Source organism: Nocardia sp. CS682, from assembly GCF_004634405.1.
GTDB classification, from domain to species: domain Bacteria; phylum Actinomycetota; class Actinomycetes; order Mycobacteriales; family Mycobacteriaceae; genus Nocardia; species Nocardia ninae.
The window spans coordinates 6,755,619-6,810,720 of sequence record NZ_CP029710.1 but is presented as its reverse complement, the minus strand read 5'-3'; the positions used below and the strand labels follow the sequence as shown (position 1 = coordinate 6,810,720).

General features: G+C 66.4%; 59 protein-coding genes, 2 tRNA genes and 1 pseudogene (2 of these 62 only partly in view). 30 read left to right on the top strand and 32 right to left on the bottom strand.

Going from position 1 to position 55,102, the window contains the following annotated elements:
- Both DMB37_RS30655 and DMB37_RS30650 read left to right on the top strand, forming a co-directional pair.
- Positions 1-604 carry the 3' portion of a hypothetical protein gene (locus DMB37_RS30655; protein WP_135235645.1) on the top strand. It extends 8 nt beyond the left edge of the window, so the window shows 604 of its 612 coding nt (coding positions 9-612); its start codon lies beyond the left edge, outside the window; its stop codon occupies positions 602-604.
- Positions 605-723: 119 nt separating this feature from the next.
- On the top strand, positions 724-1,920 hold the full coding sequence (locus DMB37_RS30650) for a tyrosine-type recombinase/integrase (protein ID WP_167768987.1): 1,197 nt from the start codon (positions 724-726) through the stop codon (positions 1,918-1,920).
- Positions 1,921-1,930: 10 nt separating this feature from the next.
- Here DMB37_RS30650 and DMB37_RS30645 read toward each other — a convergent pair.
- Positions 1,931-2,004, bottom strand: a tRNA-Ile gene (locus tag DMB37_RS30645).
- A 258-nt stretch (positions 2,005-2,262) separates the two neighbouring features.
- Here DMB37_RS30645 and DMB37_RS30640 point away from each other — a divergent pair.
- The gene (locus DMB37_RS30640) at positions 2,263-2,703 is read left to right on the top strand and encodes a nitroreductase family deazaflavin-dependent oxidoreductase (RefSeq protein ID WP_135235643.1); all 441 of its coding nucleotides are present in this window, start codon (positions 2,263-2,265) and stop codon (positions 2,701-2,703) included.
- Here DMB37_RS30640 and DMB37_RS40745 read toward each other — a convergent pair.
- Positions 2,691-2,846: a hypothetical protein gene (locus tag DMB37_RS40745; protein ID WP_167768986.1), complete on the bottom strand. Its 156-nt coding sequence runs from the start codon at positions 2,844-2,846 to the stop codon at positions 2,691-2,693. The genes DMB37_RS30640 and DMB37_RS40745 overlap by 13 nt on opposite strands.
- A 56-nt stretch (positions 2,847-2,902) precedes the next feature.
- Positions 2,903-3,910, bottom strand: a complete 1,008-nt coding sequence (locus tag DMB37_RS30635; RefSeq protein ID WP_135235642.1) for a zinc-binding dehydrogenase — start codon at positions 3,908-3,910, stop codon at positions 2,903-2,905.
- A gap of 44 nt (positions 3,911-3,954) precedes the next feature.
- On the opposite strand from DMB37_RS30635, the gene DMB37_RS41025 reads away from it, so the two are divergent.
- Together DMB37_RS41025 and DMB37_RS30625 are read left to right on the top strand one after the other, a co-directional pair.
- Complete coding sequence (locus DMB37_RS41025; RefSeq protein WP_206055039.1) at positions 3,955-4,143, top strand: hypothetical protein; 189 nt, start codon at positions 3,955-3,957, stop codon at positions 4,141-4,143.
- Positions 4,144-4,451: 308 nt separating this feature from the next.
- Complete coding sequence (locus tag DMB37_RS30625; protein ID WP_135235640.1) at positions 4,452-4,967, top strand: hypothetical protein; 516 nt, start codon at positions 4,452-4,454, stop codon at positions 4,965-4,967.
- On the opposite strand, the gene DMB37_RS30620 is transcribed toward DMB37_RS30625, so the two are convergent.
- The 3 genes from DMB37_RS30620 to DMB37_RS30610 are packed head-to-tail and all read right to left on the bottom strand — an operon-like array spanning position 4,964 to position 8,801.
- Entirely contained in the window at positions 4,964-6,742 is a 1,779-nt protein-coding gene (locus tag DMB37_RS30620; RefSeq protein WP_135235639.1) for an SDR family oxidoreductase, read from the bottom strand. The two genes, DMB37_RS30625 and DMB37_RS30620, sit on opposite strands and share 4 nt — an antisense overlap.
- A gap of 30 nt (positions 6,743-6,772) precedes the next feature.
- On the bottom strand, positions 6,773-7,879 hold the full coding sequence (locus DMB37_RS30615) for a PDR/VanB family oxidoreductase (protein ID WP_135235638.1): 1,107 nt from the start codon (positions 7,877-7,879) through the stop codon (positions 6,773-6,775).
- 22 nt (positions 7,880-7,901) lie between these two features.
- On the bottom strand, positions 7,902-8,801 hold the full coding sequence (locus tag DMB37_RS30610) for a metal-dependent hydrolase (RefSeq protein WP_135235637.1): 900 nt from the start codon (positions 8,799-8,801) through the stop codon (positions 7,902-7,904).
- A 250-nt stretch (positions 8,802-9,051) separates the two neighbouring features.
- Here DMB37_RS30610 and DMB37_RS30605 point away from each other — a divergent pair, with 250 nt between their 5' ends.
- Positions 9,052-10,443: a wax ester/triacylglycerol synthase family O-acyltransferase gene (locus DMB37_RS30605; protein ID WP_135235636.1), complete on the top strand. Its 1,392-nt coding sequence runs from the start codon at positions 9,052-9,054 to the stop codon at positions 10,441-10,443.
- A gap of 55 nt (positions 10,444-10,498) precedes the next feature.
- On the opposite strand, the gene DMB37_RS30600 is transcribed toward DMB37_RS30605, so the two are convergent.
- Together DMB37_RS30600 and DMB37_RS30595 are read right to left on the bottom strand one after the other, a co-directional pair.
- A complete protein-coding gene (locus DMB37_RS30600) occupies positions 10,499-11,395 on the bottom strand; it encodes an alpha/beta fold hydrolase (RefSeq protein WP_135235635.1) in 897 nt (298 codons plus the stop codon).
- Between the two features lie 87 nt (positions 11,396-11,482).
- Complete coding sequence (locus DMB37_RS30595; RefSeq protein WP_135235634.1) at positions 11,483-11,941, bottom strand: MaoC family dehydratase; 459 nt, start codon at positions 11,939-11,941, stop codon at positions 11,483-11,485.
- A gap of 188 nt (positions 11,942-12,129) precedes the next feature.
- Here DMB37_RS30595 and DMB37_RS30590 point away from each other — a divergent pair, with 188 nt between their 5' ends.
- Positions 12,130-12,891, top strand: coding sequence for a glucose 1-dehydrogenase (locus DMB37_RS30590; protein ID WP_135235633.1), 762 nt, complete (start codon positions 12,130-12,132; stop codon positions 12,889-12,891).
- Here the strand turns inward: DMB37_RS30590 and DMB37_RS30585 are convergent.
- Positions 12,879-13,898, bottom strand: coding sequence for a YdcF family protein (locus DMB37_RS30585; RefSeq protein WP_240772593.1), 1,020 nt, complete (start codon positions 13,896-13,898; stop codon positions 12,879-12,881). The genes DMB37_RS30590 and DMB37_RS30585 overlap by 13 nt on opposite strands.
- A 236-nt stretch (positions 13,899-14,134) precedes the next feature.
- Here DMB37_RS30585 and DMB37_RS30580 point away from each other — a divergent pair, with 236 nt between their 5' ends.
- Both DMB37_RS30580 and DMB37_RS30575 read left to right on the top strand, forming a co-directional pair.
- Positions 14,135-15,349, top strand: coding sequence for a lipase family protein (locus DMB37_RS30580; protein ID WP_135237917.1), 1,215 nt, complete (start codon positions 14,135-14,137; stop codon positions 15,347-15,349).
- A 72-nt stretch (positions 15,350-15,421) separates the two neighbouring features.
- Positions 15,422-16,450 (top strand): NAD(P)/FAD-dependent oxidoreductase, encoded by a 1,029-nt coding sequence (locus DMB37_RS30575; protein ID WP_135235631.1) that lies wholly within the window; start codon positions 15,422-15,424, stop codon positions 16,448-16,450.
- Positions 16,451-16,504: 54 nt separating this feature from the next.
- Here DMB37_RS30575 and DMB37_RS30570 read toward each other — a convergent pair whose 3' ends face one another.
- The gene (locus tag DMB37_RS30570; protein WP_135235630.1) at positions 16,505-16,756 is read right to left on the bottom strand and encodes a CsbD family protein; all 252 of its coding nucleotides are present in this window, start codon (positions 16,754-16,756) and stop codon (positions 16,505-16,507) included.
- A 240-nt stretch (positions 16,757-16,996) separates the two neighbouring features.
- On the bottom strand, positions 16,997-17,629 hold the full coding sequence (locus tag DMB37_RS30565; protein WP_135235629.1) for a LysE/ArgO family amino acid transporter: 633 nt from the start codon (positions 17,627-17,629) through the stop codon (positions 16,997-16,999).
- Positions 17,630-17,702: 73 nt separating this feature from the next.
- On the opposite strand from DMB37_RS30565, the gene DMB37_RS30560 reads away from it, so the two are divergent.
- From DMB37_RS30560 to DMB37_RS30550, 3 genes are all read left to right on the top strand, one after another.
- The gene (locus DMB37_RS30560) at positions 17,703-18,575 is read left to right on the top strand and encodes a LysR family transcriptional regulator ArgP (RefSeq protein ID WP_135235628.1); all 873 of its coding nucleotides are present in this window, start codon (positions 17,703-17,705) and stop codon (positions 18,573-18,575) included.
- 122 nt (positions 18,576-18,697) lie between these two features.
- A complete protein-coding gene (locus DMB37_RS30555; RefSeq protein ID WP_040733052.1) occupies positions 18,698-19,030 on the top strand; it encodes an Lsr2 family protein in 333 nt (110 codons plus the stop codon).
- Positions 19,031-19,197: 167 nt separating this feature from the next.
- Positions 19,198-19,923: a PaaX family transcriptional regulator C-terminal domain-containing protein gene (locus tag DMB37_RS30550; protein ID WP_135235627.1), complete on the top strand. Its 726-nt coding sequence runs from the start codon at positions 19,198-19,200 to the stop codon at positions 19,921-19,923.
- A gap of 16 nt (positions 19,924-19,939) precedes the next feature.
- Here the strand turns inward: DMB37_RS30550 and DMB37_RS30545 are convergent, their stop codons facing one another.
- Entirely contained in the window at positions 19,940-21,574 is a 1,635-nt protein-coding gene (locus DMB37_RS30545) for an acyl-CoA dehydrogenase family protein (RefSeq protein ID WP_135235626.1), read from the bottom strand.
- A gap of 87 nt (positions 21,575-21,661) precedes the next feature.
- Here DMB37_RS30545 and DMB37_RS30540 point away from each other — a divergent pair, with 87 nt between their 5' ends.
- Positions 21,662-22,678: a crotonase/enoyl-CoA hydratase family protein gene (locus DMB37_RS30540; protein ID WP_135235625.1), complete on the top strand. Its 1,017-nt coding sequence runs from the start codon at positions 21,662-21,664 to the stop codon at positions 22,676-22,678.
- A gap of 83 nt (positions 22,679-22,761) precedes the next feature.
- Here the strand turns inward: DMB37_RS30540 and DMB37_RS30535 are convergent, their stop codons facing one another.
- Positions 22,762-23,496 carry a helix-turn-helix transcriptional regulator gene (locus tag DMB37_RS30535; protein WP_135235624.1) on the bottom strand — a complete coding sequence of 245 codons (735 nt, stop codon included), beginning with the start codon at positions 23,494-23,496 and terminating at the stop codon, positions 22,762-22,764.
- 70 nt (positions 23,497-23,566) lie between these two features.
- On the opposite strand from DMB37_RS30535, the gene DMB37_RS30530 reads away from it, so the two are divergent.
- The gene (locus tag DMB37_RS30530; RefSeq protein ID WP_240771727.1) at positions 23,567-24,730 is read left to right on the top strand and encodes an MFS transporter; all 1,164 of its coding nucleotides are present in this window, start codon (positions 23,567-23,569) and stop codon (positions 24,728-24,730) included.
- Between the two features lie 5 nt (positions 24,731-24,735).
- Here the strand turns inward: DMB37_RS30530 and DMB37_RS30525 are convergent, their stop codons facing one another.
- Positions 24,736-25,233 (bottom strand): HIT family protein, encoded by a 498-nt coding sequence (locus tag DMB37_RS30525; protein ID WP_135235623.1) that lies wholly within the window; start codon positions 25,231-25,233, stop codon positions 24,736-24,738.
- A gap of 49 nt (positions 25,234-25,282) precedes the next feature.
- Positions 25,283-25,753 (bottom strand): GntR family transcriptional regulator, encoded by a 471-nt coding sequence (locus DMB37_RS40740; protein WP_167768985.1) that lies wholly within the window; start codon positions 25,751-25,753, stop codon positions 25,283-25,285.
- 275 nt (positions 25,754-26,028) lie between these two features.
- On the opposite strand from DMB37_RS40740, the gene DMB37_RS30515 reads away from it, so the two are divergent.
- From DMB37_RS30515 to DMB37_RS30500, 4 genes are all read left to right on the top strand, one after another.
- Positions 26,029-26,361 carry a WXG100 family type VII secretion target gene (locus DMB37_RS30515; protein WP_135235621.1) on the top strand — a complete coding sequence of 111 codons (333 nt, stop codon included), beginning with the start codon at positions 26,029-26,031 and terminating at the stop codon, positions 26,359-26,361.
- The gene (locus DMB37_RS30510; protein WP_135235620.1) at positions 26,358-26,657 is read left to right on the top strand and encodes a WXG100 family type VII secretion target; all 300 of its coding nucleotides are present in this window, start codon (positions 26,358-26,360) and stop codon (positions 26,655-26,657) included. The genes DMB37_RS30515 and DMB37_RS30510 overlap by 4 nt, the downstream gene beginning before the upstream one ends.
- A gap of 105 nt (positions 26,658-26,762) precedes the next feature.
- On the top strand, positions 26,763-28,382 hold the full coding sequence (locus tag DMB37_RS30505) for a hypothetical protein (protein WP_135235619.1): 1,620 nt from the start codon (positions 26,763-26,765) through the stop codon (positions 28,380-28,382).
- Positions 28,383-28,414: 32 nt separating this feature from the next.
- On the top strand, positions 28,415-28,882 hold the full coding sequence (locus tag DMB37_RS30500) for a hypothetical protein (RefSeq protein ID WP_135235618.1): 468 nt from the start codon (positions 28,415-28,417) through the stop codon (positions 28,880-28,882).
- Between the two features lie 464 nt (positions 28,883-29,346).
- Here the strand turns inward: DMB37_RS30500 and DMB37_RS30495 are convergent.
- The 3 genes and pseudogenes from DMB37_RS30495 to DMB37_RS30485 all read right to left on the bottom strand — a co-directional run.
- A pseudogene (locus DMB37_RS30495) lies at positions 29,347-29,594 on the bottom strand (RNase H family protein); the annotation flags it as partial.
- Positions 29,595-29,899: 305 nt separating this feature from the next.
- Positions 29,900-29,972: transfer RNA gene (locus DMB37_RS30490), tRNA-Asn, on the bottom strand.
- Between the two features lie 20 nt (positions 29,973-29,992).
- Positions 29,993-30,946 carry an endonuclease/exonuclease/phosphatase family protein gene (locus tag DMB37_RS30485; RefSeq protein WP_135235617.1) on the bottom strand — a complete coding sequence of 318 codons (954 nt, stop codon included), beginning with the start codon at positions 30,944-30,946 and terminating at the stop codon, positions 29,993-29,995.
- Positions 30,947-31,126: 180 nt separating this feature from the next.
- On the opposite strand from DMB37_RS30485, the gene DMB37_RS40735 reads away from it, so the two are divergent.
- Both DMB37_RS40735 and DMB37_RS30480 read left to right on the top strand, forming a co-directional pair.
- Positions 31,127-31,267 carry a hypothetical protein gene (locus DMB37_RS40735; protein ID WP_167768984.1) on the top strand — a complete coding sequence of 47 codons (141 nt, stop codon included), beginning with the start codon at positions 31,127-31,129 and terminating at the stop codon, positions 31,265-31,267.
- 94 nt (positions 31,268-31,361) lie between these two features.
- A complete protein-coding gene (locus tag DMB37_RS30480; RefSeq protein WP_135235616.1) occupies positions 31,362-31,607 on the top strand; it encodes a hypothetical protein in 246 nt (81 codons plus the stop codon).
- Positions 31,608-31,766: 159 nt separating this feature from the next.
- On the opposite strand, the gene dnaG is transcribed toward DMB37_RS30480, so the two are convergent.
- From dnaG to DMB37_RS30460, 4 genes are all read right to left on the bottom strand, one after another.
- Positions 31,767-33,692 (bottom strand): DNA primase, encoded by a 1,926-nt coding sequence (dnaG, locus tag DMB37_RS30475; protein ID WP_135235615.1) that lies wholly within the window; start codon positions 33,690-33,692, stop codon positions 31,767-31,769.
- A 374-nt stretch (positions 33,693-34,066) separates the two neighbouring features.
- Complete coding sequence (locus tag DMB37_RS30470) at positions 34,067-35,326, bottom strand: deoxyguanosinetriphosphate triphosphohydrolase (protein ID WP_135235614.1); 1,260 nt, start codon at positions 35,324-35,326, stop codon at positions 34,067-34,069.
- A complete protein-coding gene (locus DMB37_RS30465) occupies positions 35,326-36,006 on the bottom strand; it encodes a YdcF family protein (protein WP_135235613.1) in 681 nt (226 codons plus the stop codon). Before DMB37_RS30465 ends, DMB37_RS30470 begins: the two co-directional genes overlap by 1 nt.
- Positions 36,007-36,069: 63 nt before the next feature.
- Positions 36,070-36,798, bottom strand: a complete 729-nt coding sequence (locus tag DMB37_RS30460; protein WP_135235612.1) for an MBL fold metallo-hydrolase — start codon at positions 36,796-36,798, stop codon at positions 36,070-36,072.
- 131 nt (positions 36,799-36,929) lie between these two features.
- Here DMB37_RS30460 and DMB37_RS30455 point away from each other — a divergent pair, with 131 nt between their 5' ends.
- Together DMB37_RS30455 and DMB37_RS30450 are read left to right on the top strand one after the other, a co-directional pair.
- Positions 36,930-38,909 (top strand): TPM domain-containing protein, encoded by a 1,980-nt coding sequence (locus tag DMB37_RS30455; RefSeq protein WP_135235611.1) that lies wholly within the window; start codon positions 36,930-36,932, stop codon positions 38,907-38,909.
- A 45-nt stretch (positions 38,910-38,954) separates the two neighbouring features.
- Positions 38,955-39,773, top strand: coding sequence for a MerR family transcriptional regulator (locus DMB37_RS30450; protein ID WP_135235610.1), 819 nt, complete (start codon positions 38,955-38,957; stop codon positions 39,771-39,773).
- Between the two features lie 26 nt (positions 39,774-39,799).
- On the opposite strand, the gene DMB37_RS30445 is transcribed toward DMB37_RS30450, so the two are convergent.
- Both DMB37_RS30445 and DMB37_RS30440 read right to left on the bottom strand, forming a co-directional pair.
- Positions 39,800-41,290 (bottom strand): molybdopterin-dependent oxidoreductase, encoded by a 1,491-nt coding sequence (locus DMB37_RS30445; protein ID WP_135235609.1) that lies wholly within the window; start codon positions 41,288-41,290, stop codon positions 39,800-39,802.
- A 221-nt stretch (positions 41,291-41,511) separates the two neighbouring features.
- Positions 41,512-42,783 carry an acyltransferase gene (locus tag DMB37_RS30440; RefSeq protein ID WP_240771726.1) on the bottom strand — a complete coding sequence of 424 codons (1,272 nt, stop codon included), beginning with the start codon at positions 42,781-42,783 and terminating at the stop codon, positions 41,512-41,514.
- Between the two features lie 62 nt (positions 42,784-42,845).
- Between DMB37_RS30440 and DMB37_RS30435 the strand changes: the two genes are divergently transcribed.
- A complete protein-coding gene (locus DMB37_RS30435; RefSeq protein ID WP_135235608.1) occupies positions 42,846-43,454 on the top strand; it encodes a TenA family protein in 609 nt (202 codons plus the stop codon).
- Between the two features lie 83 nt (positions 43,455-43,537).
- On the opposite strand, the gene DMB37_RS30430 is transcribed toward DMB37_RS30435, so the two are convergent.
- Positions 43,538-44,458 carry an NADP-dependent oxidoreductase gene (locus DMB37_RS30430; protein WP_135235607.1) on the bottom strand — a complete coding sequence of 307 codons (921 nt, stop codon included), beginning with the start codon at positions 44,456-44,458 and terminating at the stop codon, positions 43,538-43,540.
- A 421-nt stretch (positions 44,459-44,879) separates the two neighbouring features.
- On the opposite strand from DMB37_RS30430, the gene DMB37_RS30425 reads away from it, so the two are divergent.
- The gene (locus DMB37_RS30425; RefSeq protein ID WP_135235606.1) at positions 44,880-45,338 is read left to right on the top strand and encodes a DUF1707 domain-containing protein; all 459 of its coding nucleotides are present in this window, start codon (positions 44,880-44,882) and stop codon (positions 45,336-45,338) included.
- An 85-nt stretch (positions 45,339-45,423) separates the two neighbouring features.
- On the opposite strand, the gene DMB37_RS30420 is transcribed toward DMB37_RS30425, so the two are convergent.
- Positions 45,424-46,815, bottom strand: a complete 1,392-nt coding sequence (locus tag DMB37_RS30420; protein ID WP_135235605.1) for a glycine--tRNA ligase — start codon at positions 46,813-46,815, stop codon at positions 45,424-45,426.
- A 222-nt stretch (positions 46,816-47,037) separates the two neighbouring features.
- Here DMB37_RS30420 and DMB37_RS30415 point away from each other — a divergent pair, with 222 nt between their 5' ends.
- The 3 genes from DMB37_RS30415 (at position 47,038) to DMB37_RS30405 (ending at position 48,947) form a co-directional block, all read left to right on the top strand.
- Positions 47,038-47,388: a helix-turn-helix transcriptional regulator gene (locus DMB37_RS30415; protein ID WP_107654920.1), complete on the top strand. Its 351-nt coding sequence runs from the start codon at positions 47,038-47,040 to the stop codon at positions 47,386-47,388.
- A gap of 3 nt (positions 47,389-47,391) precedes the next feature.
- Positions 47,392-47,838 carry a Fur family transcriptional regulator gene (locus DMB37_RS30410; protein WP_135235604.1) on the top strand — a complete coding sequence of 149 codons (447 nt, stop codon included), beginning with the start codon at positions 47,392-47,394 and terminating at the stop codon, positions 47,836-47,838.
- 125 nt (positions 47,839-47,963) lie between these two features.
- Entirely contained in the window at positions 47,964-48,947 is a 984-nt protein-coding gene (locus tag DMB37_RS30405; protein ID WP_135235603.1) for a hypothetical protein, read from the top strand.
- 119 nt (positions 48,948-49,066) lie between these two features.
- Here the strand turns inward: DMB37_RS30405 and DMB37_RS30400 are convergent, their stop codons facing one another.
- Entirely contained in the window at positions 49,067-50,041 is a 975-nt protein-coding gene (locus DMB37_RS30400) for a hypothetical protein (RefSeq protein ID WP_135235602.1), read from the bottom strand.
- 102 nt (positions 50,042-50,143) lie between these two features.
- Between DMB37_RS30400 and DMB37_RS41480 the strand changes: the two genes are divergently transcribed.
- Both DMB37_RS41480 and DMB37_RS41475 read left to right on the top strand, forming a co-directional pair.
- Positions 50,144-50,524 carry a TetR/AcrR family transcriptional regulator gene (locus tag DMB37_RS41480; protein ID WP_240771724.1) on the top strand — a complete coding sequence of 127 codons (381 nt, stop codon included), beginning with the start codon at positions 50,144-50,146 and terminating at the stop codon, positions 50,522-50,524.
- On the top strand, positions 50,521-50,748 hold the full coding sequence (locus DMB37_RS41475) for a hypothetical protein (RefSeq protein ID WP_240771723.1): 228 nt from the start codon (positions 50,521-50,523) through the stop codon (positions 50,746-50,748). The genes DMB37_RS41480 and DMB37_RS41475 overlap by 4 nt, the downstream gene beginning before the upstream one ends.
- 83 nt (positions 50,749-50,831) lie before the next feature.
- Here DMB37_RS41475 and DMB37_RS30390 read toward each other — a convergent pair whose 3' ends face one another.
- Entirely contained in the window at positions 50,832-51,107 is a 276-nt protein-coding gene (locus tag DMB37_RS30390; RefSeq protein WP_135235601.1) for a YggT family protein, read from the bottom strand.
- Positions 51,108-51,389: 282 nt separating this feature from the next.
- Between DMB37_RS30390 and DMB37_RS30385 the strand changes: the two genes are divergently transcribed.
- Complete coding sequence (locus DMB37_RS30385) at positions 51,390-51,815, top strand: hypothetical protein (protein WP_135235600.1); 426 nt, start codon at positions 51,390-51,392, stop codon at positions 51,813-51,815.
- A 44-nt stretch (positions 51,816-51,859) separates the two neighbouring features.
- Here DMB37_RS30385 and DMB37_RS30380 read toward each other — a convergent pair whose 3' ends face one another.
- The 4 genes from DMB37_RS30380 to DMB37_RS30365 form a co-directional block, all read right to left on the bottom strand.
- Positions 51,860-52,465, bottom strand: a complete 606-nt coding sequence (locus DMB37_RS30380) for a response regulator transcription factor (protein ID WP_135235599.1) — start codon at positions 52,463-52,465, stop codon at positions 51,860-51,862.
- A gap of 57 nt (positions 52,466-52,522) precedes the next feature.
- Entirely contained in the window at positions 52,523-53,701 is a 1,179-nt protein-coding gene (locus tag DMB37_RS30375; RefSeq protein ID WP_135235598.1) for a sensor histidine kinase, read from the bottom strand.
- Between the two features lie 207 nt (positions 53,702-53,908).
- Positions 53,909-54,694 (bottom strand): ABC transporter permease, encoded by a 786-nt coding sequence (locus DMB37_RS30370; protein WP_135235597.1) that lies wholly within the window; start codon positions 54,692-54,694, stop codon positions 53,909-53,911.
- A gap of 1 nt (position 54,695) precedes the next feature.
- Positions 54,696-55,102, bottom strand: the 3' portion of a protein-coding gene (locus tag DMB37_RS30365; protein WP_135235596.1) for an ABC transporter ATP-binding protein. Its footprint extends 559 nt past the window's final position; the window shows 407 of its 966 coding nt (coding positions 560-966); its start codon lies beyond the right edge, outside the window; the stop codon is at positions 54,696-54,698.

Below are 55,102 nucleotides of genomic sequence, written 5' to 3'. Positions count from 1 at the left end.
CGCGCTTACGGCACTCAGCTTCTACACCGGTATCCACACAGTTCGGGATCTGTTCTCGTTCACTCATCCAATAGAATTGTCACTCGAATGGCTCGCGGAAGTTGCGGGCATTATGGGACTCTGCGGATTGTGCGTGCATGTGGCTTTAGCATGGCTTAAGTCGCTGTTCGTTATGCGCACCGTAGCCGTGGTGGTCACCCTCGCTTCTGGCGTGTTGATCGGAATGTCCGTTTCGGTCTACCTCGGTCTCAATTCATCTTCGGTCTATCTCAGTCCACGCGAATACACACACGGTGAACTATTCGCAACGCTGTATTGCCTGCTGGTCGTTACTGTCATCTTCACCACCGGAGTTGCAACCTTCATCACTGCCGCAGTCACTTACGCTCGCGCCGGCGCGAAGCGTATCCCCATCGCCATTTTCGGCATGGGCGCACTGCTCACTTCCACTGTTGGCGTCATGGGGTACGCCCGTCTGGAAGTCGGCTACCCCAAGTCCGATCCGGTCGCGTGGGCTATCACCGCCGCGGCTGTAGGACTCTACGGGCTTGCCGTGGTGACAAACCAACGCATCAAAGCAGACACCTACCAATACCAAGACTAAGGGCGTACACGCCTCAGCGCTGCGCCCAGAATCCTTCGGTTGTCGAGATGAACACGGGAAGGTTCATATTCGCAACCTTGGAACCTCACCAGAGGAACAATAGAATAGGAGGCCATTACATGGCATGGTCCGAGAAACTGCCATCAGGAAAGTACAGAGGAGGATACCGAGACGCCGCAGGGACCAAGCAGTACACCAAAGCGGCCATACACGGCACATTCGACACACCAGCAGCAGCCGAACGGTTCGCGGCAACACTCGAACACAAGGAACGCGACGGCGGGCGCAAACGACCATCCGACGCGAAAACCGCAACGATCGGAGACCTACTAGAGGGCTGGAAGAAATGGCGCGCAGTCGAAAAGAACACTGTCAGGGGCGCTGATTCACACTGGCGAAACCATGTCGGACCTCGATGGCGAGACGAAATCATTACCAATGTCACGGGTCCGGATATCCAAGTTTGGGTAAATGAGTTCGCCGGCAAAGGACTCTCCGCCCGTACAGCAAGCAACATGTACTTCCACCTGAGCAGTATGCTCAAGTATGCGGAGGCCAAGGGATACGTTGATCGAAATGAATGCAAGGGCGTAAAGCTCCCAGAGATTAACAAGCTGCGCCCTAAGTACTTGTCGGACGAGGCTCACAACGCCATTCACCAAACATTGCCACCGGTAGACCAGGAGATGCTAGACCTACTGGACGGAACCGGAACACGCATCGGTGAAGCAATGGGCGTTCATATCGAACACGTAGACCTGCGAGAAAGGTCCATTTCTCTCGAATGGTCGTACGATCCAAATCATCGAGAAATGAAGGAGTTGAAATCACATCAATGCCGCATCGTTCCAATAAGCGACAGACTAGCCAAGACTCTAGAAATCCGTATCGAGCGAATCGGATGGGGTGAGCCGTGCCAAACCATCAGCTACAAGAAACGAGAACGCGAGCTTGAATCCGGGATGCTCTGGCGCCAGCCAAACGGCGAACCGTTCTCATACGCTCCGTTCCGTAAGAGTCTGGACGCCAGCGCTCGAATCGCTTTCATCGGCAAGGGCAAACAAAGACGCAACGTCGGCAATGTGCATCCGCATCTGTGGCGCCATCGCTACGTCAAACGCCTCTTGTTGGCCGGGGTACCGATTGACGAGGTTTCGCGCCTGCTGGGGCACAGCTCCATAGAGGTCACCAAGAGTCACTACGGCGACCTTGCCCAGATGGCTTGGGGTGGCGTACGCGCCGCCCTGAACGCCGATCACAACGCCCCAGGGTTCTGCCCTCACTGCCTCCGCTCTGATCTCTCAGCAGCGGCATGAGCGGGATTTGTGCCCCCGGCCGGGCTCGAACCGGCAACCGGCGGATTATGAGTCCGATGCTCTAACCGATTGAGCTACAGGGGCGCTGGGAGCACCTTACCGGCCGACCAGACGTACGGCCAAACGGGGGACGTGCCCCACGCATGCCCCAAAAAACCATCTGACCTGAGGCTAGTCGTTGATTATGAGTCCACGGCTCTAACCGACTGAGCTACCGCCCCTCTTCTGCGGGTGCACCGCAGGCGTGGGGGATGCTACCGGCTGGGGTGGGACTTGCACCACTCGGACCCGGGGTGGCGGTTAGGGTGGGGGCGTTCCGGCAACCGTTGTGGAGGGTCGACCATGTCGAGTGTGTTCGCGAAGGTGCTGAAGGTGCATCAGTGGGTGTACGAGAACAGCGGCGGGTGGGTGGGGCATCGGCTGCTGTTCGGGAATCCGACCCTGTTGTTGCGGACGGTGGGCCGCAAGACGGGGCAGGCGCGCACGTCGGCGCTGACGTACGGGCGGGATGGGGCGGACTATTTGGTGACGGCGTCCAACGGTGGATCGCCGCGGCCGCCGGGGTGGCTGGCGAATGTGAAGGCAAAGCCGGAGTGTGAGGTTCAGATCGGGCGGCGCAAGGTGCCGGTGGTCGCGCGGCCAACGTATCCGGACGATTCGGACTATGCGCGGCGGTTCGCGATCGTGGACAAGGTCAACAAGGGTCGCTACACCGCGTATCAGAAGATGACCAAGCGGCCGATCCCGGTGGTGGTGCTGACGCCGGCCGGTCAGTCTCGGTAGTCGTCGTCGCGCTCGTCCCAGTCGTCGGGATCGTCCCTGTCCCATTGACTTTCGTCTTTCGGCGGTCTGCTGGCTATTTGCACGACAACCACCACGACAGCGAGCACGAGTAGGACCACACCAACAACGATCAGAGTCTCCACGCAGGGCACCCTAGCGCCGAGCCAGGGTGCCCGCCATAGCTTGCTCGGGTGGTCTCTCAGACAGCGGAATCCAGGGTCAGCAGGGTGCGGCCCACCGCCGTCCTGGATTCGATGGCGGCGTGTGCCTTTTCGGCCGCGTCGAGCGGAAAGGTTTGGCCGATCACCACTTCCAGCCGCCCGGCCGCGGCCGCGGCGAGCGAGCGTTCGGCCAGCCGCGGCCAATCGGTCTCGGCGCCGGTGACGTCGAGCAGACCGGTCACCGCGATGCCGCGGGCGGCCGCCGACGCACTGTCGATCGCCGCGAATTCGCCTGCGGCCATGCCGTAACCGAGGAATCGCCCGTTGTCCGAGATGGCATCGAAGGCCGCTTCGCCCGGTGCACCACCCGCGCCGTCCAGCACGACATTCGCGCCAGCGCCACCGGTCGCCGCCCTGGCCTTGTCCGACCAGCCCGGCTCGGTGTAGTCGACCGCGACGTCGGCGCCGAGCCGTTCGGCCAACGCCAATTTGGCGCTGCCCCGCGCGGCGGCGACCACGTGCGCGCCCGCCCCGCGCGCGAGTTGGATCAGCAAAGTGCCGAGTCCACCGCCCGCCGCGGTGATCAGCACCCACTCCCCCGGCTGGATCGCGGCCTTGTCGAACACGGCCAATGCGGTTTGCCCGTCGTGCGCGAGCGCGACGGCCTGCGCCAGGCTCAACCCGTCGGGCACGACGGTCAACGTTGCCGCACTGGCGAGCGCCTTTTCGGCGTAGCCGCCGATCGGCTGGCCGCCGCCGATCTTGCTGGCCGCGGTCGCGGTGGTGACGCGCTTGCCGACCCAGGACTCGTCCACACCGTCGCCGACCGCGCTGACCACCCCGGCGACCGCGCCACCGGGCACGTAGGGAGTCGCCAGCTGGAAATAGTCCCCGCCCCATCCGCCGCGCAACCGGGCATCCAGGAACATCACGTCGGCGGCGACCACGTCCACCACCACCTCGCCCGGACCGGGCACCGGCTCCGGCACCTCACGCACCGTAAGTACTTCGGGCCCACCGAATTCCGCTACCTGTACAGCGCGCACGACCAACCTCCATAGCTTCCCTGTTTCATCCGACAGGGATCAGCATGGAACCTGAACTGTTATTGAGGTCAAGTCGCGGGCGGGCGATTTCGCTCAGCGCGGAAGCAATTCACGAACTGCCGCCACCGCAACTACTGCTGCTCCCGCCACTACAGCTGGAGCTGCTTCCACCGCTGCAACTGCTGCTGCTACCCCCGCCGCAGCTGCTGCCGCTGCCACCGCTGTCGTGGTGACCTCCACCGTGCTGGTGGTGCCCGCCCCCGGACTCCGGATACCAGCCTCCGCTACAACTACTCGACGAACCGGCGTCGATGCCGGCGGCACCAGCCACCCAGTAGGGCTCCGAACCACCGCTATGTCGCTGGTGCGAATCACCACGCTGAGTCCGATAGCGAGGATCTCGCCTGTTGCTCCGCTTCGATCGGGCGATCATGCCGATGACGACGAACGGCGCCGCGACGACTACCAGCACGATCAGGAAAGTCAGAACTCCACCCATTCATGAACCGTAGCGGCCCCTCCCGCCTGCGTACAGTGAACTGTGCCGTCTTTCAGCTTCCGCAGACCCCGGCAGCGTCCCATCGATCTCGATGCGGTGAACGCCGCCGTCGCCGCGCTGGAGTTGCCCGAGGCCGTCTACAAGACCGTCCCGTGGCAGCCGCGCGACCTGGTGGCGACCGGCCTGCGGCAGTGGTTGCGCTGCTGCGGCGCGGCCATGCGCGACGGACAGGTGATCGGCATGCCGTCGCACGCCGTGGACGAGGCGTGGCACGGCTTCATCCTCTGCACCGAGCGGTATGCCGCGTTCTGCGCCGCCGCGTACGGCCGCTTCCTGCATCACTTCCCGGAAGGCGCTGGGCCACCGAACGTTTCGCACGGCTCGATGGGCGAGCAGCTGGGCCGCACCGTGGTGGCGTGGGCGCTGGTCGCCGAGCCGGGCGAGTCCTGCGTGCTGTGGGATCTGGACAGCAGGGTCGGCGTCGAACACCCGTGGGGCGTCGACGCCGCGCGCGTCGCGGCCATCGAGGCCGAGTTACGCACCCTGCCCGTGGTTTAGGTGAGCTTCACTCGCGCAGCGACGAACCGGCCGATCGCGGGCGCGAGCCTGCTGACGTGGTACTGCACCCGAGCCTCCGGAGTGACCGGGACGATACTGCGGTCCTTCTCCACGGCCCGCACGATCTGCTCGGCCACTTTCTCCGGGCCGTAGCGCCGCATCCGGTAGAGGTTGTCGTAGCGCTCCTGCTTGCGCTTCTCCTCCTCCGCGCTGACACCCGAGAAGGTGGTGTTGGCAACAATATTCGTGTGCACGATGCCGGGGCAGATGGTGTGCACCGAGATACCGCGACCGGCCAGTTCCGCGCGCAGGCAGTCGGAGAACATGAACACCGCCGACTTGCTGGTCGAGTAGGCGCTGAACCCCTGCTGCGGACTGTAGGCCGCCATGCTGGACAGATTGACGATGTGTCCGCCCAGACCGCGCTCGGCCATCGCGGGGCCGAAGGCCCGGCACCCGTTCACCACGCCGCCGAGGTTGATCCGCATGACCCGGTCGAACTCCGCCGCCGAGGTGTCGAAGAAGCCACCGGCCTGGCCGATTCCGGCGTTGTTGATCAGAATGTCCGGCACGCCATGGGTTTCCAGCACGGTCTCGGCGTGCGCCGTCACCGCTGCCGCGTCGGACACGTCGAGCTGATAAGCATGCGCCACACCATGTTCGGCGGCGATCAGCTCGGCGGTCTCCTTGGCCGCGACGAGATTGAGGTCGGAGAGCACGATTTCGGCGCCGCGGCGCGCGAGGGACAGCGCCGTCTCGCGGCCGATACCGCTGCCGCCGCCGGTGATCACCACTAGCTGATCCTCGAAAGGCTTTGCGCTGCGGCCGACTTCGGCGCGGCGCAGCCCGCGCGGGACCGCGCCGCCGTTGATCGTGTCGATCAGCTCGGTGGTGGCGGTGGCCAGCAGCTCAGGGTGGGAGAACGGCATCCAGTGCCCGGCAGGCACATCGCGGCGCCACAGCCGCTGTACCCACTTGCGTTCGTCGTCGAAACCCGCGGGCCGGACCGCGACGTCACGGCCCGCCACAATCAGCTGCACCGGCACCTCGGTGTGCCGCTCACGCGGCGAGAGCAGGCGCTGCACGATGTTGGCCCGGTAGATCAACAGGCCGTCGACCATGTCCTGTCGGAACGTCGGGCCGAGAATCACCTTCGACGGCGACGTCTCGTTCATGATCGAGACCACCCGCTGCCAGCGCTGCTCGGTGCCGAGCAGTCCGAAGACAGCCCTTGGCAGGCCCGGTGTCATGAAGAAGAAGGTGTACGCCGAGGACAACACCTGGCTGAGCGGCTGCCAGAGGTTGCGCGGGGTGGGCCGGGACAGCCTGGCGCGCATCCAGTTCGCGATGTGGTCCAGGTTCGGCCCGGACACCGAGGTGAACGAGGCGACCCGCGCGGCCGCCTGCGGCTCGCACACCGCCTCCCACACCTGCACCGAGCCCCAGTCGTGCGCGAGCACATGCACCGGCCGGTCGGGGCTCACCGCGTCGGCGACGGCGAAGAAGTCCGCGGCGAGCACGTCGAGCCGGAAATCCTCGGTGCGCCGGGTGCGGGTGGAACGCCCGTGCCCGCGAGTGTCATAGGTGACCACGTGGAAGCGGCGCGCCAGCAGCGGCACCACCGCGTCCCAGAGGTGATTGGTGTCCGGCCAGCCGTGCACCAGCAGCACGGTTTCCGCGCTCGGATCGCCGTATTCGTAGACGGCGAGCTCGAATTCGCCGCTGCGCACCGTCCGCTCGGCGGCCACCAGCTCCGGTGGTTCGATGGTCGTCATCGGTTTCTCCTTGCTGACCAGAGGTCGTGGTTACAGATCGAGCACCAGTCGCCCACCGGGCGAACGGGATACGCAGACGAGCATGTCGCCCGCCTCGTGTTCGGCCGCGGTGAGCACGGTTTCGCGATGCTCCGGTTCGCCCGCGAGCACCCGGACCTTGCAGGTGCGGCAGAAGCCCTGACGGCAGGAGTAGGGACGATCCGGCCGGGTCGTCAAGATGGTGTCCAGCACGGACCGGTCCGCAGCCACCTCGACTACTTCACCGGTGGACGCGAACTCGATCTCGAACGGCACCCCGTTCACGATCGGCGGTGGCGAGAACCGCTCGGAATGCAGTTCCACCCAGGGCATTTCGCGGATGGCGGCGGCGACAGCCGTGGTCATCGGCACCGGACCGCAGCAGTAAACCGCCGTGTCGGCCGCGACGCCGGGCAGCAACGCGGCGGCGTCGGGCAGGCCGTGCTCGTCGTCGGTGCGCACGGTGACCCGGTCACCGAACCCGGCGATCTCGTCGAGGAACGGGATGGTGTCGCGGCTGCGGCCGGTGTACACCATCGACCACTCGATACCGAGCCGCTGCGCGAGCCGTGCCATCGGCAGAATCGGCGTGATCCCGATGCCGCCCGCGATGAAATGCAGACGGGCGGCCGGCGATCCGTGACCGGGCACCGCGAACGGGAAGGCATTGCGCGGCCCGCGCACCGTGATCGGCGCACCGACCGGAAGGTTGTCGTGCACCTCCACCGAACCGCCGCCACCGTCCGGAATGCGGCGCACCGCAACGCGATACGCCCGGGTGTCCGCGGGATCGCCGCACAGCGAGTACTGCCGCAACCGGCCCGAGGGCAGTTCCAGATCCAGGTGAGCACCGGGACGCCACGGCGGCAGTTCCCGCCGATCCGGTGCGGCCAGACGCAGACTCACGACGTCCTGGTCGTGCGCCTCGATCCGCCGTTCGGTCACCACCAGCGTCAGCCGGTGGTCGTCCACCCGCGGCGCGAGGTCGCGCCGGTTGATCAGCGTCGTCCACCGCAGTCGCGCCGAGGCGACCGCGTCGAGTACCCGCACCGCGCGGTCGTGGTCTCCCTTGCCGAACAGATCGGCGGGCAACTGTTCAGGAATGTGCCGCGAAGTCACGCTCGAAGTCCACCCGATTCCATCACGACGCGACCGCCTGCGCGGCAGGCGATTTCGCCAGGTATGCCACCGCCTGCGCGGTGGACCCGACCGTCTCGGGGTCGTAGCCGGGCTTGAAGGTCGACAGCGCGCTCCACAGCAGCGACGGCACGCCGGGTAGCGCCCCGCGCCACATCGCGCCGAACACCCGCGTGATGAGTCGTGGGTAGCCGAGGTCGGGCAGCGAAGGATCCTGGTGCACCATGAATTTGGTGCCGCGCACCACCAGCGTGATGAAGATCGGGAAGACGATCGTCATGATCGCCGCGCGCCGCACATAGCCCGCCCCGAAGTAGACCGCGACATCGTGGGCGACGTGGCGGTGTTCCACCTCCTCGGCACCGTGCCAGCGGAACAGATCAGCGATCCGCGGGTCGGCGCCGAACTTCTCCAGGTCGGCGTTGAGCACCCAGTCGCCGAGGTAGGCGAAGAAATGCTCCAGACAGGCGATGAACGCCAGCCGCTCCACCATCACCTGACGCTGCGCGACGCCGTCGGCGGCCTTCGGGCCGAGCGTCTTGCGGAACAGGTACTCGGCTTGGCGCACATAGGGTTCCGGGTCGATGCCGTGCGCGGCGAGCACCTCGTTGAGCACCTTGTCGTGCGTCTCGGCGTGCATGGACTCCTGCCCGATGAAGCCGAGCATGGCCTCGCGCAGCTTGTCGTCCTTCACGAACGGCAGCGCCTCGGTGTAGGCGGCGCAGAACATGCGCTCGCCCTCGGGCAGCAGCAGATTCAGCGAGTTGATCAGGTGCGAGGCGATCGGCTCGGCGGGCATCCAGTGCAGCGGCGTATCGGCCCACTGGAACTGCACATTGCGTGCGTGCAGTGCTACCTCACCCGGATCGGTATCCGGCCGTCGGCCCCTCCGAAGTAGCTTCATCGGTACTCCTCTCACGACCGCGTCGTCGCGCGCCTTCCTGCATGGCTGTAGCAAACATCATACACATACATGCAACTGCGGGTTACATGAAGATCCGCGGCGGTCTTGAAGGGCATTCGGACCCGCGAATGCTGCGGACCGGACCCATCCCGCCAATACCGCCACCCCCCTTGACAATAGAGCCTTGCACTGTGAGCCACCTCGCTCCCGTTCCGGCCAAAACTAGAACGCGTTCTAGTAGTCTTCCGCTATGGAACGACTAACCGGCTTGGATGCCAGCTTTCTGTACTTGGAAACCGGGACTCAACATCTGCACGTGTGCGCGCTGCTGATCCTCGATCCCAGCTCAGGGGACTATTCCTTCGAGAAATTCAAAGCCGAGCTAGGCAGGCGCCTACCCCTCATTCCACAGATGCGCCGCCGCGTCTACGAGGTTCCGTTCAATCTCGATCACCCGGTCTGGGTCGAGGATCAGAACTTCGACCTGGACTATCACATTCGGCGCATCGGCATCGCCGCGCCCGCGGGCCGGCGCGAGCTGGCCGAGCTGGTCGGCGACATCGCCAGCCGGCCGATGGACCGCGACCGTCCGCTCTGGGAGATGTCGGTGGTGGAGGGCCTCGACGACGGCAAGGTCGCGGTGATCTGCAAATACCATCACGCCGCGGTGGACGGCATCACCGGCACGAACATGATGATGCACCTCTGCGATCTGGAACCGGATGCGGCCAAGACCCCGCCCGCCGAGGAATGGCGACCGGAACCGAGCCCCAACGATTGGCAACTGCTGGCCAAGGCGGTGGTCAAGTTCCCGACCAAGGCGGGCATCGTCGGCATGGTGCCGAAAACCCTCGGCATGGTCGCCGGTTTCGCGCAACGCCGCCGGACGGACAAGGCGGGCATGGCGTTACCGTTCTCCGCGCCGCGCACACCGTTCAACCTGGCCATCACCCCGCATCGCGCGGTCGCGTTCACCGAGGCGGAACTGGGCACCATCAAGGAGATCAAGTCCGCCTTCGGGGTGAAGATCAACGACGTGGTGCTGACCATCGTCGCGGGGGTGCTGCGGACCTACCTGGACAAGCACGACGAACTGCCCGACCGCTCACTGGTCGCCTCGGTGCCGGTCTCGGTGCACGAATCCTCGCGGCACACCGCGGGTATCAACAAGGTGTCCACGCTGTTCGCCCGCCTGGGCACCGACATCGCGGACCCGGTGCAACGCCTGCGGCAAGTGGCCGAGGACAACCGCAGCGCCAAGGAGGAACACGACCTCATCGGCGCCGACTTCCTCCAGGACTGGTCGAAGTACGCCCCGCCGAACACCTTTCAGCTCGCCGCGCGGGTGTACTCGTCGCTGAAACTGGCCGAGCACCACCCGGTGGTGCACAACCTGGTGGTGTCGAATGTGCCGGGCCCGCCGATGCCGCTCTACTTTCTCGGTGTGCGGGTGGACGGGATGTATCCGTTCGGCCCGGTTTTTCACGGCGCCGGGCTCACGGTGACCGTGATATCGAACAACGACGATCTGGACTTCGGCTTCATCGCCTGCACGGAGCTGGTGCCCGACATCGCCGAGCTCGCCGACGCGGTCCCCGACGTCGTCGCCGAATTGCTCGCCGCCGCTCGGAAACTGGGATGACCAGCAACTAGGCGCCTGTTCGTCATCGCCGCCGAACAGGAGCCGGGCCGCGTCCTCACAACCGCGCGGCGACCGCCCCGCAGGCTTCGAGCAGCGCGGGCACGAACAGCTCGGCCTCCAGCACACAGGCCGTGTGCCCCGCCTTGATCAGATGGATGCTCGCCCCCGGGATCATGGTCGCCATCTCCAACTGCCGATAGACCGGAATGGCCCGGTCCCGCGTCGTGATGACCACCGCGGTAGGCATTCTCAGCGTCGACAACCATTCGGTCGCGTCGAATCGACCGACCTCGCCGATCACCTGGGTGATCGCCCAGCCGCTGGTACTGCGCAATTCGGTGAGCGCCCAGCGGTCCAATCTGCCCGGCACCCAGACGATTTCAGGCAGCTCCGGCAATCGGCCGGCGAATTGCTCGATACGCCGGAACGAATACGACTCGAACGCCACGGCGAACGCGCCGAACGCTTGATGGAAGGCGCGCTCACGCCACTTCTCCTGGAACCGATACGGGGTGGCGCACAGCACCAGTCCGCTCACTCGATCCGGATGCCGGTGCGCGGCAGCCAGACTCACCACACCACCGAGCGAGTAGCCCGCGCATATCGCCTGCGGCACGCCGAGCGCGTCGAGTACGGCGGCGACGTCGTCGGCGCAGTCGTCCACCGAGAACCGCTCGGAGCGGATCCCCCGGCCGTGCCAGCGCTGGTCGAACAGGATCACCCGGTATCGCTCGGCCAGCGCCGCCAGCGCCGGAAACCAGTTCAGGTAGGCCGTGCAGCCGGTGCCGTGCAGCAGGACCAGGGCGGGCGCACCCGCCGGTCCGGCGATGTCGACCACGTAGGTGCGGCCACGTCCCGGCAGTTCGACCAGTCGCCCGCCGGGCACCTCGGCGATATCGGGAACCCTCCTGGCGAACCGGCGCAGGGCCGCTGCGGATCGTGAGTTCGTCATCGTGCGCCTCCCGCGGATCGCGGACAGAATTAGAACGTGTTCTACACGATGATGCCACAGCGGCGGCAGACGGCGGGCAATGACCGCCTACGCCAAGGCGCGCACGATCGACTCGGCGATACAGGCGGGCTTGTCGGAACCCGCGCATTCGATCGTCGTCGAGAGCACGACTTGGAGACCCCCGGCCACTTCGGCGACATCGAGGATTTTGGAACGCCCCCGAATCCTGGAGCCCGCGGTAACCGGAGCAGGAAACCGAACCTTGTTGAGGCCGTAGTTGATCCGCGCACCGGCATCGGCGATCTCGAACAGCTGCCGAGTGATCGCCGGGAGCAGTGACAAGGTCAGGAACCCGTGCGCGACGGTCGTGCCGAACGGTCCGTCCGCCGCACGCTGCGGATCGACGTGGATCCACTGCCGGTCCTCGGTAGCCTCGGCGAAGGCGGTGATGCGGTCCTGGGCAACCTCGATCCAGTCGCTGACACCGAGGTCGGTGCCCGCGGCGCGCCGCAGCGACGCCATGGTGAAGACGGTGGGCTCAGTCATCCGAGAAACCCTAATTCGAGCGGGCGGTCCCGGCTAGGCCATCCCGAATACCCAGGCTCGCAACACATTTCCCCGATCCGCGCCGCGATGTGGCACGATCGGACGCGAGACCAGCACCCGATCCGGCGCACTTCTGCAACTTGTTCTAGTACGTTGGGCGTGGACGAACGAGAGACGGAGGTGCCGCGATGGGGCGGTTGACCGGCAAAGTGGCGTTGATCAGCGGCGGTGCCCGCGGCATGGGCGCCGCGCACGCCAAGGCCATGGTGGCCGAGGACGCCCGAGTGGTCCTTGGCGACGTGCTCGACGACGAAGGCGCCGCGGTCGCCAAGGAACTGGGCGACGCCGCCGCCTACGTGCACCTCGACGTGCGTGAACCGGGCGACTGGAAGGGCGCGGTCGCCGAGACGGTGCAGCGGTTCGGCTCGCTCAACGTCCTGGTGAACAACGCGGGCATCGCCAACGGCAACCTGCTCGTCGACTTCGAACTGGCCGAATGGCAGCGGATCATCGACATCAATCTCACCGGCACGTTTCTCGGTATGCAGACCGCCACCCCCGCGATGATCGAGGCGGGCGGCGGCTCGATCATCAATATCTCCTCCGTCGAAGGCATGCGGGGCAGCATCGGCCTGCACGGCTACGTCGCGACCAAATTCGCTGTCCGCGGCCTGACCAAGTCCACCGCAGTCGAGTTGGCGCAGCACAACATTCGAGTCAACTCGGTACATCCCGGCTTGATCACCACGCCGATGACCGAGGGCATCCCCGCGGAGTTCCTCCAGATCCCGATGGGCCGCGCCGCCGACCCGTCCGAGGTCGCCGCGCTGATCACCTTCCTGGCCAGCGACGAATCCTCCTACTCGACCGGCGCCGAATTCGTCATCGACGGCGGGCTTACCGTCGGTATTCCGCACAAGCCGTTCGACGACCTGCCTCAGTCCCCGTAGTGGTGCGGCATATCGCGGGTGAGCAGGAGCGCGAGCACCGGCAGCGCCATCAGCGCGGCACAGGTGAGCACATTGATCCACTTGTAGGCCACGACGATCGCGGCGAACTCGCGCAGAATCGCTGAGGGCAGGTAGTAGAACGCCGTCCGCGAACCGGTCACCTCGGCGTCGAGGTCAAGGCGCCGAGCCAGGATCGCCGTGCGCAGGATGTGAAAGTTGCTGGTCACCAGCACCATTCGCGTCGATTCGCCGCGCTCACCCAGTAGCCGCTTGGTGAAGAGCAGGTTTTCCCGCGTCGTCGTCGAACGATCCTCCTGCACAACGGCGTCGGCGGGCACCCCGTTGTCGACGAGGTAGCTCGCCATCGCCGAGGCCTCCGACACCGCCTCGTCGGAACCCTTACCGCCGCTGGTGATCAGCAACGGCCTGCGGCCTGCCGCGAGCTCGGCCCGGTACACCTCGATGGCCCGATCCAGGCGGTTGGCCAGCAGCGGCGGCACCCGCGCGCCGACCAGGCCGGACCCGTGCACCACGATCGCGTCCATGCCGGGCCGATAGGGCAATGCCCCGTAAAACAGTGAATACAGCAGGAAACTGGCGAACAGGAATCCGATGTAACTCACCGCCATGGTCACCGACGCAAGAATCACGACCACCCAGATATCGCCGGTGAAAATGGCGACCGCGAGCCACACATAGGGCACGAGCAGGGCGATGCCGAGTCCGAGCGGGAGCAGATTCGCGACACGCAATCCTTCCCGGCGAACCATCTGCCCGCCGTTGACCATCAGCAAACCGGCGAGCACCAGCACCAGCAGCGGTGACAACAACACGAGCAGTCCCGCCAGTACCACCGGCAGGTCACCCTTGGCGCCGGAGCCGATCAGCCACACACCGGCGAATGCCAGCCCGAGCAGCAGAAAGACCCCGTTGCTCAGCCGCCGCCGATCGCTGCGGAAACGCAGCAGGAACACACCCAACAGGCCGAGGCCGACAACGAGCAGCATCACCAGGCCACCGTAACCGGCCGACCGGCAACCGTGCGGCGCTGCCGGGCCGCCCGGCCCGGGGCCGACCCTCCCGCACGGCGCGGCTCCCTCTCGCTTTTCCCTTTTTCCCATATCGTGTCGCTCGTCCGAACACCGGCCGGGCGATTATTCACGGCTAATTTTCGGATTATTCGACTTTCCACATGCCCAACAATCCCCGTGAATGTCGTGATGAATGGGAGTCGCTCATCGCCATGCTTGGACACATCCGCCCCGCGCTCGCCGTTGTCGCCCTGTTGATTTCGGTGGCCCACGTGGCCGTCGTGCCGGGTACCGCTGCGGCACAACCGATCTACCCGGTGCCGGACCCGGATCCCTTCTACGCCGCACCCGCAGACCTGGATCGGGCGAAACCCGGCGACGTGCTCGGTGTCCGCCCGATGCCGCCGTTGATCGGCTTTCCCGGCACCGCCGTCACGATGGTCAAGTTCCGGTCCACCAATTCGGCCGGTGACCCGATCGCGGCCACCACGACGGTGCTGACACCGCCCGACCATGTACCGGGCGCGCCGTTGCTGTCCTATCAGCACATCATCAACGGCCTCGGCGCCCAGTGCGCCGTCTCGCGGGTGCTCTACACGGCCGATCCGAATCTCGCCGTCCGCGAGGCGCCCGCCCTCAACGCGGTGCTGCTGCGTGGCTGGTCGGTGGCGCTGCCCGACCATCTCGGGCCGACCAGCGCCTACGGGGCGGCCAAGCTGGGCGGAATGATCACACTGGACGGCATCCGGGCGGCCCGTCAGGTCGCTGAACTCGGCGTCGCCGAGAGCCCCGTGGCGATGTTCGGTTACTCCGGCGGCGGCATGGCGACGGGCTGGGCGGCCGCGCTCGCACCGACCTACGCCCCGGAACTCGAGATCGTCGGCGCGGCCGAGGGCGGCGTTCCGATGAACTTGGTGAAAATGACCGAAGGGCTCGGCTACTCCAGGCATCCGGCATTCGGGCTGGCGTTCGCCGCGGCCATCGGACTGGAGCGGGAGTACCCGACGCGACTGCCGATCAGCGATAGCCTGAACGCCACCGGCCTGGCTATCCGCGACCAGATCGCCAACGGCTGCACCAACGAAATCCTGGCGGCCGGAGCCGGTCGCAGCGTCCTGGACGTGGCCAGTTCGACCTCGCTGGCCGAGGACCCGAGCGCCCGGGCCGTGCTCGAGGAGAACAGCCTGGAGCTCTACGAGGGCGTGCCGAAAATGCCTATCTACCAATGGCGTTCGCGGGAGGACGTACTGATTCCGGTGGCCTCGATCGACAATACGGTGCGGCGGTACTGCGCGGCGGGTGTGCGTGTCGAATCGGAGCTGATTCCCAGCCCGGACCATCTGACCACCGCGGTGCTCGGCGCACCGGCCGCGATGTCGTGGCTCGACGATCGGTTGCGCGGGGTACCCGCGCCGACCGACTGCTGATCGCCCTATCTGCTCGCTCGATCCGGGTACGGGACTCCGCCGCACCCGGATCGGGCGACCTAAGGTGGGTGCATGGTCACGATCATCGGCGGTGGCATCGCAGGCACGTTGCTGGCCGGCGCGCTGGCACGCGCAAACCACCCCGTCACGGTGTACGAAAGCCAACCTGCGGTCGGCGCGGGAGCCTTTCTGGCACTAGATGATCGGGCACACGCCGCGTTGGCGCGGTTGGGCGTCGAGGTCGACCGGCTGCACGCGGCGTCCCATCCGCTGGCCGAGCTGCGCGCGGCCGATCGCGCCGGGGTGGTACGCGGCGGCGCCGGCGCCGGTCGACGCATGTACCTGCGCGCCGATCTCATGCGGGTACTGACCGAATTCGCCGCTGCCACAACGGCTGCCATCCACTACGACACTCCTGTCACCGAGCTGAACGGCGCCGACGGGGCACTGTTCAGCAGCGAAAAACCACTTCCGGCGGATGACGTGGTCATCGCCGCCGACGGCATCGACTCGCTCGCGCGCCGGCGCCTCGAACCCGAGCGCGCGGCCGAATATGCCGGCCAGATCGTCGTTTACGGCATCACCGAGCTGCCGATCCAGCCGAGCACCGAACCGTCCGTGCTGCACTTCCACCGTCGCCTCGACGACGACGGCAGACCCGTCAGTACCTTCGGGCACTTCTGGAACAGCGAGGTATCGCTGTGGTTCACTCGCCTCACCCGGGCACCGCTCCCAATGGCAGAGGTCGGGTCTCAGCCGATCGACCGGTGGATGGAACCGATTCTGGCCGGCGCCGATGCGGTTCCCGGCCTCGCCGAAACCATGCTGGCCGCGACCGGCACGGTGCACGTCTCTAACGCGCGCACCGTGCCGCTCGACGACGCGCGGGCGCCCGCGGCGCCGGTGATTCTGTGCGGCGATGCCGACCACGCAATCACACCGGCTGCGGGTGTCGGCGCCCGCGACGCCATAGAGGATGCGGCGGCACTCGCCGAGGCCCTCATCGGTGGCGGTTCACCGGCCGCGGCGATGGCCGAGCGACGGCGCGAAATCCTCGCCGAGCGGGCTGCATCCGCTCAAATGTTCCGCACAGCACGATAATCGGCGGCGCGGGGACGAAAGATCGTCCCCGCGCCGCCGAAAGAAACTGAGTGACTAGGAATCCTTGCCACCCTCGTAGGCGCTCTGCCGGGCCTCATCGAGGTTGGCCTCGGCGCGGGCCTTCTCGGCCTCGGCTTCCTTCTTGGCGGCCTCACGCTGGGACTCGGCCTTGTCCTGCTGGGCGCGGCCCTCGCTCTTCAGGCCTTCGTTCCCGGTGACGATGCCCGCGGCTTCCTTGGCCTTGCCCTTGACATCTTCGACGACGCCCTCGACGGCCTCGCGCGGTCCGCTGTCGTGCTTGGTCATGACTACTCCTCCAACTAGGGGTGTGGGCGGTCATTCGCCGCATACCCGGCCCCCTCGGCTCCAATCGGTTACGGACACAGGGCGGGCTGTGTCTCGCGTCACGCCAATACGGCAGCCAACCAGGTTCCCGCTGAACAACACTCGTAAGCCGCGTGCCGGCAACCTTCGGGTTTCGGCTGTGACACGCCGGGTTTCGTTCGAAGTCGCCGCCACGGCACACAGAATCAACGGCTTTCCACGTCACGCCGAGGGTCCGGCCAGCACCAGTCCTGCGGCCAGCAGCGTCATCACCACGGCGATAACGGAATCCAGCACCCGCCAGGCGACCGGACGGGCGAACAGTGGGCCGAGCAGACGAGCCCCGTAACCGAGGGCGGTGAACCAGACGATGCTGCCGAGCATCGCGCCCGCCCCGAGGAACCAGCGGTCGGGGGCGGCGTAGGTACTCGCGATGGAACCGAGCAGTACCACCGTGTCCAGGTAGACGTGCGGGTTCAGCCAGGTCAGGGCGAGACAGGTGGCGACGGTGGCACCGAGCGCGACCGTCGCGCCCGCCGACCCGGCGGCGAGCGTCGCCGAACCGAACGCCCGGCGGGCCGCGAGGGCGGCGTAGCCGAGCAGGAACGCGGCGCCCGCATACCGAACCACCGTGAGCACCCCGGGCACCGAGTGCACGACCGCACCGAATCCGGCGACACCCGCGGCGATCAGCACCACGTCCGACAGCGCGCACACCGCGACCACCGCGAAAACGTGCTGCCTGCGCACGCCCTGGCGCAGCACGAAGGCGTTCTGCGCACCGATGGCCACGATCAGGGAGAGTCCGACACCGAGACCGGAGAGGGCCGCCACAGCCGCCGAGGAAACGTTCATATCCATCGACGCTAAGCAGCCCATTATCTCCAGGCAAACTAAAGTTTCTGCACTACCATTACGATTCCTTAACATGGATCTCCAGTTGGATCAGCTCCGCGCGTTGAACGCGGCGGTCACCGAGGGCACCTTCGATGCCGCGGCGAAGAGCCTGCGGATCACGCCGTCCGCGGTGAGCCAACGAATCAAAGCGCTGGAAGACGCGGCAGGCCGCGTCCTGCTCCAGCGCACAAAACCGGTGCGCGCCACCGATTCCGGGCTCGCGGTGCTGCGGCTGGCCAGGCAGATCGAGTTACTCGCCGTCGACACCGCCCGCGAACTCGGTGAGGCGCACCGGCCGGCCCGGCTGCCCATCGCGGTCAACGCCGATTCACTGGAAACCTGGGTGCTGCCCGCGCTGGCCGCCGCGCCGCCCGGCATCTGTTTCGACATCCACCGCGAGGACGAGGAACACACCACCCGGCTGCTCCGCGACGGCACGGTCATGGCGGCGATCACCGCCACCGCCGCACCGGTGCAGGGCTGCAAAGTCGAACGGCTCGGCGCGATGCGCTACCGGCCGATGGCCGAACCGCGCTTCGCGCGCACCTGGTTCGGCGACGGCGCGACCGCCAAGGCTTATGCGACGGCACCGGTGGTGCTATTCGATCGCAAAGACGATCTGCAAGACCGGCACCTGCGCCGCCGCAGCCGTCAACCGCTCGATCCACCGCGGCATTACGTTCCGTCTTCGGCCGGTTTCCTGGCGGCGGTCCGGCTCGGATTGGGCTGGGGCATGTTGCCGGACCTGCAATCCCGCAATTTTCCGACCACCGAGCTGGTGCCCATCGACGGCGCGGCATTCATCGATGTCCCGCTGTACTGGCAGCAATGGCGGCTCGACTCACCGGCATTGAGCGCGGTGGCCGCTTCGATAGCCGCGACAGCGGCGGAATCGCTACGCTGACTAGTGCACCGGGCGATGATCGTGCAGTTGTGCGGCACAGTACTTTTCTCCTCGCCGAGTTCGATGCGATACGGTATTAGTATTTCGAGCAATTACTCGTGACTACGCAAAGGACGCATCCCATGGCCAAGAAAGTCACCGTCACCCTGGTCGACGACTACGACGGCAAGTCGAAAGCGAATGAAACAGTTCAATTTTCGATCGATGGCGTGGCCTACGAGATCGATCTGTCCACCAAGAACGCGGGCAAGCTGCGGGTGACCCTGGAGCCCTGGGCCGAAAAAGCGCGCAAGACAGGACGGGCGAAGCGCAAAGGCAGCGGTAAAGCGACTTCCGCGACCGATCGCGAGCAAACAGCGGCGATCCGGGAATGGGCCAGGAAGAACGGGCACAACGTATCGACGCGTGGCCGGATCCCCGCCGACATTGTCGCGGCATATAACAACGCGAACTAGCGAAACCGGAGGAATCGGACCTCGGCTCGCGCACATCGCCAGTTCACGGGAGTTCCGGCGGCGATGTCGCACGGCGGTCCCGGCACTCGCGTCGGTAGAATTTCGGGTTCGTCGGCCGGAGTTCGGCCGGCGGTGACGCGGAGAGGACGGGGTGTGTGGCGAAGCGCATGCGAAAGCTGACCGCTCGGTCGGCGATTCTGAGTGCGTTGCTCGGCGCGCATCCGGCGGAAGCACCGGTCAGCTGGATCGTTTCGGTGGCCGAGGAACTGGGCCTGCAACAATCGGCCGTGCGGGTCGCACTGACCCGGATGGTTGCCATGGGTGATCTGGAACGCGCGAACGGCGTATATCGGCTCTCGGACCGGTTGATCGAGCGCCAGCGCAGGCAGGACGCGGCGGTGAGTCCCGTCGTGAAAGCTTGGGACGGCGAATGGTATCTGGCGGTGGTGACGGCCGTCGGTGACGACGCGTCCGCGCGCACCGCGTTCCGAGACACCATGCGGGCCCGCAAACTCGGCGAATTACGTGAAGGTGTGTGGACCCGGCCCGCGAACATCGAGATCGTTCTCGGGCCGGAGGCGGGCAGGCGGGTTTCGGTGTTCACCGCGGCGCCCGAGGATTCACCGGTCGCGCTGGCGGAAACCCTTTTCGCACCACGGCTTTGGGCACACGACGCGCAGCGGTTGCTTGGCGAGTTCGCGAGTTCGTCGTCGCTGCGCGAGCGGTTCGAGGTGGCGGCAGCGGCGGTGCGGCATATTCTCGATGATCCCTTGCTGCCCGATCCGCTGCTCCCCGCCGACTGGCCCGGGTTGGCGCTGCGCGCCGAATACGCGGCGTTCCGTACCGAATTCATGGCATTCGCCGAACATCTGCTCGTCACATCGGACGCTTGAAAACTCCCGGCCGGTTTCAGCGGCTCGTCTTGGGCGTGGCTCGCTGAATGATCGCCGCGCTGTCGATACCGGTCGGCAAGGTACCGAAAACATCGCCGTGCTCACCGCCGAGCCTGCTGACGGTGAAGGCATCCGCGACGGCCGGATGACCGAAGCGAACAAGCAGTGACGCCTGCAGTACCTGCGCCATATCGCCGACGATGCGGCGGGCGCGATGCTGGATGGTGTCGAAGTCGCCGAATTGCCCCTCCAGCCGGGCGATTGCGGCGTCCAGGTGCGCATCGGCACCGGCCGCGCGTTTGACCTCGTCGAAATAGGCGCCGAGGGTTTCCGGTTGTTTGGCCATCGCGCGCAGAGTGTCGAGTGCAGCGACATTGCCCGACCCTTCCCAGACGGACATCAACGGGGCTTCCCGATACAACCGCGGCATCCGCGATTCTTCGACATATCCGTTGCCGCCCAAGCATTCCAGCGCCTCGGCGGCGTGGATCGGGCCGCGTTTGCACACGTAGTATTTGCTCACCGCCAACGCGATCCGGCGCAACTGGTCGGCGCCGTCCTCCCCAGCCGTCGCGCGATCGGTGAGGTCGGCCAGCCACAGCGCGACCGTGGTCGCCGCCTCTGCCTCGATCGCGAGATCGGCCAGCACATTACGCATCAGCGGTTGATCGGCCAGCGTCGCGCCGAACGCGCTGCGGTGCGCGGCGTGATGCGCGGCCGCGGCGACCCCGGTGCGCATCGCGGTGGCGGTGCCGATGGTGCAGTCCAGGCGGGTCAGGTTGACCATCTCGATGATCGTCGGCACACCCCGGCCTTCGTCACCGACCAGCCAGCCGACGGTGTTGTCGTATTCGACCTCGCTGCTCGCGTTGGAGTGGTTGCCCAGCTTGTCCTTGAGCCGTTGCAGCGCAAAGGTATTACGGGTGCCGTCGGGTAGTACGCGCGGGACGAAGAAGCAGGAAAGCCCGCCCGGAGCCTGCGCGAGCACCAGGAACACATCCGACATCGGTGCGGAGGTGAACCACTTGTGACCGGTGATCCGGTAGCTGCCGTCCGACATCGGGGTGGCGGCGGTGGTATTCGCCCGAACGTCCGAGCCGCCCTGCTTTTCCGTCATCGACATTCCGGCGATCAGGCCGCGCTTGGACAGCGGCGCACGCAGGACCGGGTCGTATTCCTTTGCGCACAGCAAAGGTTCGTACTGAGCGGCCAGTTCGGGAGCTGCGCGCAAAGCGGGGACTACGGCGTAGGTCATCGAGATCGGGCAGCCGTGCCCGGCGTCGACCGGCCCCCACACGCTCAATTTCGCCGCCCGGGTCAAATGCGGGTTCGGCCGGGTGTCCGCCCACACCGCGCCGTGCAATCCGAAGCCGACCGCGTAGGTCATCAATCGGTGATAACTCGGGTCGTAAACGACCTCGTCGACGCGGTTGCCATAACGATCGTGCGTCTTCAGTACCGGTTGGTGTGTCTCGGCGAGGTCACCGAGCTCGAGGGCTTCGGCGCTGCCCGCCAGCCGTCCGATCTCGTGCAGCTCGTCGAGCGCGTGCTCGGCGCCCGCGCGACGCAGCGCCTCGAGCAGCACCGGCTGCTCGGCGGCGTCGTAGTCGACGAGCGGAGGAACCTGGTTCGTAACCGCGTGGGTGGGCATGAAATCAGTATTACAGTGTTCCGTCAATTGACACAAGTATGTAATATCAGGTGAAGTTGTTCGCGCCGATGTAGTCAGGAAACCCGCTTGTCAGACTTCGAGAACCATTCCGGGACCCGTCCGGCCGCCTGGTACGAGGGACTCACCGAAGCCCCCGATTCGCCATGGGCCGACCGCGAGCTGCCGCCCACGGACATCAGCTATCGCACCCTGACCTACGAGGTCACCGGCCGGATCGCGCGAATAACCTTCAACCGGCCCGAGCACGGCAACGCCATCACCTCCGACACTCCGATCGAGCTCGCGCACGCGGTCGAACGGGCCGACCTCGACCCGCGGGTGCACGTCATGGTGGTTTCCGGGCGCGGCAAGGGTTTCTGTGGTGGATACGACCTATCGCTCTTCGCGGAGAGCGGATTCCAGGGCGACGACGCGGACTCCACCACCGGCACCGTGCTCGATCCGATGGTCCAGGCGCGCAACCACAATCCCTGGGGCACTTGGGATCCCATGGTCGACTACGCGATGATGAGCCGGTTCAACCGCGGCTTCGCCAGTCTGCTGCACGCCAACAAGCCGACGGTCGCCAAACTGCATGGCTTCGCCGTCGCGGGCGGTACCGACATCGCGCTCTACGCCGACCAGATCATCTGTGCCGACGACACCAAGATCGGGTATCCGCCTACCCGAGTGTGGGGCATCCCGGCTGCGGGGATGTGGGCACACCGACTCGGTGATCAGCGTGCTAAGCGGCTGCTGTTCACCGGTGACTGTTTATCCGGTAAGCAGGCCGAGGAATGGGGTCTTGCCGTCGAATCCGTACCGGCCGACGAACTAGACGAGCGCACGGAAGCGTTGCTCCAACGGATCGCACGGATGCCGATCAATCAGCTGATGATGGCGAAGCTGGCGCTCAACAGTGCGTTGCTTCAGCAAGGTGTGGCTAATTCGGGGATGATCAGCACGGTTTTCGACGGGATTTCTCGGCACACCCGGGAGGGTTATGCGTTTCAATTGCGTTCGGCCACTGAAGGTTTTCGGGAGGCTGTGCGTGAGCGGGACGAGCCGTACGGGGACTGGAAGCGGGCGCAGTTCGAGAAGTAGTGGTCTTTCGCGGGTGGGCACGCGACGGGCTTCTATGGGTCGTGCCCTCGGGACTCGCTTGTAGTGCAACACCTTTCGGGCACTTACTTCAGGTCTCGGCTCGCGCCTGGGGTATGGCCGAGCGTGCGGCGGTAGACCTCGATGAACGCACTGGCCGATGACCAGCCGCACCGATACGCGACTGTGGTGACAGGTATTTGCTCGGCGAGTAGTTGCACGGCGTGGTGCAGCCGTAGCTGAGTGCGCCACTGCGGGTAGGTCATTGCGAATTCGGTGCGGAACAGGCGAGTAAGCGTTCGTTCGCCGGCACCGACCCGGCGGCCGAGTCCGGCCAGCGTCCACACCTCGATGAGGTCGGATTCGACCAGCGCGCAAGCATTTCGGAGTCGCTCGTCGCGTGCGGCGGGTAGCCGCAACGGTTGTTCGGGGCTGCGGCTCAGCTGATCGAGCAGGACTTGGCGCAACAACGTCAGTTCGGCATCGGGTAGGTCCTGGGCCGTCGAGCAGGTGATGATGAGCTCGCGGACCAGCGGCAGCGCCGCGAGCACCACTGGGGATGTCCAGTCGGGGGCCAGCGCACGCGGGAAGCCCACCGTGTGGAAGCGCGTCGGGCCGTAGAAGTGATGTTCGTGCCAGCTGCCTGCGGGGATCCAGATCGCGCGGTCCGCCGGGGCGATCCAGCTGCCCGCGTCGGTGCGGACCTCGGCCACACCGGAGCTCGGATAGACCACCTGATGGTCGGCGTGGCGATGCCGATGGATGCGCGCTCCGCCGGTCAGCGTCTTCGCCACCGTGGTGTCCTGGCGGAAGATCGACATAATCAGGCAGTTTATCGGAATCCTGCTGGGTGCTGCCGTCCATAGGCTCCTGGATGGCCCAGGAGGAGACATGGTGAGCACAGATGTTGTGGTGGTGAGGTCCGCATGGAAACGCATGCGGTACTGGGTGACTGCCCACGCGGTCGACGACTTCTACCAAGGGTTGGTGCCCGCGAGCATTCCGTTCTTCGTGCTGGAGCGGAACTACAGCTATGTCGCCGCGTCGGGACTCGCGCTCGCCGCGGCGTTGGGGAGTTCACTCCCCCAGCCGGTGCTCGGCTTGCTCGCCGATCGGTGGCGATTGCTATGGCTTGCGCCCGCCGGGGTGGCAGTGGCTGGGCTCGGCGCCGGATTGTCCGGGCTGGCACCGAGCTATCCCATGGTGTGGATCTTGTTGCTGCTCTCCGGGATCGGCGTTGCCGCGTTCCACCCGTCGGCGGGCCGGGATGCCCGTCGGGACGCGGGAAACAGTGCGTCAGCTATGAGTTTGTTCGCCGCCGGTGGCAGCGTCGGGTTCTTCTTGGCCCCCGCACTCGCGACACCGGCATTGGTCTCCTACGGTGTCGGCGCCACCGCATTCTTCATTCCCCCAGCGGTTTTGATGGGTTTCCTGCTGTGGCGCTACCAACTGCGGCAAGTCGTCGGCTCGGCCGACGTGACTTCGATTGTCGGCCACGACCGGTGGATTCCGTTCCTCGTGCTCACCGCCGTTGACGTCGTCCGCGCGATCATCTCCTTCGGTCTCAGCACCTTCCTCGCGCTGTATTGGATCAACTCCCTCGGGGGCTCGCGCGCACTCGGCGGCACCGCCCTGACCGCCTTCATGGCCGGAGGTGTGGCAGGCACGCTGCTGGGCGGCCGTCTCGCCGACCGCATCGGCATGTTGCGCACCATCCAAATCGGCAGTGTCGCAGCCATTCCCGCACTGGTCGCGTTACGTCTGATGCCGAGCCCGCTGCTCGGCCTCGCCCTGGCCGCGCTCACCGGCATCACGGTGAACATCCCCTTCGCGGTACTCGTCAAACTGAGCCAGGACTACCTACCGAACCGCCCCGGCACCGCCGCCGGCGTCACCCTCGGCCTAGCGGTCAGCGCCGGTGGACTGTTCGTGCCGCTGCTCGGCTTGCTCGCCGATCACCAAGGGCCACAAGCGGTCCTGACGGCTCTATGTTTCGTTCCTGTCGTCGCGGTTGGCCTGGCACTACTCCTCCCCCAACCCACCCATCGCGATTGACAGTTTCACGAGAGCTCGGCCAACGCCGACCGCAGTTTCCCGGCCATCTCGATTGCTTGCTCGAGGTACCACGGCAGCACTCCGTTCTCCGACATCAGCGCGTGCAACTGTTGCTCGCGATACGGGACGCCCGGTGGGAGCGGCGCGATATGCCAGTGCAGATGCGAATTGCCCTGCTGGCTACCAAGACTCAGCAGGTAGGTGCGCTCCGTCGGCACCACCAGCTCCACCGCACGGGCTACCCGATAGACCAGCGACATCAATAGGAGATAGACGTCCTCGGGCAAGTCACGCACTACGTGTTCGCGATGCGCCTTCGGTGCCACGAGCACATAGCCGATCAGCAATGGATAGCGCGGGAGGAACACGAGGTTCTCGTCGTCCTCCACGACGATCTGCTCCAGGTCGGAGTCGTGCTCGCCGGCCACCATCGCGCAGACGAAACAGGGGCTCGACTGCACCCGGCGCACGTATTCGTCGACATCGAAAGGAACTCGCTCCATCCCCGTGATTCTTACCGCCCGAGGTGAGCGATGCATGCCGAACGGGCCGTTAGCGGTCCAGCCGTGGCAGCCCGCCGATGCGGCCGTTCGCCAGGCCGAGGTGCTCGCCGATGTCGGCGATGCTCATGCCGTGGTCGTGAGCGTCCTCGATGGCGGTCTGGCGGATGCCGGAGAGTTCGGCGATACGGAGTTGGTAGTGGGTGATCAGGTTCGCGGCCAGTTGCGCTCGCCGGATCGGGTGCGCCACGGCACGAATCTCGTCGACATCGTCGTCGACCGCAGGACTGTCGGGCTGGGCCTCTGGTGATTGTTCGAGGACGAAGGTGCCGCGCCGAGGCACGGTACGCACGAGTTGCCGCGCAGCCAGCAGCTGGATGGCTTGCCGAATCACCGAACGCGATACGCCATGCCGCTCAGCCAGTTCCGCATGACTCGGCAGCTGCGTGCCGCCGGCCAGGGTTCGGTTGCGGATCCGCCGCGCGTAGTCGTCCGCGATGGTGACGTAAGCCGATTCGGCCATCGGTCGATCCCTTCGTCTGCGGTCGCTCCGTTCGAGGGTACGGCGGTGAATCGGATCGCGCGGAGGTCGCTGATGGAACCTGTTGCGTGTCAACGGGTTCCTGAAGGTGGGGGGAACAGCTCGTTCAGTGGTAGCCAACAATGCGTCGGGAACGGCACGGGCGGGCCGCCGATGGAGTAAATGTTGCTGGATCACAGCGACTGGTCCATACGCCACAGCATCCAGCGGGTCCGCAACCTTGGCCATCGCATCGTGGCCCGATAGAATCGTGTCGCATGAGTGAGAGTGGGGGGACTCCAAATATCAGTGGAGAGCTTTCCGTCGTACCCGACGAGGTCCGGGCGATTGGTCGTTACATCTACAGCCTGGCGCAGACATTTCGATCGGCGCTGGACTCCGCCGTGCGTGAGGTAGACGAACTGACGTCCAGCGGCTGGAGCGGTACCGCGGCAACAGCTTTCGCCGAAGGGTGGCGGGAGTCCCGAGATGGCGGCGGCAAAATCATTGATGCGTTGACGGTCATGGCAGACAAGCTCGGCGTAAGCGCCGAGAGCTATCAGGCTCAGGACATCGCAGCCGCGTCACGAATGTCGAGCCTGAACCTGTGAGCGACGAATTCCACGTCGATCTCGATCACCTCGATCAGCTCGTAGCGCGGCTGTCGGGACTCGCCGGATTCCTGCGCGATCACCTCGCCGAACTCGAACGCAAGGTCGCGGACTTGGACGCCGGAAGCTGGGACGGCATCGCTGCCGCGGCTTATACCGATGCCCACCGCCAGTGGGCGACCGCCGCGTCAGAGTTCGTCGATGGAGTCAGCGATATGAGCGATGCCGCAAAACGCGCACACGGTCACTACACCGAAGCAATGACGCTGAACCTGAACATGCTGCGGGGGAAATAACAGGCATGCCCGCAGTAGCGGTCAGGCGGCGGCCGTCATGTCCACGGATACCACTGCCGGCGCGCCTCCACGGCCACGCATCGACATCAGAAAGGCGGGAGTTCGGTGGCACCGATCACGATTGACCCCAACGCCTACTACAGCGCGGCCAAAGGGTTGTTCGAACTGACGACCGATTTGGTGTCCGCCGTAACAGAAACAATGACACCCGCTCTGAGGGACACCTTCGGCATGGGCGGCCACTATCCCGCAGTGGTCAACTGGAACACGGCTTACAAGCAACACACCGCTGACCTGCTCGCCACCATCACCGCCTACGCGGCCGCAACGCAGCAGCTCGGAGACGTACTCAACCTCGCCGGACACAACTGGCAAACCGCGAACTTCAACGCCAACCGAGACCCCAGCAAGGGCGCAGCGCCGGTGAAGCCGACTGTGACGGCGGCACCATCGTTCGGTACGAACGGGATCCCGCCAATTCCGGACCCAGGAACCTCTGGCCCCAGTGAAGCCCGACTGACATTCTGGCCGGATAGCGCCAAGCTCCTGTTGCTGTCGACCTTGACGACTATGGCCGTGGAAATACCGGACGGCAACACTGAAACATTGAACCGTGCAGGATCAGGCTGGCGGGCCTTTGCTCAGCATCCTGCCGTCGCCGAGGCCAACACAAGGCTGAACACCATCGCGGCGCTGTTCGATCATCTCCAAGCACCGGATGTGCCCGAAATCCGCGATCTGATCGGCGCGCTGAAGACAGGCGCCAGCGCAATAGCCGCCGCAACGGCGGGCTTGGCAAGCGCCACCATCAACCATCACGACACTCTCGCCGATCTGCGCACTCAGATCATCAATGCGACCTCACGGGCGTTCCCCGATCTGGGCGCGAAAGCCACAGTGCGCTCGACGGGCGTCGATGTCATGCCCCAAAGCGAAGCATCCGAGAGCGAAGTCGTTGCCGCCGCGGCCGTGTACCGAGACACCATCAACACTCACCCACTCTTCGCATTTCTGCGCAAGGCTACCTTCGAAGGCATGGACGGCCTCGGCATCAAGGCGAGACTCATCGAGATCGCTGGGCTACGCGATGACGCGATCGTCCGACTGGACTCCTATTCTGCCGAGCCGGTCAAGTGCAGCTTGAACCCGAATTGGGAAAGCGAATTGGAGAAGATCGATCCAGATGTGCGGCCATGGGTGGGATCGGCAGTGAAATATGGGAACACCGCAGGCATAGATCCCCGTCTCGTTCTGGCCATCGTGTACAACGAAGGCGGATATCGGTCCGACTCGTTCATCGAGAGAGAAATGAGTTACGCGTACGACGTCTTCATTCGCGAGGGAGGGAATCTCATACGGCCGAACTCGTTGGGGTTGACCAATATGAAGGAGGATACTTTCAACGAACTCAAGAGCAAATTTCCGGCCGAGTTCTCAGGCAAGAACTGGTCCGACCTGAAGGAAGACCCCGATCTCGCGATCATGGCTGCCACATACAATCTCAAGCGAATTCAAGACCAGTACGCAGGCGAAGTGCCGGACGAGCTGAAGGAAAAGTACACGCTCGACCAATTCCTGGCCGCCGGATACAACGCTGAGCGAAATATTCCCGACTATTTCGAGGCAGGCGACCTCGGCCCCGTCGTGCAAGGGTATGTTCGGATGACGAATACTGCGCTCGACAAGGCGCAGCAACTGCTCAGCGGGATGTACACATGCAAATAAGCTGGACACGGACTGCCACGAAACGAGTCGCGATGCTCGTCGTCTGCCTCCTACTACTGGGAGCTGTCATCTGGGGCATTGTCGCGTGGTTGACCAGGCCCAATGACGCCGAGCGCTGCTTGAACCAGCTGCACGTGCCCGGCTTCACAAAGGTGACGCAGAAGGCGGATACCGCTGACGCCGGGCCATGGGCAGAGGCGGTATTCGTGGGATCGCCGGTGCCGGACATCAAAGCAATCGTCACGGGGCCCGGACTGCAGCTCCGATTGCCGCGCTCCGCCAAACAGACCACCAGCCCGCCGCCGAGCCAACCTACGGCCATTCTTCCGGTCGAAGAGTGGGTAGCTTATGGAGATGCTGCGAATAACTGCCATGTTTCCATATATAAAGTGCTCGACAATCGTGGTGCTTCATGGAAATTGACCGAGTCACAGACTGCGGGTATGAAAGACGGAACCATGAACGTCTTCAGGTTCCAAGTTACCTGTGGTGATGGATGAGCGCCTGCGAGAAATGGCCTTTCTGGAGAACCTGGCCTACCCAGCGGGATGCGTCGTGGATACGCCCGCCGAGAGTAATGTGGTCATTACCGCTTCTTCCTGACCCACTGCGGCGTGCAACACCACTCGCAAGGTTGCAGTTCTGCGGGGTCTACGGCGTGCCACGCAACCGGAACGATGTCATGCGTCGTCTTTCCCTGCCGCGCGGATGCCGCCTGTCTCTCGAGTAGCCATTGGCATCGAGGGTCATTGTGGTACGCCCGGCCGCCGCGAGTTCTGTAGCCACGGGCCAATACTCCGGTCGGCAACGATCGGCAGTAGTCGCATTGGCCCACCGGTAGTTCGTGACGACACAGATCGTCCTCGGCTATTTCGTTGCTCTGCGCTGGTGGCAGGTTTTCCCTCGCCGGCTCGTCTTCGGCCAAGGCCGTAGCGGGGTCTGGGTCTCATTTCGGCAGTGAGTTCGTCGCACCGAGGACCACATACTTGCTGTCCGATGACACCCGAACAGTCGTCGACCGCGTCAGCGCTTCCAGCGCTCGGATCGCCGCGGTCAGCTCCATGCGATTGTTGGTCGTAGACGGATCGCCACCGTAGATCTCCTTCTCATGGCTCCCATACCGCAGCACCGCACCCCACCCCCAGGTCCCTGGTTGCCCGAGCACGCACCGTCAGTGAATATCTCGACAATTGGCGCGTGGTCGTCCACCATCTCGCGCAACGATACTTCTCCACCGGAGCGGCGCCGACGGATCCGTAGATACAGAGTGAGTTACATACGCCGCAATGTGGCAGTAGCCCGGAGAGCCGCCTACGGACGCCGAGAGCGTTCCCTGAAGCCGTCATCTCGGTGCTGGCGCACGACTACGGCCGCGTCGCAGCGGTTTAACCGGAACAGGGACAGTGATCGTCTCAGGACGTGTGGGCGTCGATATTGGACGATGTACACAAGAGCTTCGAGTCCGGAAACGAGTCAGCCCCTGACCAGGTGAAACACCTGGTCAGGGGCTGCACAGGCTCCCCCATCTGGACTCGAACCAGAAACCTGCCGATTAACAGTCGGCTGCTCTGCCAATTGAGCTATAGGGGACTATCCTCGGTCCGTCTGTGCTAGGCGGGCCGAGGAGAAACTTTAGCGTATGGGCGGGCGGTCGCCCAAATCGCGTCGCTACCTGCTGACATGTGGGGTGGGGTCGAGGGTGGCGGTGGCGGCGCGGTGGTCGCTGCCGGGGGTGTGGCGGACGGTGGCGGCGCGGGGGTGAAGCCGCGGGTGAGGATGTGGTCGGGGCGGGTTAGGGGGAAGTCGGCGGGCCAGGTGAAGCCGAGGCCGCTGCGGACGTCGTGCAGGGCGAGGGTGGAGAGTTCGGGGTCGGTGGAGGCGGTGTTGAGGTCGCCGAGGACGAGGAGTCGGTCGGCGGGGTCGCGGTGGATGAGGTCGGTGAGGGTGCGCAGGGTGCGGTTGCGTGATTCGGTGTCGTTGAAGCGGATGGAGCCTAGGTGGACGGCGTAGACGGTGACGTCGCCGGTGGGGGTTTCGAGGGTGGCGCGTAGGGCGCGGGCCCAGCCTTGGCCTAGGTCGAGGCGTTCGACGTCGGACAGGGGGTAGCGGCTCCACAGGCCGATGGTGCCGACGGTGGCTACGTGGGGGTGGTGTGGGTCCAGGGCCGCTGCTACGGCTGTTCGGTTGCGGTCGGTGAGTTCCTGTACCGAAATCACTGCGGCGTCGGTCAATTCATCCGCTGTGCCGCTCGCACCGAGGTTCTGGGTGGCGACACGCAACGCGTCGGCGGACGGCTCGCCGTGTGGGCGGTCGACGAGTTCGGGGACGAAGAGCACGATCCAAGCCAGGATCGGTGCCAACACGGCGATGAGGCCCGTCTTGGAAGCCGAGCAGAGCGCGACGAGGGCGAGCAGCAGCGTCGGGACGATCGGCCAGGGCAGGAAACTACTGACGAGCTGGCGAAACCCACCGGTCTCGGGTAGTAGTCGAGGGGCCACCAGCAGAGCGGCGAGCAGTGCGGCGGCCGACGCGAGAGTGAGGTCTCGAAAGGTTCCGTGCGGCATACCGGCAACGATGGACGCGGCAGATGAGAGGTTCATGAAACCGGCTCGCGTTCCACCGTTCTCACCTGGAAGTAACGGTACGGCCGCTATCGGGGGCGAGAATGAACACAAAGCGCTGAGCGCGTGGTGAATTGGGAACTCCTTGGCAACCCCGCTGAGCAGAGGAACGAGGTGGCCGTCATGAACGAATTCGCATGCGGCGATTGCTGGCGTCGCGAGAATCTGACCTTCGCACAACTGCTGGATCCGGCGCACATCCGCCGCGGCCAGCGCCAGCTGTGCGACGAGCATCGGGCCAAGCGAGAGGAACTCGCCGCCTGAGCATCTGCCCTCCCAGTCCTAGCCGGATCGACAGGGCCACCGGCCGTCGGGCAGGATAGACCCGCGAACAGGCAACTGGGAGGAGCACATCGAGATGCTGCGGTTGATCATCGGCGTGGCGGCCGGGTATGTACTCGGCAGCAAGGCCGGGCGGGCTCGCTACGAGCAGATCAGCGCGGCGACCCGGGCGCTCTCGGAGAGCCCGGTGACCCGCAAGCTGGTACTCGTCGGCAGGCAGAAGCTGTCGGACAAGCTCAGCACGAAACCGCGGCTGGAACCGATGGAGCCGCTGGACGAGCGCACCACCGTCCTCGTGCCGCAGGATCAGCTGCGCCGTTGACGCGGTGCCGCCCGATCGACTGACACGATCGTCCCCAGCCAGCTCTGCTGCGCGGGTGGCTCGTCGGCGGCTTCCGCTACGCCGACGATGAGCTCGTCGCCGACGCTCGCGCACGACACTATCGAGTAGCAAGAATGTGGCGAAGCGCCAGCGCAGTTCTCAAGCCCCGGTGGCGAAGTCGTCGTGGTTGCCCATCGCCTGCGTCAGCAGACTCTTGCGGTACTGCTCCAACGCCACCAGGTCCCCGAACAGCGCCATGTAGGCGTCCGGCTGCTCGGTGGAGGACACCCGCTGCAACTTCGACTTCAGCTCGGCGATCTGCCGCCCTACCCAGGCCTCCTGCGTGCGCGCCAGCACACCGGCGACGAAACGTGGGATGCCGGCCGCGTTCTTCACCGGCAGCGGCTCGTTGGCCAGTTCGGACAGCAATGCTCGCATGGTCAGATCGTCGGTGCGGTCCGCGATCGCGTTGACCCACTCCGCCCCACCGAGCCCGGCCGAGGTGCCACCCACCTCCGCGATCAGCAGCCGAACCGCCGCATAGGCGGGATGAGTGAAGGCGTCGGCCTCCAGCGAGTCGAACACCGACCCGGCCATCGCCGGATACTGCAGCGCCGCGGCGAGTACCTGCCGTTGCGGCATCAGTGTCGGATCGTTCGGATTGGGCCGTGCCGCAGGGTGTTCGGCGACCACCTCAGGCTGCCGTGCGGGCGGCGCCTGCCGTCCACCGGTGCTGCCGCCGCCCGTGCGATTGCGCTTGGCTTCGTCGCCGACCCGGCGGACCACGGTCTGGATGTCGTCCCAGCCGACCCACCCGGCCAGCTTCGTCGCGTACGCCTTGCGCAACGCGTTGTCCTTGATCTGCGCGACCACCGGAATCGCCCGGCGCAACGCCTCCACCTGGCCCTCGGCGGTGTCCAGGTTGTGGTCGGCGAGCAGCCCGCGAATCACGAACTCGTACAACGGGGTACGCCGCGCCACCAGATCGCGGACGGCACCGTCACCGGATTGCTGACGTAGCTCGCACGGATCCTGGCCGTCGGGCGCCACCGCGATGTAGGTCTGCCCGGCCAGCTTCTGGTCGCCCGCAAAGGCTTTCAGCGCCGCCGCCTGGCCCGCCGCGTCGCCGTCGAAGGTGTAGATGATCTCGCCGCGCCAGAAGTTGTCGTCGAGCAGCAGCCTGCGCAGCAGCGCGAGGTGCTCGTCACCGAAGGCGGTACCGCAGGAGGCGACGGCGGTTTTCACCCCGGCCAGGTGCATGGCCATCACGTCGGTGTAGCCCTCGACCACGACGGCCTGGTGGCCCTTGGCGATGTCGCGCTTGGCGAGGTCGAGGCCGAACAGCACCTGGGACTTCTTGTACAGGATCGTTTCCGGGGTGTTGATGTACTTGCCCGGCATGGTGTCGTCGTCGAAGAGCTTGCGCGCGCCGAACCCGATGACGTCGCCGCCGAGGTTGCGGATCGGCCAGAGCAGCCGACGGTGGAACCGGTCGATCGGGCCGCGCTGGCCCTGCCTCGACAGGCCGGCGCCCTCCAGCTCCTTGAACTCGAAACCCTTGCGCAGCAGATGTTTGGTCAGCGTGTCCCAGCCCGCGGGCGCGTAACCACAGCCGAACTGCTGGGCCGCGGCGGCATCGAAATTGCGGTCGGTGAGGAACTTGCGCGCCGTCTCCGCTTCCGGCTCGCGCAGCTGGGCCATGTAGAACTCGTGCGCGGCGGCGTTGGCGGCGACCAACCGGGAACGGGTGCCCCGGTCGCGCTGCACCGAGGTGCCGCCACCCTCGTAGTTGATCTGGTAGCCGACCCGGTCGGCCATCTGCTCGACCGCTTCGACGAAGCCGACATGGTCGATCTTCTGCAGGAACGCGAAGACGTCACCGCCCTCACCGCAGCCGAAGCAGTGGAAGAGGCCATGATTGGGGCGCACATGAAACGACGGCGACTTCTCGTCGTGGAACGGGCACAACCCCTTCATGGAGTCCGCGCCCGCGCGCTTCAGCGCGACGTATTCCCCCACAATGTCTTCGATGCGGACGCGGTCACGTATCGCCGCGATATCGCGATCTGGGAGTCGTCCGGCCACGGCAGTGAGCGTACCCGCCGAGGGGTGCCTTCTTCACCCTTGGCTCCGGCTCGACCGGCGCTGCGACGACGCGACCTGGCAGAAGGCGGCAGTAGCACCCGAACTGGACCGACGCGGCGGCGCGAGTCCTGCACTCCGGCCGAGCGCCAGGTCATGCTCGTCACACCGACCGAGGCAGGACAGGCGGCGCGCTCGCCACGACGCAGTGACTGAGGACACCAGGCGCGTCTCGAAGAACCGCGCCCTCTCCTGCGAGGCGCATCACCCTCATCACACTGACCGATGGCACCGATCGCTAACGGGGACGCGCGCCGCGAGCACCGGATCGTGAGCGCCACCCGCTCCAGCCTGCTCTCCGTAACTGATGACGCCGATCACTGACGCAGCGACGCCGCCACCCGCTCCAGCCTGCTCTCCGTGTACGACGCGATCTGGTCCACGATCACCCGAACCCGCGCGGTGTCATCAGCGGCAGCCTCCCACCACGGCAGCAACAGCGGTTCGAGACTGCGTGGCGCTTCGGCGAGCAACCGCTCGGCGACCGCGTGGATGCGCTCGCGCTGCGCCTCCTGGCGAAGTCTGTGATCAGGATCGGACATGACATAGCGAAGCGCGACGGTTTTCAACACGGCCACCTCGGCGGCAACCACCTGCGGAACTTCGAGATCGGCACCGTACCGCGAGAGTGCGGCGCGACCAGCGGTCTCCCGAGTGGCAGAGATGGCAGCGGTGGCGAACCGGCCGACCAATTCGCTGGTGAGTCGTTTGAGCGCAACCGAACTGGCGAGCGTGCCGTCGTAGTCGGTAACCGCAGCGACGACCGGTAGCTCGGAAAGCCGCTGCGCCGCCGCGACGAGTTCGTCCGCCGACAGCGAGTAGTGCTTGTGCCTGCCGAGGCTGGCCAGCGCCTCCTGCTCGATCGGGTCGGCCAGCGCGCGCAGGTCGATACGGCCCGCGATCACACCGTCCTCGACGTCGTGCACGGAATACGCGACGTCGTCGGACCAGTCCATGATCTGGCATTCCAGGCTGCGGCGGCGATCGGGCGCGCCTTTACGTATCCAGTCCAGACGGTCGGTGTCGATGTCGTAGGCGCCGAATTTGGTGCCGGGACCTGTTCTGCCCCATGGGTATTTGAGCGCGGCATCAAGGGCGGCGCGAGTTAGGTTGAGGCCGGCGCTCGCCCCGTCGGCGTCGAGCACCTTGGGCTCGAGACGGGTGAGAATGCGCAGGTTCTGCGCGTTGCCTTCGAAACCACCATGCGCGTCGGCGAAGACATCCAGGGCTTTTTCGCCGTTGTGCCCATACGGCGGGTGGCCGATGTCGTGAGCCAGCCCGGCCAGATCAACCAGATCGGGATCACACCCGAGACCGTCGGCGATGCTGCGGCCGATCTGGGCCACCTCGATCGAATGGGTGAGCCGGGTACGCGGGGTGTCACCGTCACGCGGACCCATGACCTGAGTCTTGTCGGCGAGGCGACGCAAGGCCGCCGAGTGCAGCACTCTGGCCCGGTCCCGCGCGAACTCGGTGCGATGACCGGTCTCGAATTCACTGCGCGGCGGGCCGAGTCCCGCGGTTTTCGCGCGCTCGACGACCAGCCGTTCGCAATCGTGCTCGGTGTAACCGTCCACTACTGCCCTGCCGTATATCGGAAGTCCGCCGCGAAATGGGTGAGCTGGTACCAGAGCAAAGCGCCTGTCTCCCTGGCGATTCCGTGCGCCTGCGACTCACGGGTGTACACCGCGGGCCCGGTCCTGGTCGGCGCGGTCCACGCATCCAAGCCCTCGTCGCGGGCCATGGTGCGGGTGCGCAGCGAGTGCCACGGATCGCTCACCAGCACCGCGGAATCCATGTCGCGGGCCTGCATGGCCGTCGCGACCGCCTCGACGCTGCGCAAGGTGTCCGACCCGGTCTCGACCGCCAAGATCTTGTCGCTCGGCACGCCCCGCGATTGCAGATAGTTCTTGCCAGACGCCGCCTCGGTGTACAGATCGCCCTCCTGCTTACCGCCCACGGTGATCACCCGCGGCGCCACGCCGAGCCGGAACAGCCGATAAGCCTGATCGAGTCGCGCCTCGAACACCGAGGAGGGAGTGCCGGAGTATTGCGCGGCGCCGAGCACCACGATGGCGTCGGCCGTCGCGTAGTCATCGATGCGGGCCACCTGCCACACCCGGAACGCCGTCCCGCCGACCAGCACCAGCCCCATCAACACCGACCCGACGATCAGCCGCCGAACCCACCGCAACACCCCCGCGCCTTTGCTTCGCGGCAGCACGGGGTCGGGCACCGAATCGGCTCGAGCGCGCATCGTTGGCGAATCCACTCCCCAAGTCTGCCAGTCCGTGTGCTTCGCCCGCGTTTTTCGCCGGATCTACCAGCCGCGTTCCCGCCACTCGGACAGGTGCGGGCGCTCGGTGCCGAGGGTGGTGTCGTCGCCGTGGCCTGGATAGACGACGGTGTCGTCGGGGTAGCGGGCGAAGAGTTTGGTGGTGACGTCGTGGTAGAGGCTGTCGAAGTCGGCCGGACCGCTGGTACGGCCGAGTCCGCCGGGGAACAGCGAATCGCCGGTGAACAGGTGGACCTGGCCGGCGCCGTCGGTGAGGGCGAGGGTCACCGAGCCCGGTGTGTGCCCGCGCAGGTGGATGACCTCGAAGGTGAGATCGCCGACGGCGAGGTGATCGCCGTCGGCCAGTAGCCGGTCGGGGCGGACCGGGAGCGGGCCGGCGTCGAGTCGATGGGCGGCGGTGGGGGCGCCGGTCGCGGCCGTCGTCTGCTGCAGCGCCTGCCAGTGGTCCGGATGCTGATGCGTCGTCACGATCAGGGCGATCTGGCCGGGCGCGACGTGGTCGATGAGCTCCTCGACCCGCTCGGGATCGTTCGCGGCATCGATGAGCAGCGCGGCACCGGAGGCCGTGCACTGCACCACATAACAGTTGTTGTCCATGCCGCCGACGGACATCTTGACGATGCGGGCACCCGGCACGTCCCGCTGCTGCGGATCGGCACCCGGCGACACATGGCCGGTATACGGGCGATCGATGGTGATCACATCGTCGATGCTATCGACCGCCCCCGCCCTCCGCGAGCTCCGAGTCTTCATGACCAACGGCACACGGCTGTGGCATTTCGCGAGCAGAGCTCGCCACCATGTTGATCATGAGCCCAGCCGGAACTTCCGGTTGTAGCGTTTACCAGCGGCCCAACGACCAGGCCACGCGATAGATTCGTGCCATGCCGCTTCCGAATCGTGTTGCCCGCTGGACCTCCCGGATGGTGCTCGGCGTGCTACTCGCCGGGACCGTGCTGCTGGGTGCACCGACGGGGTCGGCCGAGGCACCGCTGCGCATGGACACCTACGTCGTCGACTCGGCGCAGGCGCTGAACGGCGGGCAGCTCGATCGGGTGCAGTCGGCGGTCAACGAGCTGTATGCCGATCAGCAAATCCGGCTGTGGGTGGTTTACGTGCGCGATTTCGGCGGACTCGGGCCGGAGGCGTGGGCGCAGCGCACGGCCGCGGAGTCCGGGTTCGGCAACCGCGATCTGCTGCTCGCGGTCGCCACCAAGGATCGCGCGTACTGGTTCTACGGGGAATTGCCCAGTGGCGTCAGTGATTCCGAGTTGAACAGCATGCTGACGCGCCAGGTGGAGCCCGCGCTGCGCGACGGCCGGTGGGCCGATGCGGGCGTCGAGACGGCGGACGGACTGAAGACAGCCAGACAGGGTGGCGGCGTGCACGTCGGCTTCCTGCTCGTCATCGCCGCGCTGCTGGTGGTCGTGGTGGGCGGGCTGGTGTTGTTCTCCCGCAAGCGACGTCGTGACCGAGCGAAGGGTGAACTCGCGGCCGCGCGGCAGGTGGACCCCGATGACACCACCGCACTCGCCGCACTCCCACTGGAGGCACTGCACGCACGTTCGCGGGAGGCACTCGTCGAGATCGATAACGCGATCCGCACCAGCGCCGAGGAGCTGGAGCTGGCGACCGGCGAGTTCGGCGCCACCGCCGCCCTCCCCTTCCAGACCGCCCTCGATCACGCGAAAGCCGCAGCCGCCAAAGCCTTCTCGATCCGGCAGCGGTTGGACGACGACATCCCGGAGACCCCGGATGAACAGCGCACGCTCCTGGTCGACCTGATCGGCACCGTCGGGCGCGCCGATCGCGAACTCGACTCGCAGGTCGCCGAGTTCGACGCCATGCGCAACCTGCTGATCAATGCCGCCGACCGATTGGACGGGCTGACAAGGGATCTGGTCGAGCTGAAGAGCCGCGTGCCCGCCGCCGAGGCGGAATTATCCCGGCTCACCGCCGCGCACCCGGCCAGCGTCCTCGCCCCGATCCACGACAACGCGATCATGGCGGGCGAACGAATCACCTTCGCAGAGCAGAACATCGACGCGGGCCGCGCGGCGCTCACCCAGCCGGTGGGCAAGCAGGGTGGCGCGGTCGCCGCGATCCGCTCGGCGGAGGCGGCGGTCGGTCAGGCCCGCACCTTACTCGACGGCATCGACAACGCGGCCGCCAACATCCAGCAGGCTCGCGACGGACTGCCCGCGGTGCTGGACGAGCTGCGCCGCGATATCGCCTCCGCCACCGAGCTTTCCGGCTACGGCGGGGCGGACCTGGCCGCCGCGACGGCCAGTGCGCAGACCACGTTGGACGAGGCCGAGGCCACCGCGACCGCCAACCCGCTCGACGCCTTCCACGACGCGGTCGCCGCCGACGGCGAGCTGGACCGCGCCATCGCGGCGGCCACCGACCGCAAACTCGCCGCCGAGGACCTCCGGCGCAGGCTCGACCAGGCGCTCACCGCGGCCGGCGCCAGGGTGAGCGCCGCCTCGGACTACATCACCACCCGGCGCGGCGGCATCGACGCCGAGGCCCGCACCCGACTGTCCGAGGCGCAACGCAATCTCGATGCGGCACACCAGCTCAGCACGACCGATCCCGCGCGGGCCCTGACCAGCGCCCAGGCCGCCGCCGACCTGGGCGGACGCGCATTGCAGGCCGCCCAGGCCAGCGTGCAAGCCTGGGAAACGCGCCAGCCGATGTCGGGTTCCTCGCATGCCGGCGCGGTGCTCGGCGGCATCCTCATCGACGGACTGCTGCGCGGCGCGGCGAGCGGTGGCCGCCGATCCGGTTCGAGTGGCTGGAGCACGGGCTCCTACGGCGGCTCGTCGGGCTCGCGGCGGATCAGCCAGGGCGGCCGGTTCTGACCGCTTGACCCTGACACCGTGTGAGGTCATAGACCAGGAGTCGTTATGTTCACCATCGGAGACTTCGCCAGGCACGGACAGGTGTCGGTACGCATGCTGCGCCACTACGACGCGATCGGGCTGCTGCGCCCGGATCGGGTCGACGAGCACAACGGCTACCGCTTCTACTCCGGCGGACAGCTGGCCCGGCTCAATCGCCTTGTCGCGCTGAAGGATCTCGGCTTCACGCTGGAACAGGTCGGCCAGATCCTGGACGATCAGGTGAGCGGCGCGGAACTGCGCGGCATGCTCACGCTGCGCCGCGCCGAGCTCGAGCAGCGCATCGCGGGCGATCGCGCCAGACTCTTCCAGGTCGAGACGAGGCTCCGCGTCATCGAGAAAGAGGGCGTCATGCCTGTTCATGATGTGATGATCAAATCCCTGCCTGCGGTTCGGGTTGCCGAATTGTCCGCTGTCGCCGACGATTTCGAGCCCAGCTCGATCGGGCCGGTGATCGGGCCGCTGTTCGAGGACATCTGCGCGCGGCTGGAGAAAGCCGGTGTGCCGATCGTCGGATGCGGGATCGCGTACTACGAGCACCGCGACGACGGCAAGGTGCTCGCGCACGCCGCGATGCCGGTCGACATCGACCCCGACGGAGCGCACGATTTCACCGTCGTCGATCTGCCCGCCGTCCCGCAGGCCGCCACGGTCGTCCATCGCGGCAACATGACCGAGGTGCTGGAACCGTGGCAGACGCTGGGGCGCTGGGTCGAGGACAACGGCTATCGACTCAGCGGGCCCAGCCGCGAGGTGACGCTGGTCTACACCGAAGACCCGAGCGGCTGGGTCACCGAACTACAGGAACCCATCGTCGCGAAGTAGACAACACGTATTACCTCGGTTGTTGCTCAGACTCGAACAGTGACCGTATGGAACCCCGACGGACCGGTGGGGAACGGCGGGCGATGACGCCCCTCCTGGACCTCGCCGGAACGGCTGATCGTCCTGGCCTGCACGCGGTGCTCACCCGGCGGTAGTTCCACCGTGGTGCGCCAGCGCCGCCAGGCGGCCGGAGCGAGCTCGGTGCCGAGATCGGCTGGGCGCCAATCACCTTCGCCGACCCGCACCTCCACCCCGGCGACACCGTGCGGCGGCGCCCAGGCGACCCCGGCCACAGTGGTGGTACCCGCGGCGGACCGGCCCGGTGCGGCCACGTCGATGCGGGCCTGCGGCGTGACCCACAACGGGCCGGACGGCCAGCCGCGCCGCCACCAGTAGTCGACGTGGTTGTCGTCGGTAAGTTCCAGTTCGCCAAGCCATTTCGCGCCGGTGTACTGGCCGTAGAGGCCGGGGACGAAGACGCGTGCCGGGAAACCGTGTGCCGGGGTGAGTGGTTCACCGTTCATGCCGATCACCACATAACCGGGCCATTCCCCGGAACGCAGCGGCTCGATCGGCAGCGAGATCGAGTAACCGTCCACTGCTCTGGTGACCAGCCGGGTCGCATCGGACTCCGGGATGGCATGCTTCAGCAGATCGGACAGCGGCACCCCGTACCAGCGCCCGTTGGCCGCGCGGCCCTCCCCGGCATGGTTGTGCACGCACACCATGACGGCGTCGAATTCGACCGCGTCCTCGGCCAATTCGGGCAACGACAACCGCAGCGGGTGCGCCACTTTGCCTTTGACCGACAACCGCCAGTGGCTCGGATCGATGCGCGGCGCACGCAGATTCACGTCGGCGACATACATTCGGCGCGCGGCGGTGACCAGTGGCGACAATCCGGGCTCGTCTTCCAGACCGTCCTGCGGCACCACTCCCAGCGCGCCCATCGGGCCGATACGGCGAATCTCGTTGTCGTGCTTACGGTCCAGATCGTGCTGCAAGGTGTGCGCGGCCGCGAACATTCCGGCGCCGGTCGCCGCCCAGGCCAGCGTGCCGAGCACGCCGCGCGGTCGCCTGCGCAGACCGGCGGCGAGCACTCCGGTAGCCGCCACCGCACCGGCAACGGCGGACGTCGAACGCGTCGGCAACCGCATGGCCAACGCGCCCGCACCCACGCCGAGCGCAGTGGCCGCGGGTGTCCGCAACCGTTCGGGCAAGGCACCGAGCCCGACGACGGCCGCGATCACCCCCGCACCGATACCGGACCGGGTGATGATCTTGTCGTGCCTACCGGACATCGCCACCGTGGTCTCGACGACCGGTACCGGAGCGACATCGATGGCCGCCCGCCCCAGCGTGTCGATCAGCGAGCCGCCCCTGGTCGCCGCGATCGCCTCACCGACCCCCAGCGCCGCCACTCCCACCGCGGCCGCCGCCACCCGTCCGCCGCGTTTCCGGTCTCCGTTTGTCACCACCGCCGGCACACCCGCTTCCGCCTCATCGTCCGCTGTCACCCAGCATTCTGCCCGACCAACGCCATCGGCCAGCCGGTTTGCCCACAGCCCGGCCAGGTGGACGCGCGACACACGGCCGCCAACCAGCTGGATTCGCTTGCGGCTGTAGTCGACCAACCCGAACCCTTGTGCCGATGTGATTGCTCAGACTCGATCCAGACAACGGCTTCTTCGACGGTGTAAGCGGCGGCACGCCCTGCCCACCAGCTACGAGTACCGACTCACTCCACGATCGTCTCGGCCGCCAACGCGGTCAGTTCTTTGCGTACCGCCGCGAGCAGCCGGTCGGCGTCGATGCCGCCACCGAGCAGGCCGACGGCCAGGCGTCCGTGGAAGGTGTAGACGAGGAAGGTGACCGCGGCGGATGCGCCGGTCGAGGGACGAGGGTGTGCGGAGAGGTAGACGATTTCGTAGTCGGTGAATATGAGACCCGCGGGTGTTCGGAAACGCGGTACGGCACCGGTGTTGGTGATCGCGACATGACCGGCGAGGGAGTGAATTCGGCTGGGGCCGAAGAAGTCGGGAAAGTGCAGCACCGACTGTTGCACGACGCCTTCGGCCAGGTCGTCGCGGAGCCGTGTCGAAACCCGCTGGGCCAGTTCGAGAACGCTGCCCGAGAGGTCGATATCGGCGGCGAAGGACGCGAGCCCGGCCATGTTGGTGCCCTCGGCAGGCGCCACCCGCGGATCGAGTCGCGGGCGCATGTCCACCGGATACAAACACCCCAATGACACCGAACCACTTGCGGCGTCGGCGCTTTCGGACGCATACGCGCGCAGCAACGCGGCGGTGATCAACCCGTTGACGCTGACGCCCCGTTGATGGCCGAGCCCGACGATCCGCGCCGTCATCGCCTCATCCAGCAGAGCACGCGACGGCCTGGCAAGCGAAGCAGGTGCCCGTTCGTCAGCCGGGACAGCCTGAGTTTGCGGCGGTAGCGGCCGCGTCACATCCTCGAAGCCGGTCACCTCTCCGGCAGCGATGCCACGTTGCGCCACATGCCATTCCAACGATTGCGGATAGTCCTGTGGCACCACACTTATCGGCGTGGATTCGACGATGTCGGTGTAGAAGCCCCAGAACCGCGACAACAGTTCGACGCAATGCCCAGCGTCCGCGATGCTGTGGTGCGCATACAGCGTCACCCGCCACCGATCGTCACCGGACACCACCGCATCCAGATAGGCCAGCTGCGTCGCCGGGTCCGCGGCAGTAGCGGGCAAACCCACGGCCTGCACATCACCCTCGACCACCGACGCCTCGACGTGCGAATCCCCCGGGCGCAGTAGATAACCCGCCCCTGCCTCGTCCTCCACGATCCGGCAGAGCACCACCGGATACGCCAGCTGTAATGCGGCGAAAGCCTCTGTCAACGCCGCCGCATCGAGCTTCCCCGTCACCGACACCGACCGGCCCGTGTAGGTGCCGTGCCGAACAAACCGCTGTTCCGACGGTGCCAACACGCGCACCACCGCATCCTCATCCCGCAACACCTCGCAAGCGTGCGGCAACACCGGCGGACGCGCAAACCGCGGGATGCGCCAGACTGGCAGGCATGAGTCTCGCCGCGCATCTGGAAGAACTCGGCCGCCCCCTGGTCGAGCATCAGCTCGACCACCCCACGGTGGCGGGCATCGCCGAGGGCAACCTGCCCGAGCCGATCTTCCGCTCCTGGCTGGAGCAGGACTACCTCTTCCTGCTCGACTATGTTCGCGTCTTCAGCCGCCTGGCCTGGCAGGCTCCCGCGGCCCATCTCGGCGATCTGGTGGATCTGGCGCACGCCACCTACCACGACGAACTCGCACTACACCGCTCGCTGGCCGCGGAGTTCGGCGCCGACCTGGGCGGTGCCGCCAAAGGCGCTGCCTGCCAGGCCTATACGACATTCCTGCTCGACTCGGCCGCCGACTACGCCGAGGGTCTCGCCGCCCTGTACCCGTGCATGTGGGGCTACTCCACCCTGGGTGCCCGCCTCGCCGAGAACCCACCCGCCGAACCGCGCTACCGCCGCTGGGTCGACACCTACGCCGACCCCGGCTTCGCCGCCCTCACCCGCCGCTGCGCTCAGATGATCGACGAAGCGGGCGCTGACCCCGCCAGGGCCGAGCAGCTGTTCTTGGAGGGCATGCGCCACGAACTCGCTTTCTGGGACGTTCCCGCCTGAGCCTGTGCGAGATCAGCCGCGCGGCTGACCGCCTATGCCACACCGTTGGTTCGTCGCACACCTTCAGTGCGGCAAACCGAGGTTCAGGGACGCAGAACAATCTTGCCGCGCGTGTGCCGCTGCTCCAGCTCCCGGTAAGCCTCCTGCACCTTGTCGAGCGGATACGCCCCGGCGATCGGCACTTCCAGGGTGCCCGCCGCGGCGAGGTCCGCCAATTCGGTGAGCACATCGACGGTCCCCGCGGCGGCGTTGCCGTCGCCTTTCACGCCGTACTTCTCGACGGCGGCAAAGTTGATGATGGTGTCGATCCGCTCGATCGGCACGCCGAGTTCGACGGCGATGTCCACGTAGTCGGCGCCGAACGTATCGATGAACGCGTCCACACCCTTCGGCGCGGCGGCCCGGAGGCGCTCGATCAGTCCGTCGCCGTACGCGACCGGTGTCACGCCGACCTTCCGCAGCCAGTCGTGGTTGGCCGCGCTCGCGATACCGATCACCTCGGCCCCGCGCGCACGCAGCAGCTGCACCGCGATCGAGCCGACGCCGCCCGCGGCGCCGGACACCGCGACCGTGTCGCCCGCGTTGGCCTCCACCGCCCGCAGCGTCGCGAAAGCCGTTGTCCCCGCGACGTATAGGGCACCCGCGACATCCCAGTCCAGTCCGGCGGGCTTGGGCGTCACCTGGTCTACGGGCACCACCACATGCGTCGCGTGACTGGCTCGATCTTCAGTGAACCCGAGCACCTCGTCGCCGACCTCGACCCCACCGATGCCATCCCCGACCTCGACGATCCGCCCGGCGAAGTCGCTCCCCTCGCCCGACGGGAACGTCGCGGGCCATTGCTCGCGGAACACCCCGCTGCGGAGGTACGCCTCACCCGGATTGATGCCCGCCGCGACCACCTCGACCACCACCTGCCCGGGCCCGGCGGTCGGCGTCGGCACCTCGACCACCTTCAACTCTTCGATTCCGCCATAACGATCGAACTGCACCGCTCTTGCCATGCTCGGCTCCTCGTTTCGGTGACTTACGGCATTTCGAGCGTCAACCGCGCGCCAGGACCGGTTCATTCCCCTCGGCCTGCGCCTGAAATCGATCGTTCCGCACCGGGACTCTGCGCGCATCCATGTCGTCAAGCCCACTGAACGCACTCGCACCGTGTCGGCCGATTCGTTGCGCTCCGGCAGCCGGTCTACCCTCGTGGACCGCTGTTCTGCGAGGGAGAACCCTGTGTACCGTCCCGCCGTGACAACCCGCGACGAGTGGCTGGCAGCCCGCACGAGCCTGCCGGCCTGGACTTCACCCCGCTCGGCAGGCAACGGCACGTCGGCGCGGCGCTGCATCACGACGGCTACGGCACCGATGCCGCGCACTGCCACTGAACAATAGCGGCGCGATCACGCACCACCGCTTACTCTGACCAGTGTGGGTGCGGAGAATGTGCGGGCGTCTGATGCCGACCGCGAGAAAATCGTTGAACGACTGCGTTTTGCGATGGACGAGGGCAGGTTGACCCTGCACGAGTACGACGACCGGCTGCAACAGGTGTACGCCGCCAAGACCTATGGCGAGCTGACCCCGCTGCTGTCCGATCTGCCCGATCTGCCCGCGCACCGCGGTTCGCGCGCGGCGCAGGCCAAGCCGGTGCCGCAGTGGGTCGTCATCATGTGGACCCCCTGGGTGTTCGTGAACATGCTGTGCCTGCTGATCTGGGCGGCCACCGGCATGGGCGACTTCTGGCCGTTCTGGGTGGCGGTGCCGTGGGGTTGCGCACTGCTCATCCCGACGGCGATCGGAATCATCGTGCGCGGCAATGGTTCCGGACCGCAGCAGCCACCGATGCCGCCCATGCCGCCGCTGCCACCTGTCCCGCCGAGGCGCTGAGACAGCTAGGCGGCGAAGGGCGCAACGACAAACGACCCGCACCGATCACTCGGTGCGGGTCGTCCGTTCGAGTCTCGCGAAAGCCTCAGGACCCCAGCAGATGCTGGGCCAGGTAGCCCTCGACCTTGTCCAGCGCGATCCGCTCCTGCGCCATCGAATCCCGCTCGCGGATGGTCACCGCCTGATCCTCGAGCGTGTCGAAGTCGACGGTGATGCAGAACGGGGTGCCGATCTCGTCCTGGCGCCGGTAGCGGCGGCCGATCGCGCCCGCGTCGTCGAACTCGACGTTCCAGTTCCGGCGCAGTTGCGCCGCAAGGTCTTTCGCCTTCGGCGTCAGATCCGCGTTGCGCGACAACGGCAGCACGGCCGCCTTGACCGGGGCCAGCCTGCGGTCCAGCCGCAGCACCGTGCGAGTGTCCACGCCGCCCTTGGCATTCGGCGCCTCGTCCTCGGCGTAGGCGTCGACCAGGAACGCCATCAGCGAACGGGTCAGGCCGGCCGCGGGCTCGATGACGTAGGGGATGTAGCGCTCGTTGGTGGTCTGGTCGAAGAAGCTGAGCTCGGTGCCCGAGTGCTCGGAGTGCGTCTTCAGGTCGAAGTCGGTGCGGTTCGCGACGCCCTCGAGCTCACCCCACTCGTTGCCCTGGAAGCCGAAGCGGTACTCGATGTCGGTGGTGCCTGCCGAGTAGTGCGACAGCTTTTCCTTCGGGTGCTCATAGAGCCGCAGGTTGTCCGGGTTGATGCCCAGATCGGTGTACCAGGAGAAACGGGTCTCGATCCAGTACTTGTGCCACTCCGCGTCCTCGCCCGGCTTGACGAAGAACTCCATCTCCATCTGCTCGAACTCGCGGGTGCGGAAGATGAAGTTGCCGGGGGTGATCTCGTTGCGGAAGCTCTTGCCGATCTGGGCGATACCGAACGGCGGCTTCTTGCGCGCGGTGGTCATCACGTTGGCGAAGTTGACGAAGATGCCCTGCGCGGTCTCGGGCCGCAGGTAGTGCATGCCGTCCTCGGACTCGATCGGGCCGAGGTAGGTCTTGAGCATCATGTTGAAGTCGCGCGGCTCGGTCCACTTGCCGACGGTGCCGCAGTTCTGGCACGCGACCAGTTCCATCGAGACGGTGTCCGGGTCGTCGATCTTGTGCTTGAGCGCGTACGCCTCCTGCAGGTGGTCCTGCCGGAAACGATGATGGCAGTTCAGGCACTCCACCAGCGGATCGTTGAACACACCGACGTGGCCCGAGGCCACCCACACCTGACGCGGCAGGATCACCGACGAGTCGAGGCCGACGATGTCCTCGCGGCTGGTGACCATGGACCGCCACCACTGCCGCTTGATGTTCTCCTTGAGCTCGACACCCAGCGGACCGTAGTCCCATGCCGACTTGGTGCCTCCGTAGATCTCACCGCTCGGGTACACCAGACCCCGGCGCTTGGCGAGGTTGGCAACGGTGTCCACCTTCGACTTGGGTGCCACGCGAGAATTCTCCATCCACTACGAGTCGGATTGTGCGTTCAGGCTCTTGTTTTGCGTGTACGCAACGATACGAAGACAGACTATCGGCCCTGCCCAACCGACTTTCCACCGCACGGCCAACGCTCCGGCGCAGCAGCGAAAACACCAGCCCCGGCGCGTCCGTTTGACATGCGCAACTATGCATATCAAAATGGGATCGCTTTCCAATAAGGAGTTGGTGCCATGACCGCCGAGACCGCCGCCGCCCATCCACACAACCCGTACCGCTCGCCCGCGCCCGCGCTGGTCCCGGCGCGGACCGTCCTGGAGGACGCAGGCGAGTTACTTCGAGCCCTGGCCGCACCCGTCCGCATAGCCATTGTGCTGCAACTGCGCGAGTCACCGCGCTGTGTCCACGAATTGGTCGACGCGCTCGGGGTGACCCAACCGCTGGTGAGCCAGCATCTACGCATCCTCAAGTCCGCGGGCGTCGTGCACGGCGAGCGGTCCGGTCGCGAGGTGCTGTACGAACTCGTCGACGACCACCTCGCGCACATCGTGGTCGACGCCGTCGCGCACGCCGAGGAAGGGTAATTCGTGTCAGAGAACACTGTCGTTCCGCAGAAGCCGGTCGGCATCCGCAGCACCAGACAGCGCAGTGCGATCGCCGCGCTGCTCGGTGATATCGAGGAGTTCCGCTCCGCGCAGGAACTGCACGACGAGTTGCGCAAGCGCGGCGAGGGCATCGGCCTGACCACGGTGTATCGCACGCTGCAGTCGCTGGCCGACGCGGGCATGGTCGACGTACTGCGCACCGACACCGGCGAATCGGTTTATCGGCAGTGTTCTACCGGACACCACCATCATCTGGTGTGCCGGCACTGCGGGCGCACCGTGGAGGTGGAGGGTCCGACCGTAGAGGCGTGGGCAGGTGCCATCGCACGTGAACACGGTTTCACCGAGGTCAGCCACACCATCGAGGTATTCGGCACCTGCCGGTCCTGCGCGACCGCGGGCAATGGCGACGGCCGGGCGGTCGAGTAGTCCGCTCAGCGGACCGTGCCCTGGTTAACACCGCCCCTCCCCGTACAGATTTCAACGCGAGCCCGAGAACGCCCGGACGGAACCGGGTGTCTAACGCTGGGTTCGCACATCTTCTGGGAGGCAGCGTGCGCTCGATTCCATCTGTGGTTGCGGCGGGTAACCGTCGAATCCGCACCGCCGCAGGAACGGTCGCGCTGGTGGGCGCGGCCGCGCTCGTCCTGACGGCATGTAACGACAAGGCAGGCACCGCGACTCCGACCTCGGCTGTAGCCAGCAGTGCCGCAGCCACCAGCGTCGTCGCCAACGGTCAGCCGGGCGGCAAGAGCGGGCAGTCGACGGTTCGGGCGGTCGGCAAGACCGGCTGGTTCGACGGCTTCGCCATCACCGTCGAGAAGGCCACCCTCGTGCCCGACGAATACGGCGGCGCCAAGGTGCTGATCGATATCACCTACAAGAACACCACGCTCGACAACAAGACCATGGGCAACAACACCTCACTGCTGGTCGACGACGAGGTCGACGGCGGAGCGAGCTGGGACAACCCCACGGTGCCCGGCGGTGGATCGGCGACCGGCAAGGTGACCACACCGGTCAAGTCCGCCAAGGACGCCGAGCACCTGCTCGACACGATGACCGTGGTCTACGGGCAGGCGTCGGACAACCAGACCAAGATTCCGCTCCGCGCGGCAGGCAAAGTCGAGAGCGTGCCGCCGAAGCCGTTGCCCATCACCGGCACGCTGGTGCAAGGCCACACCACGATCGAGGTGACCGCAGGCAAGCTCGACCCGAGCTACGCCAAGAACGAGCGCGGCAAGAACGAACTCGCGTTGCACATCAAAATTACTGGTGGACAAGGGGTTCCCGCAGGCGGGGCGAACATCTTCACCGAGTACTTCTCGTTGAAGACACCGGACGGGAAGACCGTCGTCGCCGACGACCGCAGCCCGATCAACGAGTTGCTAGACGCGGGCAAGACCATCGACAATCCGAAGAACTACGTCGTGTTCGTTTTGCCAGCACCCACCACCGGTGACTACGTGCTGAGCTACAACAGCCAGAAGGAAGAGGGCACGGCCACCGCACCAACCCTCGCGTTCACCGTGAGCTGAGATTCGCCACACTGACGTCGAAGTCGGCCGGCGGCGCAATCGCTGACTGAAACTCGATGAAGGCAAACCGTCGAGAGCCACCTCCTGAACGGAGGTGACTCTCGACGGTGCAGGCTTACTCAGCCCGCGGCGACGGGAACCGGTGCCGGGCTGGCGGTTTCAGCGGTGTGGCGACCACGCAGTGCGCCGATGCCGAGTAGTGCGAGGGCGGCGACGGACCAGGTCAGCAGTACTGCAAGCGGACCCGCGGCGCCCGCGCCGTCGAAGAAGGCGACGGAGCGGAGCAGGGAGGCGGCGGCGCCGGGCGGGAGGAACTGGCCGATGGCGCCCCACGGCTGCGGGAGCAGTTCCGGGGCCGAGGTGGCGGCGGAGAACGGATTGCCGATGAGCAGCATGGTCAGTGCGGCGATGCCGATGCCTGCCCGGGCGATTACCGCGGCGAGTCCGGCGACCGCGCCCGCGACTGCGAACGAGACGAGTCCGGCGACGGCGGAGAGTTCGAGGTAGGAGCCCGGCACCACCGACATCCAGCCGTGGATGATCTCCATGCTCAGCAGGCCGCCGACTACGCCGAAGGTGAGCAGCCCCAACGCTTGTGCGCCGACGGTCGGGATCACCAGGCTGAGCAGTACGCCCGCCGCGATGCCCGCCATCACCAGCGGCAGCACCATCGCGCCGAACGCGGTGCCGCGCGGGTCGTCGGAGTCCGCGGCAACCACATCCTCGACCCGAGGCGCCGGGGCACCGGACAGCTGTTGGCCGATCTGCGTGAGTTGTTGCGCGACAATCGGACTCGCACCGGAGGCGATTAGCACTCGCGGCGGTCCGTCGCCGGTCACGATCGCGCCGTAGACCTCGCGGTCCGCGATGGCGGCGCGGGCGGCGGCCTCGTCGGCCGGGCGGGAGATGTCGAAGGCGCCGGGGCTGTGCTCGGCCAGCCGGCTCGTCACCATCTCGGCTTGCGGTCCGGTGACGGCGATGGGCAGATCGCGTGGGTTGATATTGGCGGCGGGCCAGGCGAAGGCGATCAGCATCAGGGCCTGGAGCAAAGCGGCGCCGACACCGACGGCGAGCGCTCGCTGCATCGTATTCATGACGTTCTCCCGTAAATCGAATGATCGTTCTCTTTCGATGCGGATATCGTCGCGCGCGGCCGTGAACTTGTCAAGAACGGATGTTCGTTTTACTTTGGAGGCATGCCAAGAGTCAGCGAAGAACACCTGGAACGTCGCAGGCAGCAGATCCTCGAGGCGGCCCGCCTCTGCTTCGCACGCAAGGGCTTCCACGAGACCTCCATGCAGGACGTCTTCGCTGAATCAGGGCTGTCGGCTGGCGCGGTGTACCGCTACTTCAAGAGCAAGAACGACATCATCGCGGTCTTGGCTACCCAGACCACACTCCCCCTGCGCGCGCGGATGACCGAACTGATCCGCGCCGATCCGCTGCCCACGCCGGACGTGCTGGTCGCCACCCTCGCCCGGCACATGGTCGCGAACAGCGGACCCGACGGACCGTTGCGGCTGGCCCCCAAGCGTGGGCACTGGCGCTCATCGACCCCGACGCGGGCCAGTACGTGAAAGAGGCGATCCTCGGCCTCCGCGACCGCTGGTACGAATACACCGAGCGCATGCGCGACGCAGGGTGGATCCCCGCCGACGCCGACATCCACGCGGTGGCCACCGCCATCATGGGCGTGCTGCCCGGATTCATCTTGCAGCACTTGATAATCGGGGATGTCGACCCCGAAACGCTGGCCCGCGGGATCCGCACGCTACTGCCCTACGGGTCCCCGGACGCCTGACAAAGTACGCGGCATCCGCTCTGCCTGTGCGCGCGGGGAGGTCGGCCCGCCATCGGTGGAGCCAGCGCGGGCTCGCCCTCCGGTCAGAGGCTGAACGCGATCCCGCGCAGGATCAGCGCGACGATGAATACCACGGTGAACGCCAAGTCGATCGCCATCCCGCCGGCGCGGATCGGCTTCAATACCCGCCGAACAGGTGCGATCACCGGCTCGGTCGCGGCGTGGGCCAGTTCGCGGGGACGGTTGGCCCAGCTCGGATTGTTGCCGAGTGCCGTCATCCAGTCGAACACCATCCGAGCCAGCAGCAACACGATGAACACCGTCAAGACGTACCCGATCAGGGTCCCGATGAGGCTCATGTCCAACTCCTTCGTGGTGGCCGCGTTGGCCCTCTCACCAGTCTCAACGCGGCAGACGGGGTCAAAAGTGTCGCGTTTGCCGGGTTCTCAGCCGACTATCAGGTCGGTTCCGGCAAGCACTGTGGACAAGGGGCCGAACCGACAGCGACTCGCTCGCCGGCGGGCCCGTCCCCCAGAAACTACCGGCAGTCCGATCCGTTCCAAGCCATTGATCGCGGACTACACCTGTGTAAGTGTCGGAACCTCATGGGATGAATCTGTTCGTCGAGAGGGAAAACCGCAGTGACCGTTTCGAAGAAGACCGCCGCCACCGTGACCACGCTCGGCGCGTTGACCGCCGCGATCGCCCTCGCCGCCCCCACCGCGGGCGCCGCGGTCACCCGCATCGACATCGCACCCGGCCTGAGCTTCGGTAGCTCGGGTTCCTACGGCACCGGCTGCTCCTACACGGTCACGGCGACCGCACGACCGGGCGTCGCGGTGGTCTTCCTCGACGAGGTCGACGGAAACCGGACCGACACCACGTTCAAGCCGGTCGGTCCGGTCGCGGACGCCTCCGGCAAGGCCAGCACCACCTGGACCCCGGCCAAGAAGGGTGAGCACAAGATCTGGGCGGCCGAATACATCGCGGGCGAGACCTACTTCCTCACCTCGGTGACCGTCGGCACCGGCATCAACGCCGGCCCCGCCTGCGTCGTGCTGCCGTAATCAACCAGCGCACAGCCGCAGTCGAAAACCCTTGCGGCGCAGAGTCACAGCCATCCGAGCCGTTCGGCGGCACGGACGGCTTCGGCGCGGGTAGTGGTGCCGGTTTTGCCGATAGCGGCCGACAGGTGGTTGCGGACAGTGCCTTCGGAGAGGTGCAGCTGTTTGGCGATGGCGCCTGCGGTCGCCCCGTCGGAGGCGGCGGACAGGACCTCGCGTTCGCGTGCGGTGAGCGGAGAGGTACCCGCGGTGAGGGTTTCGGCGGCCAGGGCGGGATCGACGACCCGCAGGCCCAGGTGGACGCGGCGAACGGCATCGGCGAGCTCCCTCGCTGGGGTGTCCTTGACGACGAAGCCGCTCGCTCCCGCGTCGATGGCCCGACGCAAATAGCCGGGCCTGCCGAAGGTGGTCACCATCAGGACACGCACACCGGGATGAGTGGCGTGCAGCCGCGCGGCGACCGAAATGCCGTCCATGCCGGGCATTTCCACGTCCAGTAGCACCACATCGGGATTCGTGCGCGCGACCGCGTCGAGCACCTCGTCGCCGCGACCGACCTCCCCGACCACCTCCAGGTCGGATTCCAGCCCGAGCAACGCCGCGAGCGCACCACGCACCAGCGCTTGATCGTCGGCGAGCAACAGCCGGATCATCTGGCCCACTTCCTGTTTCGATATCGCCCCGCGCTCGGGGACGGTGACTTGACGGCCTTACCCGGGGACCGTGGCACGAACACGCACGCCCCCTTCCGCAGGCGCGGACAACGTCAACGTTCCGCCGACGGCCATGACGCGCGCGCGAAGACCGGTCAGCCCAGCGCCGGACGCCGCGCTCACCCCCAGGCCACGACCGTCGTCGACCACCTCGATGCTCGACGCCGTGACCGTCACCGTGCAGTGCCGGGCCGCGCTGTGCCGGATCACATTGGTGATCGCCTCGCGCAGCACCCAGCCGAATAATTCACTGTGCGGTACGTCCGCTGCGTCCGGCAGATCGGCGGCGATGCCCGCAGCAGCCAATGCCGTTCTCGCATTGGCGAGTTCGCCGCGCAGCGTGACCTCACGCAACCCGCCGACGGTATCGCGCACCCCCGCCAGCGCCTCCCTGGCGAGTCGCTCGATATCGGCGAGCTCGGTCTTCGCCCGGCCCAGGTCGAGATCGACGAGTCGTTGCGCGAGTTCGGTTTTCACCGTGATCACGGTCAGCGAGTGGCCGAGGATGTCGTGCACGTCGCGGGCCACGCGGTTGCGTTCGGCCACCAGCTCGAGCTCGGCGCGCTGGCGCCGGGCCAGCTCCGCGAGTCGCTCGCCACGCAGCCCGAGCTGCCTGGCCACCCAGATGCCCGCGGGGATGAAGGCCAGGTAGAACGGCCCATCGGCCAGCCTCCGGCCGGGCGCGAGCACCGGAAGCAGCAGCAGCGCGGTCATCACCAGGAGGACGACGTAGCCGGATTCGCGCTGGGTCAGGTGAAATATTCCGATCACCGCGACGTAGATCACGGTGGGCAAGGCGACGGCACCGAGTAGCAGCACCAACGCCACGTGCAGTGCCACCAGCGCCGCGAGCACCAGCCAGATCCGCCGGTCGGTCGGCTGCTCCACGAGGAGATCGCCGGGACCCGATCGTGGGAAACCTCGGAAAGAACCGACGATGAGCGCCGCGAACGCGAGCAGACATACCGCCGCGAGGCCGGCGGTGGCCGCCTCCCCGCGCGACCACCGCTGCACGATGGGGGCGATCAACCACCCCAGCCACACGACCGCGAGCAGCACGCCGAACCAACCGCGTCGGCCGGGACGCACCGCGAACGACTGATTCTCGAGCGCGCGGTCGATCAGGCTGGACACACCGCCCGCGCGCAGCTTGGCGAGCCCGGACTTCACGCCCATCCCGCACTCCTGGCACGCGACAGGACGCGCCGGCTAGCTCGCGGACCTCGGTCGATCACGAGGACAGACGGTACCGAACCCGGCTCGGTCAGCCCCGGCACAGTCCGTCCCGGGACCGACGCGAGAACTGTGCTCCGCACCGATCCCGGGATGGCGCGTCGCGGCCGTCCACCCCGCGAGCGGGACGGCCGTGCCACGCCCGACAGTTCAGCGTGCGGTGTCACGGCGGAACAGCATCGCCGATCCCCCGACGAACACCGCGGCCCAGCCGACGACATTCAGCACCGCCAATACGATCGACCCCGCACTGGTGTCGCCGAACGGCACCCGCGCCAGCGTGGCGACGCCGTTGGTCGGGAACACCTTCGACACCGTGCCGAACCACCCGTGCAGCGGAACGAACAACCCACCCGCGAAGGACAGCGCCGCGAGCAGCGGGCCGAGCAGTTGCATGACATTCTCCGACGGCAGCAGATAGCCGACGAACAGCCCGAAGGCCGCGAAGACCAGCGAGGTGAGCCAGGCGAGCAGAAAGCAACTCACCCACGCGACCGGTGTCAGCTGGGCGCCGAGCGCGGCACCGACGACGAACACCGCGGTGACCGACATCAGCCCCAGCACCATCGCGACGGCGACCTTGGTGGCGATGTAGGCGACCGGACGCAGTGGGGTGAGCCGCAGTTGGCGACTCCAGCCCTGCGCACGCTCGATCGCCACCATCGCGCCACCGCTGGTGGTGGCCAGCAGCGCGCCGTAGACGGCCATCGACACCATGACGTAGCCGGTCACGTTGCCTGAGCCGAAAGACTGTGTCCGGAAATCGGATTGCAGGCCGAAGATGACGAAGAACAGCGGCGGTAGGAGCAGCGTGAAGATCAGTGTCCGGCGGTTGCGCAGCATGCGGCGCAGTTCGACGCGCAGGAAGCCGACGCTGAAGCCGCCGAGCGGGGTGCGCCGGTGCCGCGATGCGGCCTGTGGGGTAAGGGTTGTCATGTCAGTTGTCTCCGGTGGTGAGCGCCAGGAACGCGGATTCGAGGTTGTGCGAGGTGATTTCGAGGTCGGTCGCCATGGTTTCGGTGAGCAGGTAGCGGGCTACCGCATCGGAGTCCTTGGTGTGCACGACGATTCGCTCGCCGCGCACCTCGACATCGTCGACGCCGGGCATGGCGAGCAGCGCGGCGGGCACGGCGCCGGGCAGGGTGGCAGTGACCGAATGGCCCGCAGCCAGGTTCTTGATCTCGGCGGCGCTACCGTCCGCGACTACCTGCCCGGCCCGGACCAGCACGATCCGGTCTGCGTAGGCGTCGGCCTCGTCCAGGTAGTGGGTCGCGAACAGGACGGCGCGGCCGCGCCGAGAGTCCTCCCGCATCGCGTTCCAGAAGTCCCGGCGCCCCTCCACGT

What these genes read in the sequence shown, in the direction of transcription:
- DMB37_RS30600 (WP_135235635.1), bottom strand. Translation starts at nt 11,395, where the DNA reads ATGACGAACTCACGATCCGCAGCGGCCCTGCGCCGGTTCGCCAGGAGG.
- DMB37_RS30525 (WP_135235623.1), bottom strand. Translation starts at nt 25,233, where the DNA reads ATGGAGCGAGTTCCTTTCGATGTCGACGAATACGTGCGCCGGGTGCAG.
- DMB37_RS40735 (WP_167768984.1), top strand. Translation starts at nt 31,127, where the DNA reads ATGAACGAATTCGCATGCGGCGATTGCTGGCGTCGCGAGAATCTGACC.
- DMB37_RS30380 (WP_135235599.1), bottom strand. Translation starts at nt 52,465, where the DNA reads ATGATCCGGCTGTTGCTCGCCGACGATCAAGCGCTGGTGCGTGGTGCG.
- DMB37_RS30640 (WP_135235643.1), top strand. Translation starts at nt 2,263, where the DNA reads ATGTCGAGTGTGTTCGCGAAGGTGCTGAAGGTGCATCAGTGGGTGTAC.
- DMB37_RS30435 (WP_135235608.1), top strand. Translation starts at nt 42,846, where the DNA reads ATGAGTCTCGCCGCGCATCTGGAAGAACTCGGCCGCCCCCTGGTCGAG.
- DMB37_RS30485 (WP_135235617.1), bottom strand. Translation starts at nt 30,946, where the DNA reads ATGCCGCACGGAACCTTTCGAGACCTCACTCTCGCGTCGGCCGCCGCA.
- DMB37_RS30590 (WP_135235633.1), top strand. Translation starts at nt 12,130, where the DNA reads ATGGGGCGGTTGACCGGCAAAGTGGCGTTGATCAGCGGCGGTGCCCGC.
- DMB37_RS30650 (WP_167768987.1), top strand. Translation starts at nt 724, where the DNA reads ATGGCATGGTCCGAGAAACTGCCATCAGGAAAGTACAGAGGAGGATAC.
- DMB37_RS41025 (WP_206055039.1), top strand. Translation starts at nt 3,955, where the DNA reads ATGGAACCTGAACTGTTATTGAGGTCAAGTCGCGGGCGGGCGATTTCG.
- DMB37_RS30480 (WP_135235616.1), top strand. Translation starts at nt 31,362, where the DNA reads ATGCTGCGGTTGATCATCGGCGTGGCGGCCGGGTATGTACTCGGCAGC.
- DMB37_RS30390 (WP_135235601.1), bottom strand. Translation starts at nt 51,107, where the DNA reads ATGAGCCTCATCGGGACCCTGATCGGGTACGTCTTGACGGTGTTCATC.
- DMB37_RS30530 (WP_240771727.1), top strand. Translation starts at nt 23,567, where the DNA reads ATGGTGAGCACAGATGTTGTGGTGGTGAGGTCCGCATGGAAACGCATG.
- DMB37_RS30515 (WP_135235621.1), top strand. Translation starts at nt 26,029, where the DNA reads ATGAGTGAGAGTGGGGGGACTCCAAATATCAGTGGAGAGCTTTCCGTC.
- DMB37_RS30400 (WP_135235602.1), bottom strand. Translation starts at nt 50,041, where the DNA reads ATGAATACGATGCAGCGAGCGCTCGCCGTCGGTGTCGGCGCCGCTTTG.
- DMB37_RS30580 (WP_135237917.1), top strand. Translation starts at nt 14,135, where the DNA reads ATGCTTGGACACATCCGCCCCGCGCTCGCCGTTGTCGCCCTGTTGATT.
- DMB37_RS30375 (WP_135235598.1), bottom strand. Translation starts at nt 53,701, where the DNA reads ATGGGCGTGAAGTCCGGGCTCGCCAAGCTGCGCGCGGGCGGTGTGTCC.
- DMB37_RS30545 (WP_135235626.1), bottom strand. Translation starts at nt 21,574, where the DNA reads ATGCCCACCCACGCGGTTACGAACCAGGTTCCTCCGCTCGTCGACTAC.
- DMB37_RS30585 (WP_240772593.1), bottom strand. Translation starts at nt 13,898, where the DNA reads ATGCTGCTCGTTGTCGGCCTCGGCCTGTTGGGTGTGTTCCTGCTGCGT.
- DMB37_RS30415 (WP_107654920.1), top strand. Translation starts at nt 47,038, where the DNA reads ATGACCGCCGAGACCGCCGCCGCCCATCCACACAACCCGTACCGCTCG.
- DMB37_RS30465 (WP_135235613.1), bottom strand. Translation starts at nt 36,006, where the DNA reads ATGCGCGCTCGAGCCGATTCGGTGCCCGACCCCGTGCTGCCGCGAAGC.
- DMB37_RS30555 (WP_040733052.1), top strand. Translation starts at nt 18,698, where the DNA reads ATGGCCAAGAAAGTCACCGTCACCCTGGTCGACGACTACGACGGCAAG.
- DMB37_RS30455 (WP_135235611.1), top strand. Translation starts at nt 36,930, where the DNA reads ATGCCGCTTCCGAATCGTGTTGCCCGCTGGACCTCCCGGATGGTGCTC.
- DMB37_RS30460 (WP_135235612.1), bottom strand. Translation starts at nt 36,798, where the DNA reads ATGAAGACTCGGAGCTCGCGGAGGGCGGGGGCGGTCGATAGCATCGAC.
- DMB37_RS30595 (WP_135235634.1), bottom strand. Translation starts at nt 11,941, where the DNA reads ATGACTGAGCCCACCGTCTTCACCATGGCGTCGCTGCGGCGCGCCGCG.
- DMB37_RS30535 (WP_135235624.1), bottom strand. Translation starts at nt 23,496, where the DNA reads ATGTCGATCTTCCGCCAGGACACCACGGTGGCGAAGACGCTGACCGGC.
- DMB37_RS30565 (WP_135235629.1), bottom strand. Translation starts at nt 17,629, where the DNA reads ATGAACGTTTCCTCGGCGGCTGTGGCGGCCCTCTCCGGTCTCGGTGTC.
- DMB37_RS40740 (WP_167768985.1), bottom strand. Translation starts at nt 25,753, where the DNA reads ATGGCCGAATCGGCTTACGTCACCATCGCGGACGACTACGCGCGGCGG.
- DMB37_RS30575 (WP_135235631.1), top strand. Translation starts at nt 15,422, where the DNA reads ATGGTCACGATCATCGGCGGTGGCATCGCAGGCACGTTGCTGGCCGGC.
- DMB37_RS30610 (WP_135235637.1), bottom strand. Translation starts at nt 8,801, where the DNA reads ATGAAGCTACTTCGGAGGGGCCGACGGCCGGATACCGATCCGGGTGAG.
- DMB37_RS30370 (WP_135235597.1), bottom strand. Translation starts at nt 54,694, where the DNA reads ATGACAACCCTTACCCCACAGGCCGCATCGCGGCACCGGCGCACCCCG.
- DMB37_RS30550 (WP_135235627.1), top strand. Translation starts at nt 19,198, where the DNA reads ATGCGAAAGCTGACCGCTCGGTCGGCGATTCTGAGTGCGTTGCTCGGC.
- DMB37_RS30605 (WP_135235636.1), top strand. Translation starts at nt 9,052, where the DNA reads ATGGAACGACTAACCGGCTTGGATGCCAGCTTTCTGTACTTGGAAACC.
- DMB37_RS30570 (WP_135235630.1), bottom strand. Translation starts at nt 16,756, where the DNA reads ATGACCAAGCACGACAGCGGACCGCGCGAGGCCGTCGAGGGCGTCGTC.
- DMB37_RS41480 (WP_240771724.1), top strand. Translation starts at nt 50,144, where the DNA reads ATGCCAAGAGTCAGCGAAGAACACCTGGAACGTCGCAGGCAGCAGATC.
- DMB37_RS30560 (WP_135235628.1), top strand. Translation starts at nt 17,703, where the DNA reads ATGGATCTCCAGTTGGATCAGCTCCGCGCGTTGAACGCGGCGGTCACC.
- DMB37_RS30450 (WP_135235610.1), top strand. Translation starts at nt 38,955, where the DNA reads ATGTTCACCATCGGAGACTTCGCCAGGCACGGACAGGTGTCGGTACGC.
- DMB37_RS30430 (WP_135235607.1), bottom strand. Translation starts at nt 44,458, where the DNA reads ATGGCAAGAGCGGTGCAGTTCGATCGTTATGGCGGAATCGAAGAGTTG.
- DMB37_RS30500 (WP_135235618.1), top strand. Translation starts at nt 28,415, where the DNA reads ATGCTCGTCGTCTGCCTCCTACTACTGGGAGCTGTCATCTGGGGCATT.
- DMB37_RS30620 (WP_135235639.1), bottom strand. Translation starts at nt 6,742, where the DNA reads ATGACGACCATCGAACCACCGGAGCTGGTGGCCGCCGAGCGGACGGTG.